56 protein-coding genes and 1 pseudogene are annotated in these 56,492 nt (G+C 74.6%); 10 read left to right on the plus strand and 47 right to left on the minus strand.

Going from position 1 to position 56,492, the window contains the following annotated elements; translation table 11 throughout:
* Positions 1-440: 440 nt before the first annotated feature.
* The 8 genes from dapB to ACI79C_RS14205 form a co-directional block, all read right to left on the minus strand.
* Positions 441-1,247 carry a 4-hydroxy-tetrahydrodipicolinate reductase gene (gene dapB, locus ACI79C_RS14170; RefSeq protein WP_456946306.1) on the minus strand — a complete coding sequence of 269 codons (807 nt, stop codon included), beginning with the start codon at positions 1,245-1,247 and terminating at the stop codon, positions 441-443.
* Between the two features lie 48 nt (positions 1,248-1,295).
* The gene (locus tag ACI79C_RS14175; protein ID WP_456946307.1) at positions 1,296-1,664 is read right to left on the minus strand and encodes a VanZ family protein; all 369 of its coding nucleotides are present in this window, start codon (positions 1,662-1,664) and stop codon (positions 1,296-1,298) included.
* A complete protein-coding gene (locus ACI79C_RS14180) occupies positions 1,664-3,043 on the minus strand; it encodes a M16 family metallopeptidase (protein WP_456946308.1) in 1,380 nt (459 codons plus the stop codon). Before ACI79C_RS14180 ends, ACI79C_RS14175 begins: the two co-directional genes overlap by 1 nt.
* The gene (locus tag ACI79C_RS14185) at positions 3,040-5,319 is read right to left on the minus strand and encodes a polyribonucleotide nucleotidyltransferase (protein WP_456946309.1); all 2,280 of its coding nucleotides are present in this window, start codon (positions 5,317-5,319) and stop codon (positions 3,040-3,042) included. Before ACI79C_RS14185 ends, ACI79C_RS14180 begins: the two co-directional genes overlap by 4 nt.
* Positions 5,320-5,569: 250 nt before the next feature.
* Positions 5,570-5,839: a 30S ribosomal protein S15 gene (gene rpsO, locus ACI79C_RS14190; protein ID WP_072920360.1), complete on the minus strand. Its 270-nt coding sequence runs from the start codon at positions 5,837-5,839 to the stop codon at positions 5,570-5,572.
* A 187-nt stretch (positions 5,840-6,026) separates the two neighbouring features.
* On the minus strand, positions 6,027-7,004 hold the full coding sequence (locus ACI79C_RS14195; RefSeq protein WP_456946310.1) for a bifunctional riboflavin kinase/FAD synthetase: 978 nt from the start codon (positions 7,002-7,004) through the stop codon (positions 6,027-6,029).
* Between the two features lie 4 nt (positions 7,005-7,008).
* Positions 7,009-8,148, minus strand: a complete 1,140-nt coding sequence (locus tag ACI79C_RS14200) for a branched-chain amino acid aminotransferase (RefSeq protein WP_456946311.1) — start codon at positions 8,146-8,148, stop codon at positions 7,009-7,011.
* 120 nt (positions 8,149-8,268) lie between these two features.
* Positions 8,269-8,607: an antibiotic biosynthesis monooxygenase family protein gene (locus ACI79C_RS14205; RefSeq protein WP_456946312.1), complete on the minus strand. Its 339-nt coding sequence runs from the start codon at positions 8,605-8,607 to the stop codon at positions 8,269-8,271.
* Between the two features lie 50 nt (positions 8,608-8,657).
* Here ACI79C_RS14205 and larB point away from each other — a divergent pair, with 50 nt between their 5' ends.
* Positions 8,658-9,344: a nickel pincer cofactor biosynthesis protein LarB gene (larB, locus tag ACI79C_RS14210; RefSeq protein WP_456946313.1), complete on the plus strand. Its 687-nt coding sequence runs from the start codon at positions 8,658-8,660 to the stop codon at positions 9,342-9,344.
* Here the strand turns inward: larB and larE are convergent.
* Positions 9,335-10,195 (minus strand): ATP-dependent sacrificial sulfur transferase LarE, encoded by an 861-nt coding sequence (gene larE / locus ACI79C_RS14215; RefSeq protein WP_456946314.1) that lies wholly within the window; start codon positions 10,193-10,195, stop codon positions 9,335-9,337. The genes larB and larE overlap by 10 nt on opposite strands.
* Positions 10,196-10,226: 31 nt before the next feature.
* On the opposite strand from larE, the gene ACI79C_RS14220 reads away from it, so the two are divergent.
* Entirely contained in the window at positions 10,227-11,039 is an 813-nt protein-coding gene (locus ACI79C_RS14220) for a hypothetical protein (protein ID WP_456946315.1), read from the plus strand.
* A gap of 5 nt (positions 11,040-11,044) precedes the next feature.
* Here ACI79C_RS14220 and truB read toward each other — a convergent pair whose 3' ends face one another.
* From truB to rimP, 11 genes and pseudogenes are all read right to left on the minus strand, one after another.
* Positions 11,045-11,959 carry a tRNA pseudouridine(55) synthase TruB gene (gene truB / locus ACI79C_RS14225; protein WP_456946316.1) on the minus strand — a complete coding sequence of 305 codons (915 nt, stop codon included), beginning with the start codon at positions 11,957-11,959 and terminating at the stop codon, positions 11,045-11,047.
* Positions 11,956-13,239, minus strand: a complete 1,284-nt coding sequence (locus tag ACI79C_RS14230; RefSeq protein WP_456946317.1) for an MATE family efflux transporter — start codon at positions 13,237-13,239, stop codon at positions 11,956-11,958. The genes truB and ACI79C_RS14230 overlap by 4 nt, the downstream gene beginning before the upstream one ends.
* Positions 13,240-13,343: 104 nt before the next feature.
* Positions 13,344-14,348: a DHH family phosphoesterase gene (locus tag ACI79C_RS14235; protein ID WP_456946318.1), complete on the minus strand. Its 1,005-nt coding sequence runs from the start codon at positions 14,346-14,348 to the stop codon at positions 13,344-13,346.
* A complete protein-coding gene (locus ACI79C_RS14240) occupies positions 14,345-14,587 on the minus strand; it encodes a hypothetical protein (protein WP_456946319.1) in 243 nt (80 codons plus the stop codon). The genes ACI79C_RS14235 and ACI79C_RS14240 overlap by 4 nt, the downstream gene beginning before the upstream one ends.
* Positions 14,584-15,090 carry a 30S ribosome-binding factor RbfA gene (gene rbfA, locus ACI79C_RS14245; RefSeq protein WP_456946320.1) on the minus strand — a complete coding sequence of 169 codons (507 nt, stop codon included), beginning with the start codon at positions 15,088-15,090 and terminating at the stop codon, positions 14,584-14,586. The genes ACI79C_RS14240 and rbfA overlap by 4 nt, the downstream gene beginning before the upstream one ends.
* A 118-nt stretch (positions 15,091-15,208) precedes the next feature.
* On the minus strand, positions 15,209-15,505 hold the full coding sequence (locus ACI79C_RS14250) for a DUF503 domain-containing protein (RefSeq protein WP_456946321.1): 297 nt from the start codon (positions 15,503-15,505) through the stop codon (positions 15,209-15,211).
* Positions 15,506-15,601: 96 nt separating this feature from the next.
* Positions 15,602-17,434, minus strand: a complete 1,833-nt coding sequence (gene infB / locus ACI79C_RS14255; RefSeq protein WP_456946426.1) for a translation initiation factor IF-2 — start codon at positions 17,432-17,434, stop codon at positions 15,602-15,604.
* A gap of 1,053 nt (positions 17,435-18,487) precedes the next feature.
* Positions 18,488-18,631: pseudogene (locus ACI79C_RS14260) on the minus strand (translation initiation factor IF-2 N-terminal domain-containing protein); the annotation flags it as partial.
* Positions 18,632-18,706: 75 nt separating this feature from the next.
* On the minus strand, positions 18,707-19,096 hold the full coding sequence (locus ACI79C_RS14265) for a YlxR family protein (protein WP_456946322.1): 390 nt from the start codon (positions 19,094-19,096) through the stop codon (positions 18,707-18,709).
* A gap of 8 nt (positions 19,097-19,104) precedes the next feature.
* On the minus strand, positions 19,105-20,244 hold the full coding sequence (gene nusA, locus ACI79C_RS14270) for a transcription termination factor NusA (protein ID WP_456946323.1): 1,140 nt from the start codon (positions 20,242-20,244) through the stop codon (positions 19,105-19,107).
* A complete protein-coding gene (rimP, locus tag ACI79C_RS14275) occupies positions 20,241-20,828 on the minus strand; it encodes a ribosome maturation factor RimP (protein WP_456946324.1) in 588 nt (195 codons plus the stop codon). Before rimP ends, nusA begins: the two co-directional genes overlap by 4 nt.
* A gap of 220 nt (positions 20,829-21,048) precedes the next feature.
* On the opposite strand from rimP, the gene ACI79C_RS14280 reads away from it, so the two are divergent.
* From ACI79C_RS14280 to ACI79C_RS14290, 3 genes are all read left to right on the plus strand, one after another.
* The gene (locus ACI79C_RS14280; RefSeq protein ID WP_456946325.1) at positions 21,049-21,543 is read left to right on the plus strand and encodes a hypothetical protein; all 495 of its coding nucleotides are present in this window, start codon (positions 21,049-21,051) and stop codon (positions 21,541-21,543) included.
* A gap of 27 nt (positions 21,544-21,570) precedes the next feature.
* Positions 21,571-22,032, plus strand: a complete 462-nt coding sequence (locus tag ACI79C_RS14285) for a ferritin-like domain-containing protein (RefSeq protein WP_456946326.1) — start codon at positions 21,571-21,573, stop codon at positions 22,030-22,032.
* A 98-nt stretch (positions 22,033-22,130) separates the two neighbouring features.
* The gene (locus tag ACI79C_RS14290) at positions 22,131-22,856 is read left to right on the plus strand and encodes a hemerythrin domain-containing protein (RefSeq protein ID WP_456946327.1); all 726 of its coding nucleotides are present in this window, start codon (positions 22,131-22,133) and stop codon (positions 22,854-22,856) included.
* A gap of 95 nt (positions 22,857-22,951) precedes the next feature.
* On the opposite strand, the gene ACI79C_RS14295 is transcribed toward ACI79C_RS14290, so the two are convergent.
* The 8 genes from ACI79C_RS14295 to dxr form a co-directional block, all read right to left on the minus strand.
* Entirely contained in the window at positions 22,952-24,454 is a 1,503-nt protein-coding gene (locus tag ACI79C_RS14295) for an MFS transporter (RefSeq protein WP_456946328.1), read from the minus strand.
* Between the two features lie 136 nt (positions 24,455-24,590).
* Positions 24,591-25,991, minus strand: coding sequence for an amidohydrolase family protein (locus tag ACI79C_RS14300; protein ID WP_456946329.1), 1,401 nt, complete (start codon positions 25,989-25,991; stop codon positions 24,591-24,593).
* 29 nt (positions 25,992-26,020) lie between these two features.
* Positions 26,021-26,749, minus strand: a complete 729-nt coding sequence (locus tag ACI79C_RS14305; protein WP_456946330.1) for a FadR/GntR family transcriptional regulator — start codon at positions 26,747-26,749, stop codon at positions 26,021-26,023.
* A 375-nt stretch (positions 26,750-27,124) separates the two neighbouring features.
* Positions 27,125-29,020 (minus strand): penicillin-binding transpeptidase domain-containing protein, encoded by a 1,896-nt coding sequence (locus tag ACI79C_RS14310; protein WP_456946331.1) that lies wholly within the window; start codon positions 29,018-29,020, stop codon positions 27,125-27,127.
* A gap of 80 nt (positions 29,021-29,100) precedes the next feature.
* Positions 29,101-29,952 (minus strand): GNAT family N-acetyltransferase, encoded by an 852-nt coding sequence (locus tag ACI79C_RS14315; protein ID WP_456946332.1) that lies wholly within the window; start codon positions 29,950-29,952, stop codon positions 29,101-29,103.
* A gap of 9 nt (positions 29,953-29,961) precedes the next feature.
* A complete protein-coding gene (ispG, locus tag ACI79C_RS14320; RefSeq protein ID WP_456946333.1) occupies positions 29,962-31,137 on the minus strand; it encodes a flavodoxin-dependent (E)-4-hydroxy-3-methylbut-2-enyl-diphosphate synthase in 1,176 nt (391 codons plus the stop codon).
* 65 nt (positions 31,138-31,202) lie between these two features.
* Complete coding sequence (locus ACI79C_RS14325; RefSeq protein WP_456946427.1) at positions 31,203-32,570, minus strand: M50 family metallopeptidase; 1,368 nt, start codon at positions 32,568-32,570, stop codon at positions 31,203-31,205.
* A gap of 1 nt (position 32,571) precedes the next feature.
* Entirely contained in the window at positions 32,572-33,768 is a 1,197-nt protein-coding gene (gene dxr, locus ACI79C_RS14330) for a 1-deoxy-D-xylulose-5-phosphate reductoisomerase (protein WP_456946334.1), read from the minus strand.
* 208 nt (positions 33,769-33,976) lie between these two features.
* On the opposite strand from dxr, the gene ACI79C_RS14335 reads away from it, so the two are divergent.
* Positions 33,977-34,303 carry a DUF2631 domain-containing protein gene (locus ACI79C_RS14335; protein ID WP_456946335.1) on the plus strand — a complete coding sequence of 109 codons (327 nt, stop codon included), beginning with the start codon at positions 33,977-33,979 and terminating at the stop codon, positions 34,301-34,303.
* 60 nt (positions 34,304-34,363) lie between these two features.
* On the opposite strand, the gene ACI79C_RS14340 is transcribed toward ACI79C_RS14335, so the two are convergent.
* Complete coding sequence (locus ACI79C_RS14340) at positions 34,364-35,092, minus strand: VIT1/CCC1 transporter family protein (RefSeq protein ID WP_456946336.1); 729 nt, start codon at positions 35,090-35,092, stop codon at positions 34,364-34,366.
* Positions 35,089-36,264, minus strand: a complete 1,176-nt coding sequence (rlmN, locus tag ACI79C_RS14345; RefSeq protein ID WP_456946337.1) for a 23S rRNA (adenine(2503)-C(2))-methyltransferase RlmN — start codon at positions 36,262-36,264, stop codon at positions 35,089-35,091. The genes ACI79C_RS14340 and rlmN overlap by 4 nt, the downstream gene beginning before the upstream one ends.
* A 33-nt stretch (positions 36,265-36,297) precedes the next feature.
* Between rlmN and ACI79C_RS14350 the strand changes: the two genes are divergently transcribed.
* Positions 36,298-36,927 (plus strand): TrmH family RNA methyltransferase, encoded by a 630-nt coding sequence (locus tag ACI79C_RS14350; protein WP_456946338.1) that lies wholly within the window; start codon positions 36,298-36,300, stop codon positions 36,925-36,927.
* 91 nt (positions 36,928-37,018) lie between these two features.
* A complete protein-coding gene (locus ACI79C_RS14355) occupies positions 37,019-37,795 on the plus strand; it encodes a polyphosphate kinase 2 family protein (protein ID WP_456946339.1) in 777 nt (258 codons plus the stop codon).
* 40 nt (positions 37,796-37,835) lie between these two features.
* Here ACI79C_RS14355 and ACI79C_RS14360 read toward each other — a convergent pair whose 3' ends face one another.
* The gene (locus ACI79C_RS14360; protein ID WP_456946340.1) at positions 37,836-39,974 is read right to left on the minus strand and encodes a glycosyltransferase family 2 protein; all 2,139 of its coding nucleotides are present in this window, start codon (positions 39,972-39,974) and stop codon (positions 37,836-37,838) included.
* Positions 39,975-40,387: 413 nt separating this feature from the next.
* Between ACI79C_RS14360 and ACI79C_RS14365 the strand changes: the two genes are divergently transcribed.
* Positions 40,388-41,479, plus strand: a complete 1,092-nt coding sequence (locus ACI79C_RS14365) for a GNAT family N-acetyltransferase (protein WP_456946341.1) — start codon at positions 40,388-40,390, stop codon at positions 41,477-41,479.
* Between the two features lie 8 nt (positions 41,480-41,487).
* Here ACI79C_RS14365 and ACI79C_RS14370 read toward each other — a convergent pair whose 3' ends face one another.
* The 5 genes from ACI79C_RS14370 to rpsB form a co-directional block, all read right to left on the minus strand.
* Positions 41,488-42,276: a phosphatidate cytidylyltransferase gene (locus tag ACI79C_RS14370; RefSeq protein WP_456946342.1), complete on the minus strand. Its 789-nt coding sequence runs from the start codon at positions 42,274-42,276 to the stop codon at positions 41,488-41,490.
* Positions 42,277-42,601: 325 nt separating this feature from the next.
* Entirely contained in the window at positions 42,602-43,159 is a 558-nt protein-coding gene (frr, locus tag ACI79C_RS14375) for a ribosome recycling factor (protein ID WP_456946343.1), read from the minus strand.
* A gap of 71 nt (positions 43,160-43,230) precedes the next feature.
* Positions 43,231-44,016 carry a UMP kinase gene (pyrH, locus tag ACI79C_RS14380; RefSeq protein ID WP_456946344.1) on the minus strand — a complete coding sequence of 262 codons (786 nt, stop codon included), beginning with the start codon at positions 44,014-44,016 and terminating at the stop codon, positions 43,231-43,233.
* A gap of 150 nt (positions 44,017-44,166) precedes the next feature.
* Positions 44,167-44,982, minus strand: coding sequence for a translation elongation factor Ts (gene tsf / locus ACI79C_RS14385; protein WP_456946345.1), 816 nt, complete (start codon positions 44,980-44,982; stop codon positions 44,167-44,169).
* Positions 44,983-45,098: 116 nt separating this feature from the next.
* Positions 45,099-46,070, minus strand: coding sequence for a 30S ribosomal protein S2 (rpsB, locus tag ACI79C_RS14390; protein WP_456946346.1), 972 nt, complete (start codon positions 46,068-46,070; stop codon positions 45,099-45,101).
* A 309-nt stretch (positions 46,071-46,379) separates the two neighbouring features.
* On the opposite strand from rpsB, the gene ACI79C_RS14395 reads away from it, so the two are divergent.
* Positions 46,380-46,874: a murein hydrolase activator EnvC family protein gene (locus tag ACI79C_RS14395; protein ID WP_456946347.1), complete on the plus strand. Its 495-nt coding sequence runs from the start codon at positions 46,380-46,382 to the stop codon at positions 46,872-46,874.
* A 10-nt stretch (positions 46,875-46,884) separates the two neighbouring features.
* Here the strand turns inward: ACI79C_RS14395 and ACI79C_RS14400 are convergent, their stop codons facing one another.
* From ACI79C_RS14400 to rplS, 11 genes are all read right to left on the minus strand, one after another.
* The gene (locus ACI79C_RS14400) at positions 46,885-47,313 is read right to left on the minus strand and encodes a thiol-disulfide oxidoreductase DCC family protein (protein ID WP_456946348.1); all 429 of its coding nucleotides are present in this window, start codon (positions 47,311-47,313) and stop codon (positions 46,885-46,887) included.
* 156 nt (positions 47,314-47,469) lie between these two features.
* A complete protein-coding gene (gene whiG, locus ACI79C_RS14405) occupies positions 47,470-48,270 on the minus strand; it encodes an RNA polymerase sigma factor WhiG (RefSeq protein ID WP_456946349.1) in 801 nt (266 codons plus the stop codon).
* Between the two features lie 110 nt (positions 48,271-48,380).
* On the minus strand, positions 48,381-49,316 hold the full coding sequence (locus tag ACI79C_RS14410) for a tyrosine recombinase XerC (protein ID WP_456946350.1): 936 nt from the start codon (positions 49,314-49,316) through the stop codon (positions 48,381-48,383).
* Positions 49,317-49,421: 105 nt separating this feature from the next.
* Positions 49,422-50,675, minus strand: a complete 1,254-nt coding sequence (dprA, locus tag ACI79C_RS14415; RefSeq protein ID WP_456946351.1) for a DNA-processing protein DprA — start codon at positions 50,673-50,675, stop codon at positions 49,422-49,424.
* On the minus strand, positions 50,672-52,192 hold the full coding sequence (locus tag ACI79C_RS14420) for a YifB family Mg chelatase-like AAA ATPase (protein ID WP_456946352.1): 1,521 nt from the start codon (positions 52,190-52,192) through the stop codon (positions 50,672-50,674). Before ACI79C_RS14420 ends, dprA begins: the two co-directional genes overlap by 4 nt.
* Positions 52,189-52,548, minus strand: a complete 360-nt coding sequence (locus ACI79C_RS14425; RefSeq protein ID WP_456946353.1) for a YraN family protein — start codon at positions 52,546-52,548, stop codon at positions 52,189-52,191. Before ACI79C_RS14425 ends, ACI79C_RS14420 begins: the two co-directional genes overlap by 4 nt.
* Before the next feature lie 132 nt (positions 52,549-52,680).
* Positions 52,681-53,001: a DUF2469 domain-containing protein gene (locus ACI79C_RS14430; protein ID WP_456917615.1), complete on the minus strand. Its 321-nt coding sequence runs from the start codon at positions 52,999-53,001 to the stop codon at positions 52,681-52,683.
* Complete coding sequence (locus ACI79C_RS14435; RefSeq protein ID WP_456946354.1) at positions 52,998-53,774, minus strand: ribonuclease HII; 777 nt, start codon at positions 53,772-53,774, stop codon at positions 52,998-53,000. The genes ACI79C_RS14430 and ACI79C_RS14435 overlap by 4 nt, the downstream gene beginning before the upstream one ends.
* Positions 53,775-54,104: 330 nt before the next feature.
* Complete coding sequence (locus ACI79C_RS14440) at positions 54,105-54,809, minus strand: LuxR C-terminal-related transcriptional regulator (RefSeq protein ID WP_456946355.1); 705 nt, start codon at positions 54,807-54,809, stop codon at positions 54,105-54,107.
* A gap of 261 nt (positions 54,810-55,070) precedes the next feature.
* Positions 55,071-56,012, minus strand: a complete 942-nt coding sequence (lepB, locus tag ACI79C_RS14445; protein WP_456946356.1) for a signal peptidase I — start codon at positions 56,010-56,012, stop codon at positions 55,071-55,073.
* Positions 56,013-56,078: 66 nt separating this feature from the next.
* Entirely contained in the window at positions 56,079-56,435 is a 357-nt protein-coding gene (gene rplS, locus ACI79C_RS14450) for a 50S ribosomal protein L19 (protein WP_456910488.1), read from the minus strand.
* Between the last annotated feature and the right edge of the window lie 57 nt (positions 56,436-56,492).

The raw sequence follows: 56,492 nt of genomic DNA on the forward strand, positions 1-56,492 counted from the left end.
GTAGATGAATTCGAATCCGGGCGAGAACCGAGAGCTGACACTCTCGACATCCATCAACCCAAAGAAACCCACAAAGGGGTTGTTACTTGGCACTGACTTTCGGCACGCTGTTGAGTTCTCAAGGAGCGGACGCGCAACGACTCAACCCTTCCGGGCCTCGTCCCTGGCGGCTTGTCCTACCGTACGCCGTGCACGGCTCGCTGTCACACCCGGGGGTCTGACCGGCGGCTCCCGGGTCTCGGACCCGGTCTCGCTCGGCGCAGGGAGAAAGTTACGCCGCGCGCAGGGCGCCGTCAAACCGGGGTGGCGCTCCGCGAGGCTCCGAGGCCCCTCTGAGCGACGTCCCGCAGAGAGAAGCGCAGGTCAGAGACGTGCGGCCTCATCGAGGATGCGAGGCAGGTCACTCTCCGTGATGCCACTTCCGTCCCATCGAGCGCCCGTCAGAGGCCCAGCAGACCCTCGATCCCGACGGTGAGACCGGGCCGGCGGCCGATCTCCCGGACGGCGAGCAGCACGCCGGGCATGAAGGACGCGCGGTCGTAGGAGTCGTGGCGGAGGGTCAGGGTCTCCCCCGCTGCGCCCATCAGCACCTCCTGGTGCGCCACCAGGCCGGTGAGGCGGACGGCGTGGACCGGGATGCCCTCGACGTCGGCGCCGCGGGCCCCGGGCAGGGAGTCGGTCGTGGCGTCGGGAGCCGGGGGCAGGCCTGCCGCGCGCCGGGCGGCGGCGACCAGTCGCGCGGTCCGGACGGCGGTGCCCGAGGGGGCGTCGACCTTGTGGGGGTGGTGCAGCTCGACCACCTCGACGGAGGGGAAGAAGCGGGCGGCCTCCTGGGCGAACCGCATGAGCAGGACCGCGCCGATGCCGAAGTTGGGCGCGATGACCACGCCGAGGTCGGGCTTGGGCTCCAGCCACTCCGCGACGGTGGCGAGCCGGGCCTCGTCGAAGCCGGTCGTACCGACGACGCAGTGGATGTTGTTGTCGATGCAGAACCGGATGTTGTCCATGACGACGTCCGGGCGGGTGAAGTCCACGGCGACCTGGGCACCGGTGTTGGCGAGGTCGAACAGCCAGTCCCCCGAGTCCACCATGGCGACCAGCTCGAGGTCGTCGGCGGCGGTGACCGCCTTGACCACCTCGGTGCCCATCCGGCCGCGGGCCCCCAGGACGCCGACGGCGAGGCGTGGCGGCTCCCCCTGCGGTGCGGGGGAGGGCTGCCGGTCGGACGTGGGGGTGCTCGTGGTCACCGGGCCAGGCTTCCCGGCGCCGTCCCGGGATGCAAGGCAGCGCCCAGGTCAGGACGCGGGGCGCGGCTCCAGGCGTGCCCAGGCCAGGACGCCCACGAGGACCCCCACGGCGTCGGCCAGCCAGTCGGCCACCGACGCCGAGCGCTCCAGCGGGGAGAGGCCCTGCACGACCTCGCTCCCGGCGGCGTAGAGCAGCAGCAGAGCCGTGAGCACCCCGACCCGCACGCCGGCCCAGCGCCCGCTGAGCGCCAGAGCGGCGAACAGCGCCGCGTGGACGAGCTTGTCGACGCCCGGCGGCGCCACCGGGACGTCGTCCCCAGGAGCGAAGAGCACCCCGAGCGACACCAGGACGGTGACGGCGAAGACGCCTCGGGACAGCGCGCCGTGGACGGCGAGCGCGGGGTGCGGCCGGCGCATCAGAGCCGGTCGAGGTCGGACTCGCGGTAGGGGCCGACCACCGCCAGGCAGGTCTCCCGCGCCAGCAGCTCCGCGGCCACCGCGCGCACCTGGCCCTCGTCGACCGCGTCCAGCCGGGAGAGCACCTCCCGGACCGGGAGGTACTCGCCGTAGGACAGCTCGCTCTTGCCCAGCCGGCTCATCCGGGAGCCGGTGTCCTCGAGGCCCAGGACCATCCCGCCCTTGAGCTGACCCCGGCCGCGGGCCACCTCCTCGGGCGTGAGCCCCTCCGCGGCGACCCGCGCGAGCTCCTCGCGCACCAGGCGGAGCACCTCCGGCACCCGCTTGGGCGAGCAGCCGGCGTAGACCGAGAACGACCCCGTGCCGGCGTAGTGGGTGAGGGCCGAGCCGACGCTGTAGACCAGCCCCCGCTTCTCCCGGATCTCCTGGAACAGCCGTGAGCTCATCCCGCCGCCCACCGCGGTCTCCATCACCGCCGCCGCGTACCGCCGCTCGTCGAGCCGGCCGAGGCCGACCGAGCCCAGCAGGAGGTGGGTCTGCTCGGTCTTCCGCCGGATCAGGCCGGTGGGCCGCGCCGGCCGGGTGCCGGCACCCTCGTCCCCGCGTCGCAGCGGCGCCGGCCGGTCGGTCCCGGTCAGCCGTGTCCCGAACGCCGCCGTCACCAGGTCCAGCACCTGCTGGTGGTCGACCCGGCCCGCCGCGGTGACCACGATCGACGGGACGGCGTAGCGCCGGCGGTACCAGCCGTCGACGTCGTCCCGGGTGAGGGCCTCGATGGACTCCACCGTGCCCAGCACCGAACGGCCGAGCGCCGTGCCGCCGAACAGCGTCTCGGCGAACAGGTCGTGCACGGCGTCGGAGGGCTCGTCGTCGCGCATGGCGATCTCCTCGAGCACCACCGTGCGCTCGGACTCCAGGTCGGCAGCCGTGTTCAGCGCGTCGGTGACCAGGTCACCGAGCAGCGTGACCGCCAGCGGGAGGTCGCTGGCGAGCACGTTCGCGTAGTAGCAGGTGTGCTCCTTGGCGGTGAAGGCGTTCATCTCACCGCCGACGGCGTCCATCGCCGTCGCGATCTCCAGGGCGCTGCGGCTGCCGGTGCCCTTGAACAGCAGGTGCTCGAGGAAGTGCGAGGAGCCGGCGACCTCGTCGGTCTCGTCGCGCGACCCGACGCCGACCCAGATGCCGACGGTCGCCGACAGCACGCCCGGCATCACCTCGGTGAGCACCCGCAGGCCGCCGGCCAGCTCGGTGCGCTTCACCCGCCCGCCGAACTCGTCCACGTCGAGGACGACGGTCTCCCCCACACCGGCCGGGGCCGGGCCGGGCGTCAGTGCGCCCGTCCCGGCCCCGGTCCCGGTCTGCTCGGTGTCCGTGATCACGCCTCCGCGGGAGCGACGGACTCGGCCACGTCCGCCGGGGCGGCGTCGCCGGAGCCCTCACCCTCGGCGGCGACCGGCACGAGGCTGATCTTGCCGCGGGCGTCGATGTCGGTGATCTCCACCTGCAGCTTGTCGCCGACGTTCACGACGTCCTCGACCTTGCCGATCCGCTTGCCACCACCGAGCTTGCTGATGTGGACCAGGCCGTCCTTGCCCGGGAGAAGGGAGACGAAGGCGCCGAAGGGCGTGGTCTTGACGACCGTGCCGAGGAAGCGCTCGCCGACCTTGGGCATCTGGGGGTTGGCGATGGCGTTGATCCGGTCCACCGCGGCCTGGGCCGACGGGCCGTCGGAGGCACCGACGTAGATCGTGCCGTCGTCCTCGATGGTGATGTCGGCGCCGGTCTCGTCCTGGATCGCGTTGATCATCTGGCCCTTGGGGCCGATCACCGCGCCGATCTTGTCGACCGGGATGCGCACCGTGGTCACCCGCGGGGCGTACGGGCTCATCTCGTCGGGGCCGTCGATGGCCTCGTTCATCACGTCGAGGATGTGCAGCCGGGCCGCGCGGGCCTGGGTCAGCGCCTGGGCCAGCACGTCGGACGGGATGCCGTCGAGCTTGGTGTCCAGCTGCAGGGCGGTGACGAAGTCACGCGTGCCGGCGACCTTGAAGTCCATGTCACCGAAGGCATCCTCGGCACCGAGGATGTCGGTCAGCGCGACGTACTCGGTCTTCCCGTCCACCTCGTCGGAGACCAGACCCATCGCGATGCCGGCGACCGGCGCCTTGATCGGCACGCCGGCGTTGAGCAGCGCCAGGGTCGAGGCGCAGACCGAGCCCATGGACGTCGAGCCGTTGGAGCCCAGCGCCTCGGAGACCTGCCGGATCGCGTAGGGGAACTCCTCGCGGTCGGGCAGCACCGGGACCAGCGCTCGCTCCGCCAGCGCGCCGTGGCCGATCTCCCGGCGCTTGGGCGAACCCACCCGGCCGGTCTCACCGGTGGAGTACGGCGGGAAGTTGTAGTTGTGCATGTAGCGCTTGCGGGTCACCGGCGAGAGGGTGTCCAGCTGCTGCTCCATGCGGAGCATGTTCAGCGTGGTGATGCCCAGGATCTGGGTCTCGCCGCGCTCGAACAGCGCGGAGCCGTGCACCCGCGGGACGACCTCGACCTCGGCCGACAGCGGCCGGATGTCGGTCACGCCGCGGCCGTCGATGCGGACCTTGTCGCGCAGGATGCGCTGCCGGACGACCTTCTTGGTCACCGCGCGGAACGCGGCGGACAGCTCCTTCTCCCGGCCCTCGAACTGGCCGGCGAGGGAGGAGAGCACCTCGTCCTTGAGCGCGTCGGTGGCGTCGTTGCGCTCCTGCTTGCCGGCGATGGCCTGGGCCTCGGTCAGCCGGTCGAGGGCGGCGGACTCCACGGCGGCGTAGACGTCGTCCTGGTAGTCGAGGAAGCGCGGGAAGTCGGCGACCGGCTTGGCGGCCTTCTCGGCGAGCGCGCTCTGCGCCTCGCACAGCGCCTTGATGAACGGCTTGGCCGCCTCGAGGCCCTGGGCGACGACCTCCTCGGTCGGGGCGGGGGCGCCGCCGGCGACCAGCTGGATCGTCTTCTCGGTCGCCTCGGCCTCGACCATCATGATCGCGACGTCGCCGTCCGGCAGGACCCGGCCGGCCACGACCATGTCGAAGACGGCGTCCTCGAGCTCGGCGCTGGTGGGGAAGCCCACCCACTGGCCGTTGACCAGGGCGACGCGCGTGCCGCCGACCGGGCCGGAGAACGGCAGACCGGACAGCTGGGTGGACGCCGACGCGCCGTTGATGGCCAGCACGTCGTAGAGGTGGTCGGGGTCCAGGGACAGGACCGTGATGACGACCTGGACCTCGTTGCGCAGGCCCTTGGCGAAGGTCGGGCGCAGCGGCCGGTCGATGAGCCGGCAGGTGAGGATGGCGTCCTCGGAGGGGCGGCCCTCGCGGCGGAAGAACGAGCCGGGGATGCGCCCGGCGGCGTACATGCGCTCCTCGACGTCGACCGTCAGCGGGAAGAAGTCGAACTGGTCCTTGGGCTGACGGCCGGCCGTGGTGGCCGACAGCAGCATGGTGTCGCCCATGCTGACGACGACCGACCCGGCTGCCTGCTTGGCGAGCCGGCCGGTCTCGAAGGTGATGCTGCGGCTGCCGAAGCTGCCGTTGTCGATCACGGCGGTGGCGGTGGTGACCCCGTCCTCGGGGTCGAACTCAGCAGCGGTGCTGCTGTTCTGGGTGGTGGGTGCGGACACGGTGTCCTCTTCCTACGTCGCATGCGGCGACGTCCTCTTCGTGGCGTCCGGCGCCGAGACTGCGCCCGGGGTGACCGGTCTTCGATCGAAGCCCGCGGGAGGGGGTTCCCCTCCGGGGAGGGGGCCATGCCCGGGGGCCACTACCGAGGACCGACCAGCGGCGGGGCCGGCGGCGCGGGGGGCCGGGGACCCGTGGGGCGGGTGCCCCACGAGAGAGGGGACCGTCCCGGTGGGACGGTCCCCTCTGGGGTCAGCGGCGCAGACCGAGCCGCTCGATGAGCGAGCGGTAGCGGTTGATGTCGGTCTTGGCCAGGTAGTTCAGCAGCCGGCGACGACGGCCGACCAGCAGGAGCAGGCCCCGCCGGCTGTGGTGGTCGTGCTTGTGCTGCTTGAGGTGCTCGGTCAGGTCGCTGATCCGGCGGGTCAGCATCGCGACCTGCACCTCGGGCGAGCCCGTGTCCTTCTCGACCGTCGCGTACTCGGTCATGATCTGCTGCTTCGTCGCGCTGTCGAGCGCCATGGACGGCCTCCTGGGCAGGTCGCGTGTGGCCCCCGGTCTGGGTCACGGGGGCAGGGTTCACACACGTCGGGTGTCCCGACGTGCCGTCAAGGTTACACACCGGCGCTGTGCCGCCCCCTGCGGAGCGGCTGCCCCCGGGCCGGGGGCGGTGACGACGGGTCGAGCTGCGGTCGTGAGGACCGCGGTGTCACAACCCCAGGATCGTCCGGGTCTCGGCGACGTCCCGGTCCATCGCCGCGACCAGCTCGCCGACGTCGGAGAACGCCTGCATCGGCCGCAGCCGCTGGACGAACTCGACGCCGACGTGCTCGCCGTACAGGTCCCCCTCGAAGTCGAGCAGGTACGCCTCGACGGTGCGGCGGGTGCCCTGGAAGGTCGGGTTGGTGCCCACCGACACGGCCGCCGGCGAGCTGCTCAGCGTCGCTCCGCTGCGGGGGTCGCGGATGACCAGGGAGCCCGCGTACACCCCGTCGGCGGGGACGGCGGTGTACGGCGGGGACTCCACGTTCGCCGTCGGGTAGCCCAGGTCCCGCCCACGCCGGTCACCCCGGACGACGACGCCCTCGACGCGGTGCGGGCGCCCCAGCGCGCGGGCGGCCGAGACCATGTCGCCGGCCGCGACGCAGGCGCGGATGTAGGTCGAGGAGATGGTGATCTCGCCGGCGTCCGCGCCGGAACCGGGCGTCATCGTGACGTTGGCCAGCGGCACGCCCTCCACCGTGAAGCCGAACCGCCGTCCCTCCCGCGCGAGGGTCGTGAGGCTGCCGGCCGCCCGGTGGCCGTAGGTGAAGTTCTCCCCCACGACCACCGAGGCGACGTGCAGGTGCTCGACGAGCACGGTGTGCGTGAACGACTCCGGGGACAGGCGCATGAACTCCGGGGTGAACGGCAGCACGCACATGGCGTCCACGCCGAGGCCGGCCACCAGCTCGGCCTTGCGGTCCATCGAGGTGAGGATCGCCGGGTGCGAGCCGGGGCGGATCACCTCCGACGGGTGCGGGTCGAAGGTGAGCAGCAGGCAGGGCCGCCCCGTGGCGCGGGCGCGCGCCACCGCGGTGCCGATCAGCAGCTGGTGTCCCCGGTGGACCCCGTCGTACATCCCGATGGTGACCACCGTGCGCCCGAGGTCACCCGGGGTGGCCTCCAGCCCCCGCCATCGGAGCACGGGCTCAGGCGACCCGGTGCAGCCAGCCGTGGGTGTCGGGCACCCGGCCGTGCTGGATGTCGAGGAGGTGCTCGCGCAGCGCCATCGTCACCGGGCCGGGCTTGCCGTCGCCGACGGTGAAGTCGCCGGTGCGCGCCTTCACCTCGCCGACCGGGGTGATGACGGCGGCGGTGCCGCAGGCGAAGGTCTCGGTGACCGTGCCGTCGGCGACGCCGGAGCGCCACTCGTCGACGCTGAACCGGCGCTCGGTGACGCGGTGGCCCCTCTCGCGGGCGACGGTGATCAGCGAGTCGCGGGTGATGCCGGGCAGGAGGGTGCCGGTGAGCTCGGGGGTGACCAGCTCGGCGTCGTCCCCCTCGCCGAGGACGAAGAACAGGTTCATCCCGCCCATCTCCTCGACGTAGCGCTTCTCCACCGCGTCGAGCCACACGACCTGGTCGCAGCCGGCGTCGATCGCCTGCTCCTGGGCCAGCAGGCTGGCGGCGTAGTTGCCGGCGCACTTCACGTCGCCGGTGCCGCCGGGCGCGGCCCGGATGTAGTCCTCGGAGAGGTAGACCGACACCGGGTGGACCCCGCGCGGGAAGTAGGCGCCGGCCGGGCTGGCGATCACCAGGAACAGGTACTCGTGCGCCGGGCGCACACCCAGGAACGGCTCGGTCGCCAGCTGGTACGGGCGCAGGTAGAGCGTCTGGTCGGGGCCGGTGGGCACCCAGTCGCGGTCGCTGTCGACGAGCGCGTCGACGGCGGCGAGGAAGGCCTCCTCCGGGACCGGCGGCATGGCCAGCCGCTTGGCGCCCCGGACGAACCGCGCGGCGTTGGCCTCGGGGCGGAACGTGGCGACGCTGCCGTCGGGCTGGGCGTAGGCCTTGAGCCCCTCGAAGATCGACTGCGCGTAGTGCAGCGCGGCCGTGGCCGGGTCGACCTGCAGCGGGGCGTAGGCGGTGAGCCGGGCGTCGTACCAGCCCTGCCCCGCGCGCCAGCGGGCGATGAACATCGAGTCGGTGAAGTACCGGCCGAAGCCGGGGTCGGCGAGGAGCTCGGCGCGCTCGGCCGCCGGACGCCGCCGCACGTCCTCCACGACCACCGGCACGCCGTCGGTGAACATCCGGGAGGAGGTGCGGCTGTCGGCGAGCGTGTCGGTCATGGCTCCCACCTTGCGGCGTGCAGGGACACAGACGGCGTCCGGCGGCCGCCGGACCCGTCCGCTCACCCTAGCCCCGCCGCCGACGGGGGCCGACGACGACCGTCCCCGGCCCCGCCCCGCTCAGACCTGGTGCTCCTGGCCGGCCTCGGGGCCGGCCGACTCGATGACCTCGTAGCTCCACAGGTGGGAGGAGTCGGCGGCGGCCGGCGCGAGCGTGTCGCCGCCGCCGCTGTGGGCGCGGTCGAAGTCCTGGCTGGACTGCCAGGACTCGTAGGCCTCCTGGCTGCTCCAGCGCGTGTAGACCAGGTACTGGTCGGTGCCCTCCTGCGGGCGCAGGAGCTCGAACCACTCGAAGCCCGGGGTGCTCTCCACGGCCCCGGCCCGGCCGCGGAACCGCTCCTCGAAGCGCTCCTGCTTGTCCTTGGGCACGGTGATCGCGTTGATCTTCACGACGCTCATGCGCTCCCCCTTCCCGGCGCGGTGGACGGTCAATCCCCCATGCTGACCGAGTGGAGCAGCGCACCGCCGACCTGGGTTTCGCCCGGCTCGACCTCGACCGGGCCGCCCGGACCGGCACCCCGGAGGTCGTCTACGCCGCGGGCAAGACGCCGGAGCAGACGGTCGCCTGCCTGGCCGCCCTCCTCGACGCGGGCGGCGGGGAGGGCGGGCGTGCCATGGCATGGGCGACGCGGGTGGACGACGCCACGGCGCGGGCCGTGCGCGAGCGCTGGCCCGACGCCGCCGTCGACACCGTGGCGCGCAGCGTCGTCGTGGGCGAGCTCCCGCCCCCGGTCGGGGAGGTCCTGGTGCTCACCGCCGGCACGTCGGACGGCCCGGTGGCCGCCGAGGTGGCGGCGACGCTGGCCGCCTGCGGGGTGGGCTGCCGCCGCGTCGACGACGTCGGCGTGGCCGGCGTGCACCGCGTGCTGGCCGTGGCGCCCGACCTCGCCGCGGCCGACGCGGTGGTCGTCGTCGCCGGCATGGACGGCGCGCTGCCCAGCGTCGTCGCCGGGCTCACCGACCGGCTGGTGGTCGCGGTGCCCACGTCGGTCGGCTACGGCGCGGCGTTCGAGGGGCTGGCCGCCCTGCTGACGATGCTCACCGCCTGCGCGCCGGGCGTGCTGGTGGTGAACATCGACAACGGCTTCGGCGCCGGGGTGGCCGCCGCCCGGATCGTCCGGTCGGCTCAGCGGTAGCGGACCGGGTCGGGCAGCAGCTCGTTCATCGACCCGGACCGGAACCCGCGGGGGTCGACCTCCACGCGGTCGAAGCCGGTGACCGCGGCGAGGACGTCCGGCCGGGCGGTCAGCGCGGGGACGGCGGCGGCGTCGACCTCGACCCGCGCGACGTCGTCCCCCATGTCGCGGACCCGCAGGTCCCGCACGCCCAGCCCGGCGGCGGCCAGCGCGGCCCGCAGCGCCGCCTCCGCCGACTCCACCCGGGCCAGCCGCCGCGCCGACACCGGCACGCCGTAGGCGATCCGGCTGGCCAGGCAGGCCGCCGCCGGCTTGTCGGCCAGGGACAGGCCCCAGCGCCGGGCCGCGGCGCGGACGTCGTCCTTGGTCAGCCCGGCGCGGGCCAGGGGCGCCCAGGCGCCGCGCTCGGCCGCCGCGCGGATGCCGGGACGGAAGCCGGCCCGCAGGTCGTCGGCGTTGGTGCCGGTGACCACGTCGGCGATCCCCAGGCGGGCGGCCAGCGGCACGAGGACGTCGACGAGCTCGGTCTTGCAGAACGCGCAGCGGTCCCCGCCGTTGGCCCGGTAGCCCGCACGCGCCAGCTCGTCGGTGCGGGGCAGCTCGTGGCGCACCCCTAGGGCGGCCGCGAAGGCCACCGCCCCCTGCCGCTCGGTGGCCGGCAGGCTGGGCGAGACGGCGGTGGCGGCCACCACCCGCCCGGCGCCGAGCGCCCGCACCGCGGCGGCGAGCAGCGTGCCGGAGTCCACCCCGCCGGAGAAGGCCACCACGACGCCCGGCAGCGGCCGGAGCAGGGCCTCGAGCGCCGTGAGGCGCGCGTCGAGGTCCGCATGCGGTGGGATGGCGCCGGCCATGGAGCCGAGGCTGCCACATCCGGGAGGGGCGATGACCGCACTGGCCCTGCTCGCCGCCGTCGCGGCGATGCTGGCCAACAGCGCGGCGTCCCTCCTCGAGGCCTCGGGCACCCGCCGGGCGGTCGGCGGCACCCCGGTGTGGCGGCAACCCCGGTACCTGGCCGGGCTCGCGATCGACGGCGTGGGCTGGCTGCTGTCGGTCATCGCCCTGCGGGTCCTGCCGGTGTACGCGGTGCAGTCGGTGCTCGCCGGGACGGTCGCGGTCACCGCCGTCGCCGCCCACGGCGGGGACCCGCGCCGGCTGGGCCGGCGGGAACGGGCCGCGGTGGCCGCGGTGGTCGCCGGCCTGGTGCTGGTCGCCGCCAGCGCGGCACCGGGGCGGCCCGACCGCCTCCCGGCCGCGGCGGTGCCGGTACTGCTCGCGACCACGGCGGTGCTGGTCGTGGCGCTGCCGGCGGTGCTGCGCAGTGGCCGGTCGCTGCTGATGACGATCCTCGCGGGGTGCGCGTACGGCGCCGTGGCCCTGTCGGTGCGGGCGCTGCACGTCGCCTCGTCGGCATGGGGCTCGGTCCGCGACCTGCTGGCCGAGCCGCTGGCCTACGCCGTCCTCGGGCTGGGCGCCGTCGGGACGGTGCTGCTCGCGCGGGCGATGCGGCACGGCCGGGTGGACACGGTCGTGGGGGTCCTCGCGGTCACCGAGGTGGTCGTGCCGGGGCTGGTGGGTCTGGTGCTGCTGGGCGACCGGGTCCGGCCGGGCTGGGCGCTCGTGCTGGCCGCGGGCTGGGCGCTCACCCTCGCCGGCGTGAGCCTGCTCGCCCGGTCACCGGCGGCCGTCCGGCACTGAGCGGGTCAGCCGGGCGGGAAGCCGACGGCCACGCGGGCGGAGCGGCCGGCGTCCTCGACCAGGGCGACCAGCCGGCCCTCGCCGTCCACCGCGGCGTGCAGGCCGGGGCTGCCGGTGGCGGCGATCCGCTGCCCGAACACCAGCGCCCGGGCCTCCTCGGGCGCGAGGGTGCGTTCAGGGAAGACCGCGCGGGCGGCCTCGGTCAGGCCGAGCACGCCGGGGCCGCCGCCGGCGACCAACGCGGCGGCGGCGTCCTCCACCGGAGCCGCCTGCGCGACGTCGAACGGACCGGACGCGGTGCGGCGCAGCGCCGTGAGGTGGCCGCCGACGCCGAGAGCGGCGCCGGCGTCGCGGGCGATCGCCCGGATGTAGGTGCCGGCGGTGCAGACGACGGTCACCTCGACGTCGACCAGGTCGGGGGTGGGCCGGCTGACCCGGTGCAGGTCGAGCCGGTGCACGGTCACCGACCGCGGCTCGAGCACCACCTCCTCGCCGGCGCGCACCCGGTCGTAGGAGCGGCGCCCGGCGACCTTGACCGCGCTCACCGAGGAGGGCACCTGCTGCAGCGGGCCGGTCTGCGCTGCGAGGGCGGCCCGGATCGCGGCGTCGTCGAGGTGCCCCGCCGACGTCGTCGTGAGCACCTCGCCCTCGCGGTCGTCGGTCACCGTCGCCTGCCCGAGGCGCATCGTCGCCTCGTAGGTCTTGTCGTGCCCGCCGACGTACCCGAGCAGCCGGGTGGCCGTGCCGACGCCCAGCACCAGCAGCCCGGTCGCCATCGGGTCGAGGGTGCCGGCGTGGCCCACCCGGCGGACCGACAGCGCCCGCCGCGCCCGCGCGACCACGTCGTGCGAGGTCATGCCGCCGGGCTTGTCGACCAGCAGCAGGCCGGGCGGGACGTCGGCGTCCTTGCGTCTGCTCACGCCGTCACCGTCTCAGGCGCCTCGAGCCAGCGGCTCCCCGCCACCCGGACCAGGACGGCGACCAGGCGCAGGGCGATGAACAGGACCAACCCGGTCCAGACACCGGCCAGGCCCCAGCCCAGCGGGACGGCGAGCAGCGACAGCGGGATGAAGCCGACCAGGGCCGACCCGATGGTGACCGTGCGCAGGTAGCCGACGTCGCCGGCGCCCATGAGCACGCCGTCGAGGGCGAAGACGACGCCGGCCAGCGGCTGCATGCCGGCGAGGAACCACCAGGCGACGGTCGCCTGCTCCACCACCGCGGGGTCGCCGGTGAACAGGGGCAGCACGACCGGGCGCAGCGCGACCAGCAGCGCGGCGACGAGCACCCCGGTGCCCAGGCCCCAGGCCGTGACGCGGCGGGCGGTGGCGCGTGCGTCGTCGGGGCTCCCGCGCCCCAGGGCCTGCCCGACCAGGGTCTGCGCGGCGATGGCGTAGGCGTCCAGCACGAGGGCGAGGAAGAGGAACATCTGCAGGGCGACCTGGTGCGCGGCCAGCTCGGCCGTGCCGGCACGGGCGACGACCCCGGTCGCGATGAGGAAGGCGACCTGCAGGACGGCGGCGCGCAGCAGCAGGTCGCGGCCGATCACCATCTGGGCGCGGATGGCCCGCGGGCGGGGGCGCCAGGGCACGCCCTCGCGCAGCAGCGCCCGCACGAACAGCGCGGCCGACAGGGCCTGCCCGGCCACGTTCGCGACCGCCGACCCGGCCAGCCCGAGACCGGCCGGGTGCACCAGCAGCGGACAGAGCACCAGGCTGGCGAGGCTCCCGGCGAGGACGTAGTACATCGGCCGGCGCAGCTCCTGCACCCCGCGCAGCCAGCCGTTGCCGGCCAGGGACACCAGCAGCAGCGGCGCGCCGAGGGAGGCGATGCGCAGCCAGGTCTCCCCCGCCGCGGCGACCGGGCCCGCACTGCCGGCGAGGGCACGGGTCAGCGGGCCGGCCAGCAGCTGGAACAGCGCGAGCACCGCCAGCCCGAGGGCCAGCGCCAGCCAGGTGGCCTGCACGCCCTCGCCGACGGCGCCGGCCCGGTCCCCCGCCCCGGCCCGGCGGGCCGCCCGGGCGGTGGTGCCGTAGGCGAGGAAGTTCAGCAGCGCCGCCGCCCACGCCAGCAGCCCGCCGCCGACGGCGAGCCCGCCGAGCGCCACCGTGCCGAGGTTGCCCACGACCCCGGTGTCGACCAGCAGGTAGAGCGGCTCGGCGGCCAGCACGACCAGCGCCGGGGCCGCCAGGGCCAGCACACCGGGAGCCCGGTGCCCCGGCGCGGCGGGATCGGGGGGCGAGCTCGCCTGCGCGGGCCCCGCCGTGCGCGATCGGCGAGCCCGCCGGGGAGGGGGTGGGCGGGTCATCCCTCGCTGAGCTGGACGCGGATCGCGCGGATCGTGCCCTCGCGGTCGGCGTGTGAGGTGAAGCCCGCCGCGGCGCGGTGGCCGCCACCGCCGAGCGCCATGGCCACGCGGGCGACGTCGGTGGCGCCCCGGGAGCGCAGGGAGACCGACCAGGAGCCGTCGTCCTGCCCCTTGAGCACGCAGGCCACGTCGGCCTCCGCGGTGGACCGGACGACGTCGACCAGTGCCTCCAGCTGCTCACCCGGCAGGCCGTGCTCGGCGGCCTCGGCGGTGCTCGACCAGGTCCAGACCAGGCCGGCGCCGACCTCCGGCTCCAGCGCGGCGCGGCCGGTCACCACCGAGAGCAGGCCCAGCCAGCCGAACGGCGCGGTGTCGAACAGCCGCTGGCTGATCAGGGCGTGGTCGATGCCGGTCGCCAGCAGCCGGGCGGCGAGGTCGTGGGTGTCGGGACGGGTGTTGCCGAACCGGAAGGACCCGGTGTCGGCGGCCAGCCCCGCGTACAGACAGGTGGCCAGGCGCGTGTCGAGCGCGATGCCCAGACCGTCGAGCAGGTCGGCGACCAGGGCCACCGTCGCGGGCGCGCCGGGGTCGACCACCCGGACGTCGCCGAAGCCGGGGTTGCTCGCGTGGTGGTCGACCACCACCGACGTCGCCGCGCGCTCGAGCAGCGGCGCCAGCTCGCCCAGCCGGGCCGGGGAGGCGGCGTCCAGGCTGACGAACACGTCGGGTGAGGCGGGGACGGCGTCCGAGGGCACCAGACCCTCGGCGCCGGGCAACCAGGACAGGGACGACGGCAGGACGAACGGGTCCGGGAAGGTGGCCAGCACGCGGGCCCCGCGGCGGCGCAGCGCCTCCGCGAGGGCCAGCGTGCTGCCGAGCGCGTCGGCGTCGGGCTGGACGTGGCCGGAGAGGACCACGGTGGCCCGGGCGTCGGCGGCCTCGGCGAGGACCGCGGCTGCGGGTCCGGTCAGGTCCGTGCCCCGCGGGAGGGAGACCGTCATGCGTCCGGGCCGGGGTCGGCGACCGGTGGGGCGTTGCGCTCCTCCCGGACGTCGCCGCCGCCGACGGGGTAGGTCGTCCCGTCGTCGGGCTCGTCGGAGGTGATGCTCGGCGCGTCGCCGATCTCGCCGTACTTCCCGCCCTGGGTCGGGTCGCCGGTGTCCGGCTCGGGGCGGCCGCCCAGCTCGGAACGGCCCTGTCCCTCGTCGGGCAGGTACGGGTCGGGGTCGTTCTCACTCACGATGCGCTCCTGGTCCGGTGGCTCACGTCGAGACCCTCATCGGCAGTCCCGGCCTCGGAGGTGTCCTCGTCGTCCTCGTCGTCCTCGGCGGGACGGCGGTAGGGGTCGGCCTCGCCGGCGTAGGCGGCGCCCTCTCTCATCCGGGCGAGCTCGGCGTCGGCGTGCCGGACCCGCTCCAGCGCCTCGTCCAGCTCCCGGGCGGTGTCCGGGACGTGGTCGGCGACGAAGGTCAGCGTGGGCACGAACTTGATGCCGGTCTGCTTGCCGACCGTGGAGCGCAGCACGCCGGTCGCCGACGCCAGCGCCTTCGCGGAGTCCTCGACCTGCGTGGGGTCGCCGTAGACGGTGTAGAAGACCGTCGCCTCGCGCAGGTCGCTGGTCACCCGGGCGTCGGTGACGGTCACCATGCCCAGCCGGGGGTCCTTGATCTGCGTCTCGATCGCGGCGGAGACGATCTGTCGGATGCGCACCGCCAGCTTGCGGGCGCGGGCCGGGTCGGCCATCGGACCTCCAGGGATCAGGGGCGCCCGTCGGGCGCCGGATGGGCAGGGCGGCCCCTCGCGGGGGACCGCCGCGAGCTCGCGCACGGTGGGGCGAGGGGGTCCTTCGAGGGGTCCTTCCTCAGTCGTCCGTGTCGGAGAACAGTTGCCGGTGCGTCGAGAGCAGCGTCACCTCCGGCCGCTCGGCCAGCAACCGCTCGCAGGCGTCGAGCACGTCGGTCACCTGGGCGGCGTCGGCCGCCACCGTGGCCACCCCGACCTGCGCGCGGCGGTGCAGGTCCTGGTCGCCCACCTCGGCCGCGGCCACGGCGAAGCGCCGCCGCAGCTCGGCCACGATCGGCCGGACGAGGGCGCGCTTGCCCTTGAGCGAGTGCACGTCGCCCAGCAGCAGGTCAGCGGTGAGCGCGCCCGTGAACACTCGGAGGACCCTCCTGCCCCGCAGCGCTCGCACGCTGGCGCCGGGCCCCTGCAGGAGGGCCGAGTGCCCTCCTGCAGGGGCCATCACTGGCCTGCGTCACGCGCGCGGCTTCTCGCGCATCTCGAAGGTCTCGACGACGTCCTCGACCTTGATGTCGTTGAACGCGCCGAGGCCGATACCGCACTCGTAGCCCTCGCGGACCTCGGTCACGTCGTCCTTGAAGCGGCGGAGCGACTCGACGGTGAGGTTGTCGGCGACGACCACGCCGTCGCGGATCAGCCGGGCCCTCGAGTTCCGATTGATCGTGCCGCTGCGGACGATGGAGCCCGCGACGTTGCCGATCCGCGGCACCCGGAAGACCTCGCGGACCTCCGCCGTGCCGAGCTGGACCTCCTCGTACTCCGGCTTGAGCATGCCCTTGAGGGCCGCCTCGATCTCCTCGATCGCCTGGTAGATGACCGAGTAGTACCGGACGTCGATGCCCTCGCGGTTGGCGAGCTCGGTGGCCTGGCCCTCGGCCCGGACGTTGAAGCCCAGGACGATGACGTCGTCGGCCAGCGCCAGGTCGATGTCGCTCTTGGTGATCGCGCCGACGCCGCGGTGGATGACCCGCAGCGAGACGTCGTCGCTCACCTCGATCTTCATCAGGGCCTCCTCGAGCGCCTCCACGGTGCCCGAGTTGTCGCCCTTGATGATCAGGTTGAGCTGACGGTTCTCCTTGAGCGCCGCGTCGAGGTCCTCCAGGCTGATCCGCTTGCGCATCTGCGCGTTCTGCGCATTGCGGATGCGGGCCTGGCGGCGGTCGGCGATCTGCCGAGCCACCCGGTCCTCCTCGACGACGAGGAAGGTGTCACCGGCACGCGGCACGGAGGTGAGGCCGACGACCTGCACGGGGCGGGCCGGCAGCGCCTCCTTGAGCTTGTTGCCGTACTCGTCGAGCAGCGACCGGACGCGCCCGTAGGCGTCGCCGGCCACGATCGAGTCGCCGGTCCTCAGCGTGCCGCGCTGGACCAGGACGGTCGCGACGGGGCCGCGGCCCTTGTCCAGCTTGCCCTCGATGACCACACCCTGCGGGTCCTGCTCGGTGTTGGCGCGCAGGTCCAGCGAGGCGTCGGCGGTCAGCAGGATCGCCGCGAGCAGGTCGTCGATGCCCTGACGGGTGGTCGCGGAGACGTCGACGAACATGGTCTCGCCGCCGTACTCCTCGGCCACCAGCCCGTACTCGGTGAGCTGCTGGCGGATCTTGGCGGGGTTGGCCCCCTCCTTGTCGATCTTGTTGACCGCGACCACGATCGGCACGTCGGCGGCCTGGGCGTGGTTGAGCGCCTCGACCGTCTGCGGCATGACGCCGTCGTCGGCGGCCACCACCAGGACGACGATGTCGGTCACCTTCGCGCCACGGGCACGCATCGCGGTGAACGACTCGTGACCCGGGGTGTCGATGAAGGTGATCGGCCGCTCCTCGCCCTCGAGCTCGGTGACGACCTGGTAGGCACCGATGTGCTGGGTGATGCCACCGGCCTCCCGCGCCACCACGTTGGTGTTGCGGATGGCGTCCAGGAGCTTGGTCTTCCCGTGGTCGACGTGACCCATGACGGTGACGACCGGCGGGCGGGCCTCCCAGTCCTCCTCGTCACCCTCGTCGCCGAAGGTGAGGTCGAAGGACTCGAGGAGCTCGCGGTCCTCGTCCTCGGGGCTGACCACCTGGATGTTCCAGCCGATCTCGGCACCGAGCAGCTGCAGCGTCTCGTCGTTGACCGACTGGGTCGCGGTGACCATCTCGCCCAGGTGGAACAGGGCGGTGACCAGGGCGGCCGGCTGGGCGCCGATCTTCTCGGCGAGGTCGGTCAGCGAGGCACCGCGCGGCAGGCGGACGACCTGCCCGTTGCCCCGCGGCAGGCTGACGCCACCCATGCTGGGCGCCGCCATCTGGTCGAACTCCTGGCGCCGCTGCTTCTTGCTCTTGCGCCCGCGGACGGGCCCACGCCCGCCGGGACGGCCGAAGGCACCCGCAGTGCCCGCACCGGAGCCACCACGCCCACGGCCACGGCCACCGCCGCCGCCACCACCACCGGGACGGAAGCCACCGCCGGCGGGCGCACCGCCGCCGCCACCACCGGGACGGAAGCCACCGCCACCGCCGCCACCGGGACCACCGCCGGGACGGCCACGGCCGGCACCGCCGGGGCCACCCGGACGGCCGGCGCCGGCCGGCCGCGGCGGCATCATGCCGGGGCTCGGACGCTGCGGCATCATGCCCGGGTTCGGGCGGGGACCACCGGGGCCGGCCGCCGGACGCGGGCCGCCCGCACCGGGAGCCGGACGCGGGCCACCGGCACCGGGACCGGGACGGGCACCGCCCGGACCCGGACGCGGACCGGCACCCGGACGGGGTCCGCCGGGACCGGCGGCCGCCGGGCGCGGACCCGCCGCACCGGGACCGGGGCGCGGAGCGCCGCCGGACGGCGCGGGGCGCGGGGCGCTGCTGAACGGGTTGTTGCCCGGGCGCGGAGCCGGACGGGGACCGGGCCGGGGGCCGGCGCCGGGCCGCGGAGCGCCGGGAGCGGCTCCACCGGGGGCCGCCGGACGGGGCGCGGCCGGACCGGGCCGCGGGCCGCTGGGGGCCGCGGGCGGCTGCTGGGGAGGAGCGCTGGCCGCCGGAGCGACCGGAGCCGCGGGAGCGACCGGAGCCGCCGGAGCTGCCGGAGCCGGTGCGGTCGGCCGCGGGCCGGGCACCGGGGCACCCGGACGGGCGGCCGTCGGACGCGGCCCGGGGGTCGGACCGCTCGGGGCACGCGCCCCCGGCGCCTGCGGCGCGGGAGCGGGAGCCGGAGGAGCCGGGGCGGCAGGGGTCTGCGCGGCCGGGGCGGCAGGAGCCGCGGGGGCCGGGGTGGCGGGAGCGCTGGGCCGGGCGGCCGGAGCGCTGGGACGGGCGGCCGGAGCCGCCGTGGTGCCGCCGTTGGCGGCGGCGCCGAGGGCCTCACGGAGCCGACGGGCCACGGGGGCCTCGACGGTGGAGGACGCGGACTTCACGAACTCGCCCTGCTCCTTGAGCTTCGCGAGCACGGTCTTGCTGTCGACACCGAACTCCTTGGCGAGTTCGTGTACGCGGGCTTTGCCTGGCACGGATCTCCTCTTGGTGAGGCCGGCGGCTGGCCCGCTCGACCTCGTCGTCAGTACTGCATGGTCATCGTGGGGACTTCACGGCTTGCTCATCCGACGACGTCCTGACTCGACTGCGGACCGGCCGGTTGCCGGTCCGTCTGTGTTGTTGCGGTTGTCGTTCGTGCTGTCGCCCGCCGGGGGTCCGGTCCCCGGAGGCGCCGCGGACGGCGCACCGAGGACGTGGACCCGGAGCGGACCGGCCTCCACCGGGGTGCTGCAGCGCAGCGCCCGGACGAAGGCCCGGCGTCGTTCCGCTGCGCGCAGGCACTCCGGTGTGGGGTGCAGCGAGGCGCCCCGGCCGGGGAGCCTCCGTCGCGGATCCGGGACGAGGGCCCCGTCCCGGACGACGACGCGCAGCAGATCGGTGACCGGAGCCCGTTCCCGGCAGCCCACGCAGGTGCGCAGCGGGATCGACGTTTCGGCCACCCTGCACTCTAGCGCGCGGCGGGCCCCGGGTGTTCCGCACTCCGGGAGTTGCCCACCCGACCGGGACGTGATCCGCCTGCCGCGCCGCCGGGCCGCCCTCCCGGCCGCCCCGCCGGAGCGCCCGAGCGCAGCGGGGCGCGCCCCTCGCCGGGCGAGGGGGCGGCGTCGTCGTCGGGCTGCGCGTCGCTGCGGATGTCGATGCGGCACCCGGTCAGCCGGGCTGCCAGCCGGGCGTTCTGGCCCTCCTTGCCGATGGCGAGCGACAGCTGGTAGTCGGGCACCACGACCCGCACGGCCTTGGCGTGCGGGTCGACGACCCGGGCACTGCTGACGCGGGCCGGGCTCAGCGCGGAGGCGACGAAGGTGGCGGGGTCGTCGGACCAGTCCACGATGTCGATCTTCTCGCCGTGCAACTCGCTCATCACGTTGCGGACCCGCTGCCCCATCGGGCCGATGCAGGCCCCCTTGGCGTTGAGCCCCGGCACCTTCGTGCGGACGGCGATCTTCGAGCGGTGCCCGGCCTCGCGGGCCACCGCCACGATCTCGACGCTGCCGTCGGCGATCTCGGGGACCTCGAGGGCGAACAGCTTGCGGACCAGGTTCGGGTGGGTGCGCGAGACGGTGACCTGGGGGCCGCGGAAGGTGCGGGCCACCGACACCACGTAGGCCTTGACCCGGCTGCCGTGCGGATAGCTCTCACCAGGCACCTGCTCGGCCGGGGGCAGCACGGCCTCCACCTTGCCGATGTCGATGAGGACGGTGCCCTGCACGTTGCGGCGGTCGTGCGCCTGCACGATGCCGCTGACGATGTCGCCCTCCTTGCCGGCGTACTCGCCGAAGGTCTGCTCGTGCTCGGCGTCGCGCAGTCGCTGGACGATGACCTGCTTGGCGGTGCTGGCCGCGATCCGGCCGAAGTCGCTCGGGGTGTCGTCCCACTCGCGGACGACCTCGCCGTCGGGGCCCAGCTCCTGCGCCAGCACGGCGACCTCGCCGCTCTTGCGGTCCACGTGCACCCGCACGTGCTTGGCCGCGCCGTCGGCGTGCCGGTAGGCCGTCACCAGCGCCGTCTCGATCGCCTCGATGACGGTGTCGGCCGGGATGCCCTTCTCCCGCTCGACCGCCTTGAGGGCGGTCACGTCGATGTTCACTGTCCTCCTCCGTCGTCGTCGTCCGCGGGATCCGGCTGCGCGTCCGTCCCGGCCGGCGGCTCAGCGTCGGGCCGGCCGAACTCCACCTGCACCCGGCCGGTCCCCAGTTCCGGCCAGGGCACGTGCCGCTGGGCCGGTGGACGCTTCTTGGCCCCGGGCTTGCCCTTCGCCTCGACCGCGAGCGAGACGCCGCTGTCGTCGACCGCGAGGACGCGGGCGGTGACCTGCTCGACCGCCCCCTGCGGGCCCACGCCCACGGTGACCAGCCGGCCGGTGTTGCGCCGCCAGTGCCGCTGCTCGGTGAGCGGCCGGTCGACGCCGGGGCTGGTCACCTCCAGCACGTAAGGCGCGCTGCCGAACTCGCCGTCGTGCTCGTCGAGGGCCTCGGACACCGCCCGGCTCACCTCGGCGATGTCGTCGAGGGTGATCCCGTCGTCCCGGTCGACCACCACGCGGACGACGCTGCGCCGTCCGGCGGGGGTGACGACCAGCTCCTCCAGGTCGTACCCGGCGGCGTCGACGACCGGCCCGATCAGCCCGGCCAGCCGGGTGGCGACGGGCTCGGTGCGGGAAGCGGCGGACACGGGCTCCCTCCCTCTCGTGGCTCGGTCGGCGCACCTGCGCGGCGGGCCCGCCTCACCGATCGTGCGCGTGTCGCGGGCGACGGTCGGCACGCCGTCGTCCGGTACCGGGCGAAGGGTCAGGCTACCGCCCGGCGCCGGGCCCCGAGACCCGGCGCCGGGGCAGGACCCGCCCACGGTGGGCTGCCGCGCCGCCCCGGCCCGCCCTGAGAGGATGGAGCCGATGTCCCCGTCGTCCCTCCCCGCGCCCCGGGCGTTCTCCCGGCGCACCCTCCTGGTGGCCTCCGCGGGGGTGGCGCTGGCCGCCGCCGGCTGCACCGGCGACGCCGGGGAGCCGGCGGTGAGCACCGAGCAGGCCGACCGGCTCGCGGCGCAGGTCACCGTCCAGGAGTCCCTCGTCGCCGCGTACGCCGCCGCGACGGCCGCCGACGCCGCACTCGGCGGCGAGGTGGCCGAGCTGTCCGCCCAGGCCGGCGCCCAGCTGGACCGGTTGCGTGCAGCGGCGCCGTCGCCGACCTCGTCGGCGGCTCCGTCCTCCTCCCCGGCCCCGGGCGCGACCCCTCCGCCGGGCGCCGACGTCCGGGGCTGGCTGCGCCAGCAGGTGGCGGCCGCGGCGGGCTCCCACGCCGACGCCGGTGTCGACCAGAGCGGCCCACGCGCGGCGCTGCTGGGCTCGATCGCCGCGGGGCTGCGCGGCCACGAGGTGGCGCTGGCGTGACCGGCGCCGGGCCGAGGGGAGCCGCACATGGCTGACGACGGCGTCCTCGACGAGGGCACCGAGACCACCGCGCTGCGCGAGGCGCTCTCCGCCGAGCACGCCGCCGTGTGGGGGTACGGCACGGTCGGTGCGGGCCTGCCGCCCGAGTCCCGGGGGCAGGCCGCGGCGTCGGAGAACGCCCACCGCGACGTCCGGGACCGGCTGGCGGCGCTGCTGGAGGAGCGCGGGGACGACCCCGTCCCCGCGGCGGCGGGCTACGTGCTGCCGTTCCCCGTCCTCTCCGCGGTCGACGCCGCGGCGCTCGCCGTCGTCCTCGAGGACGGCGTCGCCCGGGCCTGGGTGCGGGTGCTCGACCAGGCGGTGCAGTCGTCGGTGCGGCGGCTGGCCACCGACGAGCTCGGGGCGGCGGAGGTGCGTGCGGTCGGCTGGCGGGGCGCCGCGGGCCGTCCCCCGGTGACCTCCCCGTTCCCGGGGCTGCCGGAGGGCTGACCCCCTCCGCCAGTGGGCCGCAAGCCGGTTCCAAGCGGCGGGCCCGACGGTGAGGGCGCCGGAGCGAGTGCCCGGCCCCGCCTCCCAGGAGACCTCCGATGAGCACGCCCACCGACGCCCGCCCCCGCCCCCAGTTGGACCTGCCCGGGCAGGCCGCCGTGGCCGACGGACCCCACGACCTCAGCGGCATGTACGTCATGCACCACGCGTTCCGCCGCGACCTGGACCGCTTCGCCGCCGCGGTCCGTCGGACGCCGCTGGACGACCGCGCCGCCTGGCGGGCGCTGGCCGCCCGCTGGGAGCGGTTCGGCACCACGCTGCACCACCACCACACCATCGAGGACACCGCCATCTGGCCGCTGCTGCTGGCGCACGTGGACGCCGCGGGGGACGCCGCCGGGCGGGCGACGCTGGAGGCGATGGAGGCCGAGCACGGGCTGATCGACCCGCTGCTTGACGCCTGCGGCGCCGGCTTCGCGGCGCTGGCCTTCGTGCCGGACGCCGCCACCCGCGACCGGCTGGCCGACCGCGTGGCCGCCGCCCGCGACTGCCTCGGCCGGCACCTCGCCCACGAGGAGACCGAGGCCCTGCCGCTGGTCCAGCGGCACCTGTCGGCCGACGAGTGGGACGCGGCCGAGCGCGCGGCGCAGGCCGGGCACGGCCCGCGGGAGATGCCGTTCCTGCTGCCGTGGGCGGCGGCGGGGCTCAGCACCGAACAGGTCGACGCCGCCTTCGGGGAGGGCGGCCGGGCGTTCCGCGTGCTGCTCCGCCTCACCCGGGGCCGGTTCGAGCGCCGGGAGCGGGCCGCCTTCCGTCACGCCTGAGGCGCCGGGCCCGTCGAGTCGGGCAGACCCGCCGGGGCTCCGGTCCGGGCCCCGGGAGGTCCCGGCCGGCTCGGTCGGTCCGGTCGCTCCCTGGGTCAGGCGACGGGACCGCCGGCGCCCGACGGCGTGCCGGGCCGCACGTCCGGCGTGGCCGCCGGCTGCACGGTCTCGCTCACGTCCTCCAGGGAGAGCCCTTGCGTCTCCGGACCGAACCGCACGGCGACGGCCATGACGGCGTACATGACGCCGACCAGGACGAACATGCCGACCGCTCCGGCGGCGTCGAAGATGGCCCCGGCCAGGAGCGGGACGACCGATGCGGCCACCAGGGCGACGGTGACGGAGGCGCCGGTACCGAACGCCCGCACGCGCGTCGGGTACAGCTCCGGGGCCCAGACCCACGTCGTCGTGTTGAGCAGGATGAACATCAACTGCAACGTGCCACCCAGGGCGATGATCATCCCCAGGCTCGACGCCGTTCCGAAGGCGAAGGCGACGACGACCGCCACGAGAGCGCCGTAGCCGAGGATGACCCGGCGCTTGAAGCGGTAGCCGAAGACGCTGGCGAGGACGGCGCCGACGAGACCGCCGATGTTGATGATGGTCGTGTAGGCGAGCGAGGAGCCGACGTCGTAACCCCGGTCGACGAGCACCGTGGGCATGAAGACGGTGATCGTGACCTGGGCTCCGAAGGTCATCGCCGACACGACCCAGATGACCAGGGTGCGACGGGCCAGCTCGCCCTGGAAGATCTCGGCGAGGCGGACCCGCTGCCGCGGCAGGCGCGAGCCCTCCACCACGTCGACGTAGGGCGTGACCGCCATCCCCTTCACCGCCCGCAGCCGGTTGGCGGCGAGCCGGGTGAGGACGGCGTTGGCCTCGGTGACCTTGCCCTCGACCAACAGGTAGCGCGGCGACTCCGGCAGGAACCAGCGGTAGGCGAACAGGAGCAGCGCCGGGAGGGCCAGGAGCCCGAGCAGCCAGCGCCAGGCGACCGTCGGCCCGCCGAGCGCGGCCTCCAGTGGACCGAGGACCAGGGCGGCCAACGCGGATGAGGCGAAGATGCCCAGGCCGCCCGCGGCCACGTTCACCGTGGCGACCGCCGCGCCGCGGAACTTGGTCGGCATGATCTCCGAGACCAGCGTCAGTCCGGTGTTCAGCTCGCCGCCGAGCCCGATCCCGACGATGAACCGGGCGATGAGGAGGACGGTGATGTTGGGCGCGAACGCCGCGAGCAGCGCGCCGAGCGTGAACAGCGCCAGGTTGTACATGTAGGTCACGCGTCGGCCGTAGCGGTCGCCGGTCACACCGGCGATGAGGGAGCCGATCGCCATCCCCGCGAAGGTCAGGGTCGTCAGCAGACCGACCTGCGCTCCGGAGAGGTCCCACTGCTCGGCGATCAACGGAGCGGCCAGGCCGACGTTGTACTGCTCGATGGCGTCGAAGAGGGCACCGAAGGCGACCAGCACCAGGATCCACACGTGGGCTCGCCGGAACGGGATGCGGTCCAGGGCATCGGCGAGCTCACGCATCGCCCGGTTCCGCAGGCCCTCCGCGGCGGGGCTCATCGGCGATTCGGGGACTGGGGTGGCGGCCATCGCGGTGCTCCTACGAGGAGGCGGGTTCCCTGCGGGTCCGGCAGGGCGGGGCGGGAAGAGGCAAGGCGGTACCGACACCGGAGCCCTTCGCGGCTCCGGCGGACGTGGCGCGGTGTGGGTCCTGGTCGACCGGACCTCAGGTGAGCAGGTGCTCGGCCATGGGCTGGGAGTGCAGGGGCCGGCCCACGGGGCCGGGGTCGGAGAAGCCGTCCCCGTCGAGGACGACACGGCCGCCGGAGACCACCGCCGACGGCCAGCCGGCCAGGTCCAGCCCCTCGTAGGGCGTGTAGTCGGTGGGCATGTGCAGTTGGTCGTTCCGCACCGTGCGGCGGACCGCGGGGTCGACCACGACCAGGTCGGCATCGGCACCGGGCGCGACGATCCCCTTGCCGGTCAGCCCGTTCAGCCGCGCCGGGTTGGTGGAGAACATGGCCACGAAGCGTTCGACGGGCATGCCTCGCTCCGCCACCAACGTGGTGTAGGCGACCGGGAGCCGCGTCTCGACCCCCGGCAGGCCGTTGGGCATGAGCCGCACGTCCTCGCGGTGGTGGAGCTTCTGTTGCGTGGAGTAGCAGCAGTTGTCCGACCCGATCGTGTCGACGTCGCCCACGAGCGCCCTGGCGCGCAGCTGCGCCACGGTCGCTGGGTCACGCAGCGGTGGGCAGCAGACGAACCGCTCTGGGTGTGGACCGTCGTAGACCGCGGAGTCCAGCGTCAGGTAGTGCGGGCAGGTCTCGGTGTAGGCACGGACCCCGCGGCGACGGGCGTCCCGGACGAGGTCGACGGCCTCCGCCGTCGTCTGGTGCACGAAGTAGACGGGGGCATCGACGTGCTCGGCGGTCGCCAGGACCTGCGCGACAGCCGCGGCCTCGGCCAGCTCTGGTCGCGTTCCCCCGTGGTGCGCCGCGTCGGCGCGGGCCACGGCCGCAGCGAGGTCCTGCGCGTCTTCGATGACGTGGTTGGCCTCGGCGTGCACGTAGGCGATGCCGCCCTGCGCGTGCAGGGTGCGCAGCACCTCGAGGATCGTGTCAGGACCGGCCATGACGACGTCGCGGTACGTGGTGAAGAGCTTGATCGTGCGCACACCGAGCGTCGCCATGGCCGCGATCTGCTCGGGGGTGCTGTCGTCCCAGTCCACGACGCAGCCGTGGAGTGCGCTGTCACAGCGGGACCGCTCGGCGAGCTTCCGTCGCTCCTCCACCGCGGCGAGGGGTGTCTGCCCCGGGTCGGGGATCGCGAAGTCCACGACCGTCGTCGTCCCACCCCACAGGGCCGCGACGGACGCCGACTCGTAGTCGTCCAGGGCGGTGTACTCCCCCAGCCGCTGACCGATGTGGCAGTGCGGGTCCACGCCGCCGGGCAGGACCAGGGAGCCCGCGGCGTCGATCGCGCGCTCGTGCGGGGGCAGTGGCGCTTCGGGGGCGAGCACCGCGTCGATGCGACCGGCACGGACGACGACGGTCGCGGGGACGGACCCGCCGGCGTTGACGATCGTGCCGCCGTGGATGACGAGGTCTGCGGGGGGCTGTTCGCTCACGGACGGCGCCTCTCTCGGAACGGGGTCGGTCAGCTGGCCGTGACGGTGGCGGCCAGGGGACGGAAGATCGCGGTGTCGAGGGCGCGCAGGTGCGCGCTCATCGCTCGCTCCGCGCGAGACGTGTCGCCGGCGGCGATGGCGGCCACGACATCCCGGTGTTCCCGGAGCTGACCCAGCCGGGCCTCCCGGGTGCGCATCGCCTGCTGGTTGACCAACGTCCAGAGGGGATGGGTCTCGGCGTTGACCAGTTGGGCCACGATGTCGGCCAGCAGGCTGTTGCCGCACCCCGGCGCCAGGTCGGCGTGGAACTGCAGCCCGACCGCCATGAAGCGCGGCAGCGCCGCGTCGTCGTCGACCAGCTCGGCGGCCTCGTCCAGGTTGCGGCGCAGCCCGGCCAGGGTGTCGCTGTCGATCCGGGTGGCCGCCAGACCGGCGACGACCGGCTCGATGGAGCGCCGGCTCTCGATCAACTCGCGCGGAGGCGCGTCCAGCGGAGATCCGTCGACGCCGCCGACCTGAGCCGGTGGCCAACGCACGTAGACACCGTCGCCATGGCGGACCTCCACGGCACCGATGACCTCCAGCGCCAGCTGTGCCTCGCGGGCCGTTGCCCGCGAGACCCCGAAGGTCTCGGCGATCGACCGGTCTGCCGGCAGCCGGTCACCCGCGACGTACTCCCCACTGGTGATCTGGGTGAGCAACGTCTGCGCGACGACGAGATAGCGCCGCCCGCTCCGAGATTGGTCTGACGACTGCACGCGCAGAAGTTAGACCACTTCGCCCGGATGTGGAAGACGTCACACGATGGGCCGACGGGACACCTCGCGGACCGAGCGCCGATCCGGGACGCCTGCGCCGTGTTGTTGGTCAGGTCGGTCGCCGTGCGGGACACGACGAACCCCGGCCAGCCGGCGCACGCGGCGGTCAGGAGTCCGGTGCGATCTCCTGCGCGCCGGAGTTCGTGGCGATCCAGGCCAAGGGATCGGGGGGTGTCGGACTCCTACCCGCCGGGCTCGTCCCGGGGGGAGCACCGATCCGACCGCAGCGACGACATCGACATCGAGGGGTACGAGACCCGTCGCCACCAGGGCCGGTGAGAGGTCACCACTGCCGTCTGCTGCCGTCTGCTGCCGTCAGCCCAGGGCGCCGAGGAAGGCGTCGGTCACCCCGACGGCGGCGCTGCTGGACTGCCCGCCCTCCACCAGGACGGCGAAGGCGATGTCGCCCTGTGGCCCCTGCAGCTGGTAGCCCATGAACCACCCGTGGGCGTCCGGCGGGGTGTTGCTGCCGTACTCCGCGGTCCCGGTCTTGCCGTACACCTCGCCGCGGTCACCCAGCGCGGTGGCGGTCCCCGAGAGCACCACCTCGCGCATCATCGGGCGCAGCGCGTCGAGCACCGCGGGGTCGGGGCCGCCCGGGGCCGGGCCGGCCGGCTCGGCACCGACGACCTCCACGGGCGCCGCCGGGGTCCCGCTCGCCACGCCGGCGGCCACCAGCGCCAGCTGCGCGGGGCTCATCAGCACCTGCCCCTGGCCGATGGCGTCGGCCGCCTTCGTCGTCCCGGTGCTGTCGGCCGGGACGCTGCCGCTGAAGACGTCGACCGGCAGCTGCCAGTCGGTACCGACGCCGTAAGAGGCGGCCGCGACGGACAGGGCGTCGTCGGGCAGCTGCAGGGACTGTTCCATGAAGGTGGTGTTGCAGGACTGCGCGAACGCCTCGGTGAAGGGCACCGTGCCCAGGTCGAACTGGTCCTGGTTCTCGAACTCGCGGCCGTCGACGACGAAGGTGCCCGGGCAGGCCACCGGCGTCTGCGGGGTGAGCTGGCCGGTCGACAGCAGCGCGGTCGCGGTGATCGTCTTCATGCTCGAGCCCGGCGGGAACTGGCCGGCCAGCGCGTTGCCCGCGGCGGCGGCCTCGTTGGAGGAGACGGCCAGCACCTCCCCGGTGCCGGGCCGGACCACCACCAGGTGCGTGGGCAGGGACTGGCCCGCGACGGCGGCGTCCGCGGCGTTCTGGACCGCCGGCACCAACGGGGTCTGCACCGGCGCGCCGGGCACCGGTGCGACGGCGCCGATCTCCCGGCCGGGGTCCCCGGTGTCCTCGTCGGTGCTGGCCACGCTGACGGTGAAGCCCGGGGTGCCGGTCAGCTGCTCCTGGAGGGCGCGCTGCAGGCCCGACAGCCCCAGTTGGTCACCGGCGGCGTAGGCCGGGACGCCGTCGTGCTCGGTCTCCTCCAGCACCTCGGCGGTGGCCGGACCCACCCGCCCGAGGAGCGCGGAGGCGAACCGGGAGCTGGGCGCGAGCAGCCGCGTCTCGGTGGGGAACACGGCCCCGGGGAGGTCGAAGACCCGTCCGCGGATCGCCTCGAAGTCCGGCCGGCGCAGGGTGATCACCGGGACGAACTGACCCGGTGGCGCGGCCTGGACGTCGGCGACGATCTCCTCGGCGGCGATGCCCGTGGCCTCCGAGAGCGCCGCAGCGAGGGCGGGAAGGTCGGTCACCTGCGCCGGGTCGACGCCGACGTTGACCACCTCGGTCGGCGTGAACAGCGGCCGGCCGTCGGCGTCGGTGATCGCCGCCCGCTCGGGCAGCGACCGCTCCACGACCAGGTGCTGGCCCTCCCCCAGCTCCGGGTGGACCAGCGCCGGCTCGGCGACGACGTCCCAGCCCTCGTCGGCCTCGCGCAGGCCCAGGGTCGCGGGGTAGCTCCAGTCGGGTGCGGCGGCGAGGTCCCAGGTGGCGGTCCAGTCGACGGTGGCGGTGCCGTCCTCGACGGTGACCGCACCCAGCTCCGGGGTGAGGGTGGCGCCGGGCAGGTCGGTGGCGGCCTGCTCGAGCAGTGCGCTCGCCGCGTCCGGGTCGGTGGTGGCGCCGGCGGCGGCCGCGGTGTCGCCGGCCGCCCAGTCCTGGAGGAAGGCCTCGGCGGCGGCGCGGACGTCGTCCTCGGCGTTGCCCGAGCACGCCGCCAGCACGGGCGCGGCCAGCAGCGTCAGCGTGGTTCCCAGGACTGCTCCGCGACGTCTCCGCACAGGAGCACAGCGTTCCAGACGGGACCGCCGATCCCCGGGAGGCACGGCTCCCGCCGCGGGCCCGGGGCCGGGGGTCGCCGTCAGAAGAGGACGCTGGCGTACTGCCCGACCTCGCGGAACCCGACCCGTGCGTAGGCGGCGCGGGCCGGGGCGTTGTAGTCGTTGACGTAGAGGCTGACCACGGGGGCGATCGCGCTGCGGGCGTACTCCACGACCGCGGCGGTGCCGGCGGTGCCGATGCCGCGCCCCCGGTGGGCGGGGGCCACCCAGACGCCCTGGACCTGGCAGACCATCCGCGACACCGCGCCGATCTCGGCCTTGAACAGGACCTCGTCGTCCTCGATCCAGGCCACCGACTGGCCGGCGCGGACGAGGTCCGCGACCCGCGCGCGGTAGCCGGCCCCGCCGTCGACCCGCAGCGGGCTGACGCCGACCTCCTCGGTGAACATCGCCACCGCCGCCGGCAGCAGGACCTCCAGCTCGTCGGGGCGCACCGGCCGCACCCGGGGCTCCGGCGTCACCGCGGGCGGCCCCTCGATGGCCAGCAGCGGCTGCCGGGGCCGGTGGTCACGGGCGGGGCCCCAGGAGGGTTGCAGGAGGTCCCACAGCGGGGCGACGGCGGCGGCCGGCCCGACGATCGTCGAGCAGCGCCGGCCGGCCCGCCGGGCCCGCTCGGCGAAGGCCACGGCCGCGGCCCGCTCCGCACCGGGCAGCGCGAAGGGGATGAGGTTGGCCCCGGCGAGGCACACCGCCTCCAGGGAGCGCCCCGCGCCGAACCCCCACAGCGGGGCGCCGAGCGCCCGGGCGGCGGTACCGGCGGCCTCGACCCGTCCCGCGATGACGCAGGCGGCGACCGGGTCGGTCGCCAGCAGGCGGCGGACGGCCGGTTCGTCGGTCTCGTCGAGGACCCGGGCGGTCGGGGTGCGGAGCACCTGCGTCGGTCAGCCGACGGTGACGACGGGCGCACCGGAGGGCACCCCGGCGTCGGCCTGCTCGCCGGCAGGCATCTCGGCGGCGAGGCGCATGGCCTCCTCGATGAGCGTCTCGACGATCTGCGACTCGGGCACGGTCTTGACGACCTCGCCCTTGACGAAGATCTGCCCCTTGCCGTTGCCGGAGGCGACACCGAGGTCGGCCTCGCGGGCCTCGCCCGGGCCGTTGACGACGCAGCCCATGACGGCGACCCGCAGCGGCACCTCCAGGCCGTCGAGCCCGGCGGTGACCTCGTCGGCCAGCCGGTAGACGTCGACCTGGGCCCGTCCGCAGGACGGGCAGCTGACGATCTCCAGGCCGCGCTGGCGCAGGTTGAGCGACTCGAGGATCTGGGTGCCGACCTTGACCTCCTCCACCGGCGGCGCGGAGAGGGAGACGCGGATCGTGTCACCGATGCCCTGGCTGAGCAGCGCACCGAAGGCGACGGCGGACTTGATGGTGCCCTGGAACGCGGGCCCCGCCTCGGTGACCCCCAGGTGCAGCGGGTAGTCGCACTGCGCGGCGAGCAGCTCGTAGGCGCGGACCATGACCACCGGGTCGTTGTGCTTGACCGAGATCTTGATGTCGCGGAAGTCGTGCTCCTCGAACAGCGAGCACTCCCACAGCGCCGACTCGACCAGCGCCTCGGGGGTGGCCTTGCCGTACTTGGCCAGCAGCCGCTTGTCGAGGGAGCCGGCGTTGACCCCGATCCGGATGGGGATGCCGGCGTCCTTGGCCGCCTTGGCGATCTCGCCGACGCGGTCGTCGAACTTCTTGATGTTCCCGGGGTTCACGCGGACGGCGGCGCAGCCGGCGTCGATCGCGGCGAAGACGTAGCGCGGCTGGAAGTGGATGTCGGCGATCACCGGGATCTGCGACTTCTTGGCGATCGCCGGCAGCGCCTCGGCGTCGTCGGTGTCGGGGACGGCGACCCGCACGATCTGGCAGCCGGCGGCGGTGAGCTCGGCGATCTGCTGCAGGGTCGCGTTGATGTCGGCGGTCTTGGTCGTCGTCATCGACTGCACGCTGACCGGGGAGTCGCTGCCGACCCCGACGCCACCGACGTCGAGTTGCCGGGTCTTCCGTCGGGGGGCGAGGACGGGCGGGGGCGCAGCGGGCATGCCGAGACTGACGGGGGTCGCCATGACACCCAGTATCGCCCGCTGAGCAGCGCGGTGCCGCCGCCTGCGGCTGTGACCCCCGCCGGCGACTACTGCAGCGTGATCGGGTTGACGATGTCGGCCACCAGCAGCAGGCCCGACAGCACGATGAACAACCCCGCCACGACGTAGGCCACGGGCATGAGCCGGGCGATGTCGAACGGCCCCGGGTCGGGGCGGCCGCGCAGCCGGGCGACGGTGGCCCGGGCCTTCTCGTACAGCGCCCCCGCGACGTGCCCGCCGTCGAGCGGGTAGATCGGCAGCAGGTTGAACAGGAACAGCACCAGGTTGACGCTGGCCAGCAGGCTGAGGAAGAAGCTCAGCTTCTCCGCGCCGGAGAACTCCTGGATGGCGAAGACCTCACCGGAGATCCGGCCGACGCCGACGACGCCGATCGGCCCGTTCTCGTCCCGCTCCTCGCCGAGGAAGGCCGCGCGGAACAGCTGCGGGATCTTCTCGGGGATCTCGACCAGCCGCTCCACCGAGTTGACGACGATCATGCCGAAGTACCCCGGCACGTCGCTCCACGACTGGCGCGCCAGCTCCGCGGTCGGCGACACGCCCAGGTAGCCGGCGGTCGTGGTCTCGTCGCTGCCGGCCTCGACGTACACCGTGTTGGCGATCGGTGTGACGGTGAGGTCGCGCTGCTCGCCGTCCCGCTCGATGGTCAGCGACAGCTCCTGACCGGGGTGGCTGCGGATCGCGTCCTGGACCGCCGTCCAGCTGTCGTAGGCGGTGCGGTCGAGCCGCTGGCCGCCGATGGCCACGATCGTGTCCCCGGGGCGCAGCCCGGCGGCCGCGGCGGGGCTCTGCTGCGGCTGCGCGCACCCGGCCGCGCCGGCCTCGCACAGCTGCCCGTCCGCGGTGAGGGGGACCGAGCAGGGGTCCTCGGCGGTGGCGCTGGCGGCCCCTGCGGGCAGCACGCACGCCGGCACGTCCCGCACCGTCGTCGTCAGCACGCTGGTGCCCACGGCGGTCAACGTGACGGCGAAGAACAGCACGGCCAGCACCAGGTTGTGGAACGGGCCGGCGAACATGACGATGACCCGCTGCCACCAGGGCTTGGCGTAGAAGACCCGGCCGGCATCGCTGGGCAGGACGTCGTTGAGCGCCTGCCCGCGCACCTCGGCGATGAAGCTGCGCATGCGGGTGGCGCGCCTGCTCTCGCCCTCCTCGGCCGGCGGGATCATCCCGACGATGCGGATGTAGCCGCCGAGCGGGACGGCCTTGATGCCGTACTCGGTCTCGCCCTTCCGGCGCGACCAGATCGTGGGGCCGAAGCCGACCATGAACTGCGGCACCCGCATGCCGAACTTCCGGGCCCAGAAGAAGTGGCCGAACTCGTGGAAGCCGATGGAGAACAGCAGGCCGACGGCGAACGCGACGATCCCGAGGACGGTCAGGAGGAACCCGCTCAGCTCAGCCTCCGGCGATCACACCCCCGGCGTGCTGCCGGGCCCACTTCTCCGCCGCCAGGACGTCCTCGACGCAGGTGGGGGCGCCGAGGTCCGGCGCGTCGTCGAGGGTACGCGCGACGAGGTCGACGATGCCCCGGAACGACAGCCGACCCGCCAGGAAGGCCGCGACCGCCTCCTCGTTGGCCGCGTTGTACAGCGCCGGGACCACGCCCCCCGCCTCCCCCGCCGAGCGGGCCAGCGCGACGGCGGGGAACGCCTCGGCGTCCAGCGGGGCGAACTCCCAGGTGCTCGCCGTCGACCAGTCCAGCGCCGGCTGGACGTGCGGCAGCCGGTCGGGCCAGGCCAGCGCCAGTGCGATGGGCAGGCGCATGTCCGGCGGGCTGGCCTGGGCGATGGTGGCGCCGTCGGCGAAGGTCACCATCGAGTGGACAATCGACTGCGGGTGCACCACGACGTCGATGTCGGCGTACGGGACGCCGAAGAGCAGGTGCGCCTCGATGAGCTCCAGGCCCTTGTTGACCAGGGTCGCCGAGTTGATCGTCACGACCGGCCCCATGGCCCAGGTCGGGTGGGCCAGCGCCTGCTCCACCGTGACGCCGTCCAGGTCGGCAGCGCTGCGGCCCCGGAACGGCCCACCGCTGGCGGTCAGCACCAGCCGCGCGACCTCGCTGCGAGCACCGCCGCGCAGGCACTGCGCCAGTGCCGAGTGCTCGGAGTCCACGGGCACCAACTGGCCCGGCGCCGCCGCCGCGGTGACCAGCGCTCCCCCGGCGACGAGTGACTCCTTGTTGGCCAGGGCGACGGTCCGCCCGGCGCCGAGCGCGGCGAGGGTGGGCCCGAGGCCGATGGAGCCGGTGATGCCGTTGAGCACCACGTCGGCGGGGCGGGCGGCGAGCTCCTCGGCCGCGCGCGGCCCGGCGAGGATCTCGGGGAGGGCGAACTGGCCGGCCGACCAGCCCCGCTTCGAGGCGGCGGCGTAGAAGGCCAGCTGCAGGTCCTGGGCGGCGGTGGCCCGGGCGACCGCGACCGTCCGGACGCCGAGGGCGAGGGCCTGCTCGGCGAGCAGGCCGACGTCGCCGCCACCGGCCGCCAGCCCGGTGATCCGCAGTCGGTCGGGGTTCTGCTCGGCCACGGCGATCGCCTGCCGGCCGATCGAGCCTGTGGACCCGAGGACGGTCACCTCGCGCAGGTCGCTCATCGTGCTCCCCGTTCGATCCCGCCCGGCGGAGCCGGCAGGACGGCACAGTCACTCACGGGTGCATCCTCCCCGAGGACGGCGCGCCGCCCTCCCTCGGGCGGTGGGTCCCAGGGGCTCCTGACAGAATGCACAGCGAGCGAGCTTGCGAGCGAGCCGTGGACACGGCAGCGCCGCGAGCGCGATCGACGAGCGCCGGCGAGGAGAGAGCGTGAGCGAGCAGACCCACCGCGAGCGGATCGCGACGGACCACCCCGCGACCGAGCGGGTCAACCAGCCCGGGCGCGAGGAGGCGGTCGTCCGCCACGACGCTGCCCCGGTCGAGCACGAGCGGCCCGAGGAGTGGGGCTGGCACGGGGAGACCGGCCGGGCCGGCCGGATCGCCTCGTGGGTCGCGATCATCTTCCTGGCGGCCTACCTCATCGGGAACCACGAGGGCCGGATGGAGGACTACTGGCTGATCGCCCTCGTCGCCCTCATGATCCTCATCAAGGTGATGGACTACTTCCGGCGGAAGAACGCCTGGCGCAGCCAGTGACGCACCGCCGTCGGCCCTGACGCGAGGCCCGTCCCCCTCCGGGACGGGCCTCGCGCCGTCTCAGGCGACGCTGACGCCGATCACCACGCCAATCGCGTAGGTGACCCCGGCGGCCAGCGCCCCGAAGAGGAGCTGACGGGCAGCGGCGAACCACCACGGGCGCGGGGTGAAGCGCGAGGACAGCGCGCCGGCGACGGCCAGGCCGGCCCCGCCGCACAGCAGCGCCACCCACAGCAGCGAGTACCCGAGCAGGAACGGCAGCAGCGGGACCAGCGCGCCGGTCCCGAAGGTGAGGAACGACGACACCGCCGCGGTCGTCGGGGAGGGCTTCTCCTCGGGGTTGAGACCGAGCTCGGCGACGACGTGCAGCCGCAGCGCGACGTCGGGGTCCCGGTGCAGCTGGACGGCCACGCGCTGGGCGAGGTCGGCGTCGACCCCGCGGACCCGCAGCATCTGCACCAGCTCGGCCAGCTCCCCGCGGGGGTTGCGCTCCATCTCGAGGCGCTCCTTGGCCACCTCGAGGTCGAGCTGCTCGTTCTGGGTCTTCACCGAGGTGTACTCGCCCAGCGCCATGGAGATGGCGCCGGCCACCAGGCTGGCCATGCCGGCGAGCACGATCGCCCGCGGCGCCGCGCCGCCGCCACCCACGCCGGCGACCAGCGCGGTGTTGGTGACCAGGCCGTCCATGGCACCGAAGACGGCTGCGCGCAGCCACCCGCCGGAGACGTCGGCGTGGCTGTGCTCGTGGGCCTCGGCCGCCGGCGGGGTCGACTCCCCCCGCTCGCTCACTCGTCGGCCTCGGCGCCCAGCTCCACCGGGGGCTCCAGCGACGGCTGCGGCAGCGCGACGGCGGGGACGCCCTCCACCCGGTCGGCCGCGGCCAGCTGACCGCAGGCGCCGTCGATGTCCTGGCCGCGGGTGTCGCGGACCGTCGTCGGCACGCCGGCCGCGCGCAGCCGCCGGACGAACTCGCGCTGGGCCGGCAGCGGGCTGGCGTCCCACGGGCTGCCCGGCGTCGGGTTGAGCGGGATGAGGTTCACGTGCGCGCGGCGCCCGGCGAGCAGCCGGCCGAGCAGGTCGGCGCGCTCGGGCTGGTCGTTGACGTCGCGGATGAGCGCGTACTCGATCGAGTAGCGGCGGCCGGTGCGCTCGGCGTAGGCGTCGGCCGCGGCGACGACCTCGCCGACCTTCCAGCGCGTGTTGATCGGCACCAGGGTGTCGCGCAGCTCGTCGTCGGGAGCGTGCAGGCTCACGGCGAGGGTGACGTGCAGCCCCTCCTCGGTCAGCCGCCGGATCGCCGGGACGACGCCGACGGTCGAGACGGTGACCGAGCGCTGGGACAGCCCCAGCCCGTGCGGCGCCGGCGTCACCAGGGCGTCGATCGTCTTCCGGACCCGCGCGTAGTTGGCCAGCGGCTCGCCCATGCCCATGAAGACGACGTTGGACAGCCGGCCGGGGCCGCCGGGGATCTCCCCGTCGGCCATCGCCGCGGCGGCCGCGACGGCCTGGCCGATGATCTCCGCGGCGGACAGGTTGCGGGTCAGCCCGCCCTGCCCGGTGGCGCAGAACGGGCAGGCCATGCCGCACCCGGCCTGGCTGGAGATGCAGACGGTGGCACGGTCCGGGTAGCGCATCAGCACGCTCTCCACCAGCGCGCCGTCGTGCAGCCGCCACAGCGTCTTGCGGGTGCGCCCGCCGTCGGCCGACTGGTGGCGCACCGGCGTCAGCAGGCCGGGCAGCAGCGCGCCGGTGAGCGTCTCGCGCACCGCGGCGGGCAGGTCGGTCATCTGCGCCGGGTCGGTGACGCCGCGGAAGAAGTGCCGCGACAGCTGGTCGGCGCGGAAGGCGGGCTGGCCGAGCTCGGCCACCGCCGCACGCGCCTCCTCGCGGGTCAGGTCGGCGAGGTGGCGGGGCGGCTTGCCTCGGCGGGGGGCGTCGAAGACCAGGGGCAGGGCAGTCATGGCGCCTCCCATGGTCCCACTAGCGTCGGCCCGGTGACCGAGGCCGAGAGGGAACTCACCCCCGTCGACGGCGTGGGCGTGGGCCCCTGGGAGGGACCGTGGCCCGACGACCCCCGCTACGACCCCGAGCTGCTGGCCGCCGGGGACCGCCGCAACGTCGTCGACCGCTACCGGTACTGGACCGTCGAGGCGATCGTCGCCGACCTCGACCCGCGCCGGCACCCCTTCCACGTGGCCATCGAGAACTGGAAGCACGACCTCAACATCGGGACCGTCGTCCGGACGGCGAACGCCTTCCTCGCCGAGGCCGTGCACGTGGTGGGACGGCGGCGCTGGAACCGGCGCGGGGCGATGGTCACCGACCGGTACCAGCACGTCCGGCACCACCCCGACGTCGCGTCGCTGGCCGCGTGGGCGCGCGCGGAGGCCCTGCCGCTCCTGGCCGTCGACAACCTGCCCAGGGCCCGGCCACTGGAGACCGAGCCGCTCCCCCGCGCCTGCGTCCTGCTCTTCGGTCAGGAGGGCAGCGGACTGACGGCGGAGGCACGGGCGGCTGCCGACGGGGTGCTGTCGATCGCCCAGTTCGGCTCCACCCGGTCGATCAACGCCGGCGTCGCGGCCGGGATCGCCATGCACGCCTGGGTGCGCCAGCACGCGAGGTGAACTCACCCGACCGCTGTGCGCCGATGCGCGATCCGAGCGGTGAGAACTGCTCCTCCGCGCACACCGTTCGGCGTCGTGCCAGGCTCCGGCCATGAGCCGTCTCTCGGAGGTCGACCTCGGCGCCCGCCTGTCCAAGCGCGACGCCAAGGAACAGCTCGCCCGGGCCCAGCAGCGACTGGTGCACCTGCGCCTGCTGCTCGGCGGGCAGATCGGCTCCGGCGAGCTCGGCCCGCCGCTGTGCGTGCTCTTCGAGGGCTGGGACGCCTCCGGCAAGGGCGGCGCGATCAAGCGCCTGGTGGAGGAGCTCGACCCTCGGCACGTGCGGGTGGCGCAGTTCGCCGCGCCGACCCACGACGAGAAACGGCACCACTTCCTGTGGCGGTTCTGGCCGGTGCTGCCCGGCTGGGGCGGCATGGCCGTCCTCGACCGCACCTGGTACGGGCGCGTCCTGGTCGAGCGGGTGGAGGGGTTCGCGACCGAGGACCAGTGGCGCCGGGCCTACGCCGAGATCGTCGACCTGGAGACCACGCTGGCCGCCGAGGGGATGGTCCTGGTCAAGTTCTGGCTGCACGTCTCCCCCGAGGAGCAGCTGCGCCGCTTCGAGTCCCGCCGGGACGACCCCTACCGCGCCTGGAAGCTCACCGACGAGGACTGGCGCAACCGCGAGAAGCGACCCGCCTACGAGGCCGCCGTCGAGGAGATGCTGGAGCGGACCGACCACCCCCGGGGCCCGTGGCACGTCGTCGCCGCCGACGACAAGCGCTCCGCTCGCGTCACGGTGGTCCGCACCGTGTGCGACGCGGTCGAGGCGGCGCTGTCCGAGCACGGCGTCGACCCCGACGCGCCGCTCGACGGTCCCGGCTGGTGAGGCGTCCGAGCCGTCGCGGGCCCGAGCCGACACAGTTCTGTCAGGCGGCGTCCCGCACGGCGTGGATCGGCACCACGGCCTGGGGACCCGCTCCAGGGTCGGCAGCCAGCTCGCCGGGCCACTCCCCGTCGTCCCGGATGGAGGGCCCCCGTCGCAGCCGGCCCTTCAGCGGTGCGGTCAGGTCGTCCAGTGCGTGACGCCAACCGATGTACCGCGTGACCGCCACGGCGAGGAACACGGCGTTGGCTCCCCCCAACACTGCGTGCAGGTCCCGGCCGGCGACCGCGTCCACCGTCGCGCCGACTGCCCACAACGCGAGCAGGACGAGGGTCGAGGCGACGTAGAGGGCCGGAGCGGCCGTCCGATCGCTCACCTTCGGCGTCCGGCCGAAGGGGATCCGCCGACCGGTCAGCGCCTGACGCACTGACATGACGACGCCACCGAGGTTGACGGGGAGCATCAGCAGGTTGAGCGCGTAGACCTCGAGCAGCTCGCGGCGCCGCCGGCCCATGAGGCGGAGGTCGCGTGCGTAGAGGGTGAAGTACGGGACGGACGTCCCGACCAGCAGGGCGACGGGGACGTCCAACTCGAGCGGGACGAACATCAGGAACAGGAGCGCCAGGTTCGCCGTCGCGATGCTGATGAGGTAGTGCACGCGCATGACCGCCTCGGCGGTCCTGCCGCGCAGCCCGCTACGTCGGTAGGACCGCAGCAGTTTGGGCAGGATGATGAGGCCGCCGTTGGCCCACCGTCGGCGCTGGATGAGCAACGCCCCGTAGTCGGCGGGGGTGGCGCTGTAGGCCAGCCGCGCGGGGTAGTTGTGCAGCCTCCAGCCGGCATCCACCAGGTCGACGGTCGACTCCGTGTCCTCGATCACCGTGCGGTCCTGGATGAACCGCGTCACCTCCTTGGACCCCTCCTGCTCGGTGGTGGCGATGTCGGCGAGCGCGTCCGTCCGCAGCAGTGCGTTGGCGCCGACCCAGTAGGTGGCGTCGAAGTGCGTGGTGCCCTGGTGGACGACGTGCATGACGTCCGTGGTGGCGCCCGCGGTTCGCTCGACCGGGCCCGGGGCGCCGGGAACGGCCGAGTACGGCGTCTGCATCACCGCGGTCCGGACCTGCTCCGGCCGGCTCATGGCCTGCACCAGCCGGGCCGAGTAGTCGTGCGCGAGGAGGCTGTCCGCGTCCAAGGTGAGCAGCCAGCGGCTGGCCGGGACCTCGATCACCGTCTGCGGGTCCGCGTGGGCCGGTCGTGGCGACCGCGTCGGCGCGGGCACGGGCTCGAGGTGCACCCCGTCCGGACGGTGCACCTCCTGCCAGCGTCGGCCGAGCAGCCCGATGTAGGAGTTGAGGTTCATCGCCTTGTTCGCCTCATGGGACAGGTTGGCGTACCTCTTGCGCTCGAAGACGGTCACCTCGACGGCGAACAGGCAGGCCAGGCGCTGGTGGTCACGGCGCAGCCGGCCCAGGGTCAGCGTCCCGGCCGCCCGGGACGCGGCGACCTCGGCCGCCCGCTCGCGACAGGCGATCGCACGGGCACCGAAGGTCAGCCGGCTGAACAGGCGTGCGGTGTGGTCTTCGGCGTGTTCGGCCGCGAACTGCCGGTCGAACCAGTGAGCAGTGCGTTCGTAGAGGTCCTCCACCCACCGGGCCTCCTCGACCAGGAGCTCCCGGGGGACGTCGGTGGAGTGACCGGTGCGGCGGGCAAAGGCGTGTGCCTCCTCTGCGAGCTCGCGCGCCGGATCGGCCACGAGGGCGTACACCTGCGCGGGGAGCCCGCGAACGGCGTCCAGCGCCGCGACGTGCCCCGGGGCGTCCGGTGCCGGCGGGTCGTCCACCAGGATCACCACCCGTCGGTCCGGGTAGTCCTGCAGCGCGGCCGACAGCACCGTCTGGCGCACCACGGCCACGTCCTCGCGGTAGGAGGGGATCAGGACCGTCAGCTTCCCCGGTTCGGCGTCGGGCTCGAACAGCTCGTCCTGATCCGCGGGATCCGCGACCTCCGCGGAGAGCAGCCTCCGGAAGTGGCCCCACCGGGCCAGCTGGTAGACCAGTCCCCCATAGACGAGGACGGCGATGGCCAGGCTGCCCAGAGCCCCGAGCACTGCCCGCAGGACATGCGCCTGGGAGACCTCGTGGGTCAGCTGCACGATCAGCAACACCCCGACGACGGCCGCCACAGCGCACGTCACGACCAGCGACGCCCCGGTCAACCACAGCTCCCGTCGATGGGCGGGGGCAGACCCCTGCGCCTCCGGGCGTGGCACAGGGAGGTCAGGGCGGGACGTCGGACTGGAGCCGGTCGAGGTCAGGACGCGAGCGGCAGTCACAGAGCAGGTCCTCCAGGGAGCAGGCGAGGGGGCACCCATGCGGTCATGGGAATTCAGCCAGCGGCGACGCTGCTCGACCGGCGGAGGGCCGTGTGTAGGACGACCCGGGCCTCTCAGGGCCGGGCGCCACGCTAATGACCCCTGCGGGACACCTGCCATGACGCAGGTCACCTGAGCAGGAGCCGGCCGGGTCGGTCCCGGAGTCGCCGTGCGCAGGCCGCCCGACGGTGACCGGCCCCCACCCCCGTCGGCAGGATGGCGGGATGACCGCGAGCGTCCTCGTCCACCTCACGGAGGCGTGGGCGTGGCGTGCCGCCCTGGACAGCGGCGCCGTGCGCCCGCCGTCGCTGGCGGACGTCGGCTTCGTCCACCTCTCCACGCCCGGGCAGGTGCACCTGCCCGCGGGGCGGCTGTTCCCGGGCCGCCGCGACCTGGTGCTGCTCGTCGTCGACGCCGCGCGCCTGACCGCCCCCCTGCGCTGGGAACCGGGGCACCCGCAGGACCCGCCCGGCACCCGCTTCCCCCACATCTACGGACCGCTGCCGACGTCGGCCGTGGTGGCGGTCGTCCCGTGGCGGCCGCCGGTCGAGCCGGTGCTGCCGGCACCGGACGACGCGTTCGGCCGGGCCGTGGCGCTGCACACCTCACTGGCGGTCCGGCGGGCACCCGAGGTGCGCGACGTCCCCGGCGGCGTGCTGGTGGCCGATCCGCGCTACCCCCACTCGCGTGACGACAACGCGGTGTTCCTGACCGCCCCGGTCGACGCCGCGACCGTCGAGCGGACGGCGCTCGGGTCCGGGCTGCCCTCCCCCGCCGCCGTGCTGCGCTGGCCCGGCGCGGGGACGGTCGCCGCCGAGCTGGCCGGTCGAGGCTGGGAGGTCTCGGAGCTGCTGGTCATGGCTCGTCCGGCCACCCCGGTGGACGGCGGCGCTCGTGCCGAGGTGGTGGACCAGCGCGAGCTGCACGGGTTGTGGGACCGCTCCTGGCGACGCGACCTGCCCGCTCTGCCCGAGCTCGACGAGGTCGTCGCCCAGCTCGTCGGCCGCGAGCACCGCACCGACGCGGTGGTGGCGGTCACCGACGTCGCGGTCCGCGAGGAGGGCAGCCCGGTGGCCGCCGGTCAGGTGCGGGTCGACGGCGGGACGGCCGCGATCGAGTCGGTGATGACCGAGCCGCACGTCCGCGGCCGCGGGTACGGCGACGCGGTCCTCGCCCGGCTGGTCACGCTCGCCGCCGAGGCCGGCTGCGACCTCGTCGTCCTGGAGGCACACGCCGGGGACTGGCCGCGGCACTGGTACGCCCGCCGCGGGTTCGCCGTCGTCGGTTCGGTGTGGGAGGTCGGCCGCCGCGGCTGACCGCTGCCTCAGGCCGGAGCGACCCAGGACAGCAGCAGGTAGGCGACCGCGGCCGACGGCAGCAGGGAGTCCAGCCGGTCCATGATGCCGCCGTGGCCGGGCAGCAGCGTGCCCATGTCCTTGATGCCGAGGTCCCGCTTGATCAGGGACTCGCCCAGGTCACCGGCCGTCGCGCTCACCGCCAGGGCGGCGCCGAAGAGCACACCACCCCACCACGGTCCGTCCAGCGCCAGGGTGACGATCGGCGTGGCGACCAGCACGCACGCGACGATCGACCCGGCCATCCCCTCCCAGGACTTCTTGGGGCTGACCGACGGGGCCATGGGGTGCCGGCCGGCCAGCACGCCCGCGGCGAACCCGCCGACGTCGTTGCCCACGACGGTCGCGATGAACGCCAGCACCCGCGCCGCGCCGTCGTCGGGTACGAGCAGGAGGACGGCGAAGCCGGCCAGCAGCGGCACGTAGGCGGCGACCAGGACGCCGGCGGAGGCGTCGCGGAGGTAGTCCTCGGGGCCGTCACCGAGCCGCCACAGCAGGACCGCGAGGACGGTGAGCAGGAAGCCGACGACCAGGCCCGAGGCCCCGCGGGTCCACGCGAGGCCGAGCATCGCGACAGCGCCGACCAGCACCGGGACCAGCGGCGGCCGGGCCCCACCGGCCTCGACGGCGCGGGTGAGCTCGACGATCCCGACCAGGATCGCCGCCACGAGGACCAGCAGGAAGGCCGGCCGGTAGATGAGCAGCGAGGCGATGATGACCGCGCCGAGGCCCAGGCCGACGCCGATGGCGGCGACCATGTCCCGCCCCGCCCGGCCCTGCTTCCGCGCGGGGCCGTCCGGGGAGGAGGGGTCCGGAGCCGGGCCGGGGGCGCCCGTCGCCGGGGCCTCGACGGTCGCCGGGGCCGTGTCCGTCGCCGGGGCCGTGTCCGTCGCCGGGGCGGTGTCCGTCGCCGGGCCGCCGACGGGCGCCGGGGCCTCGACGGTCGCCGGCTCGGCGACCGGCAGCTGCGCCGTCCGGGCCTCGCGGGGCGGTCGGGGCGCCGGGCGCGGTGTGGGCCGTCGGCCCACGACGGGGATCGGCCCGGTGTCGGGATCGGGTGTCATGGGAGGAGGACCGAACGGCTCAGACCTCGAGCAGCTCGCCCTCCTTGTTCTTGACCGCCTCGTCGACCGAGTGCACGTGCTTGGCGGTGAGGTCGTCGAGCTCCTTCTCCGCCCGGCGCACCTCGTCCTCGCCCGCCTCGCCGTCCTTGGCGATGCGGTCGAGCTCCTCCTTGCTGCGGCGCCGGATGTTCCGGATGGCGACCTTCGCGTCCTCACCCTTGGACCGCGCCTGCTTGACCAGGTCGCGGCGGCGCTCCTCGGTCAGCTGCGGGAAGACCACGCGGATGATCTGGCCGTCGTTGGTCGGGTTGACGCCCAGGTCGCTGTCGCGGATGGCCTTCTCGATGGCCGAGAGCTGCCCGTTGTCGTAGGGCTTGATGACCGCCATGCGCGCCTCGGGCACGGTGATCGACGACATCTGCGGCACCGGCGTGGGCGCGCCGTAGTAGTCGACCAGGACCTTGTTGAACATCGAGGGCGCGGCCCGCCCGGTGCGCACCGAGCCGAGGTCCTCCCGCGCGACCGACAGGGCCTTGTCCATCCGCTCCTCGGCGTCGAGCAGGGTGTCGTCGATCACGGGTCTCTCCTCCTGAGGCGGCGGGTGCTCCACCGCCGGCGTCGCGGATCTGCGTGCTGGGACGGCGCCGGTCAGGCCGGGTCGCTGATCAGCGTCCCGATCTTCTCACCTGCGACGGCATGGGCGATGTTGCCGTCGCGCAGCAGGTTGAAGACGACGATCGGCATGCGGTTGTCCATGCACAGGCTGATCGCCGTCGCGTCGGCCACCTTCAGCTGCTTGGCCAGCACGGTGGCGTAGTCGAGGTGGTGGTACATGACCGCGTCGGGGTTGGTCCGGGGGTCGTCGTCGTAGACGCCGTCCACCCCGTTCTTCGCCATGAGCAGGACCTGGCAGCCGATCTCCAGCGCCCGCTGCGCGGCCACCGTGTCGGTCGAGAAGTAGGGCATGCCGGCGCCGGCGCCGAAGATGACCAGCCGGCCCTTCTCCAGGTGCCGCACCGCCTTGCGCGGGATGTAGGGCTCGGCCACCTGGCCCATGGTGATCGCGGTCTGCACGCGCGTCTCCAGGCCGACCTGCTCACAGAAGGCCTGCAGCGCCAGGCAGTTCATGACGGTGCCGAGCATGCCCATGTAGTCGGCGTGCCGGCGGTCCATGCCGGCCTGCGAGAGCTCGGCGCCGCGGAAGAAGTTGCCGCCCCCGACGACGACGGCCACCTGGGTGCCGCCGTGGACGACCTCGGCCAGCTGTTCGGCGATGTTCTGGACGATGCCGGAGTCCACCCCGACCTTGCCGCCGCCGAACGCCTCGCCGGACAGCTTGAGCAGGACGCGCTTGTAGCCCCCGTCGTCAGCGGGCTGGAAGGCGGTCGGCGCGGACAGGGGCGTGGTGGCGCTCGGCGCGGCGGTGTCGGTCAACAGTTCATCCCTCGCTCGGCGGCGTTCCCCTGATCCTGCCGCATGGGCCCGGCGCGTTCGCGCGGGCAGGGTCCCCGCCGTCCTCCCCCGGACACGCCACCGGCCCCGTCCCAGGTGGGACGGGGCCGGTGGCGGCGTACCGAGTGTCGCTCAGGCCTGGCCGACCTCGAAGCGGGCGAACCGCTCCACGGTCAGGCCCGCCTCGTCGACGATCTGCTTGACCGTGCGCTTGGGCTCGGTGATCGACGGCTGCTCGAGCAGGACGAAGTCCTTGTAGTAGGCGTTGACCCGGCCCTCGACGATCTTCACGATCGCCTGCTCGGGCTTGCCCTCCTCCTTGGCCGTCTGCTCGGCGACGCGGCGCTCGGTCTCGACCGTCTCGGCCGGGACCTCGTCGCGGGTGAGGTACCGCGGGCGCGCGGCGGCGATGTGCATCGCCAGGCTGCGGGCGGCGTCCTCGCTGCCACCGGTGTACTGCACGGCGACGCCGATGGCCGGCGGCAGGTCGGTGGCCCGCTTGTGCAGGTAGGTGGCGGTGGTGCCCTCGAAGACGGCGAAGCGGCTCAGGACGAGCTTCTCGCCGATGCGGGCGGACTCGCCCTCGACCAGCGCGGCGACGGTCTGGCCGTCGACCTCGGTGGCCAGCAGCGCCTCGACGTCGGCGGGCTTGCGCTCCAGGACGATGTCCAGCAGCCGCTCGGCGAGCTTGACGAAGTCGGCGTTCTTGGCGACGAAGTCGGTCTCGCAGTCGAGCTCGAGCAGCGCGCCGTCCTTGCTGACGACGACGCCGTTGGTCGTGGAGCGCTCGAGGCGCTTGCCGACGTCCTTGGCGCCCTTGATGCGCAGCAGCTCGACGGCCTTGTCGTAGTCGCCCTCGGCCTCGGTCAGGGCCTTCTTGCAGTCCATCATCCCGGCGCCGGTCGCGTCGCGGAGCCGCTTGACGTCGGCAGCGGTGAAGCCAGCCATGTCACTTCCCTCTGTGTCTGGGGTGGGTGTGGTGCTGAGTCGAGAGTCCCGGACGGGGCCGCCCGGACGTGCCGGGGCGCCGTCCCCGCGGCGGGCGGGGACGGCGCCGGCGCGGTTCAGCCGTTCTGGGCGCCCTGCGTGCCGGTGGCCGTGTCGCCGGTGGCGGGGACGCCCTCGACCGGGGCGACCTCGTCCGCGGTGACCACGGGCGGGGCGGCCGGGGTCTCGGGCAGCTCGGTGGCGCCGGCAGCGTCACCCTGCTGACCGGTGAGCAGCTCGGCAGCGCCGGCAGCGTCACCCTGCTGACCGGTGAGCAGCTCGCGCTCCCAGTCGGCCAGCGGCTCGTCGCCACCGATCGGCTGCTCGCCGCCGTCCTCACGACCGGCGTTGGCCTGCGCGGCCGAGCGGGCCATGAGGCCCTCGGCGACGGCGTCGGCGATGACTCGGGTCAGGAGGGCGGCGCTGCGGATGGCGTCGTCGTTGCCCGGGATCTTGTAGTCGACCTCGTCGGGGTCGCAGTTGGTGTCGAGGATCGCGACGACCGGGATGCCCAGCTTGCGGGCCTCGCCGACGGCGATGTGCTCCTTCTTGGTGTCCACGATCCAGACGGCGCTGGGCACCTTCTGCATGTCGCGGATACCGCCGAGGCTGCGCTCCAGCTTCGCCTTCTCGCGGGTCAGGCCCAGCTGCTCCTTCTTGGACAGGCCGGCCATGACGCCGGTCTGCTCCATGTCCTCGAGCTCCTTGAGCCGCTGCAGCCGCTTGTGGACCGTCGAGAAGTTGGTGAGCATGCCGCCCAGCCAGCGCTGGTTGACGTAGGGCATGCCGACCCGCTGCGCCTGCTCGGCGATGACCTCCTGAGCCTGCCGCTTGGTGCCGATGAACAGGATCGAGCCACCGTGCGCCACGGTCTGCTTGACGAACTCGTAGGCGTTGTCGATGTACCCGAGCGTCTGCTGCAGGTCGATGATGTAGATGCCGTTGCGCTCGGTGAAGATGAAGCGCTTCATCTTCGGGTTCCAGCGACGGGTCTGGTGCCCGAAGTGGACGCCGCTGTCGAGCAGCTGCTTCATGCTGACGACTGCCATGGCCGCAGCCCTTCTCTCGCGCGCGGCCGCCCGGCGGCCGCGCTCCTCGGTTGTCGCGGGCACCGGGTGGTGCACCGCCCTGGCGTCCGCGGTGCCACACCACCCCGCGGGGCGTACCCACGGGGACCGAGGTGGCGACCGGCCCGCTGGCTCCAGCGGGCACGAGGACGCGCGAAGTCGACCCGGTCGAGACGGGTCGCGCCGACGAGCATACGCCCCCGCTCGGCGAGGGCCTCCCCAGAGGCCGGGGGCGTCCACAGACCCCGCTCCCCCGGCACCGGCCGCCGGTGCCGGGTGGAGGCTGCCGCCGTGCGCCTCCTCGTCCCCCTGCTCCTCGCCACGGCGCTGGTCCTCGGCCCCGCTCCCGCCGTCGCCGAGCCCGCGCCCCCGTCGTCCCCCGCACTGTGGGTGCCGCCCGTCGACGGCGCGGTGACCCGGCCGTTCGACCCGCCGGCCGACCGGTACGCCGCCGGTCACCGGGGCGTGGACCTCGCAGGAGCACCCGGCGCGGCCGTGCTGGCCGCCGGGGACGGCGTCGTGGCGTTCGCCGGGATGGTCGCCGGCCGGCCCGTGGTCAGCGTCGACCACCCCGGGGGGCTGCGGACCACGTACGAGCCGGTCGAGCCGACGGTCGGCGCGGGTCAGGCGGTGGCGCGGGGCTCCCCGCTGGGCACGCTCGCCACCGGGCACGACGGCTGCCCGGCTGCGGCCTGCCTCCACTGGGGGCTGCGCCGCGGGGACACCTACCTGGACCCCCTGGCCCTCCTGCGCCCGCCGGAGGTGCGACTGCTGCCGCTCGGCTGAGCGGCTGGGCTCACGCCGCCGTGCCGGACCCGCCGCGGCGCTGCTGGTCGGGCGGGGGGACGGCGCAGGCCGCGGTACCGCCCGGCAGGCGCATGCGGTTGGCCGCGACCAGCCGGTAGACGCCGTCGGCGACCCACGAGAGCGGGGGCACGCGCAGCGCGACCCCCAGGAGGGTCCAGGGGCCTCCCGCCGCCCGGAGCGCGTCGGCCACGGCACGGGCGCCCCCGCTCACCCGGCCGGATCGGGACACCCACAGCACCTCGCGCTGCGCCCGTTCCGACGTCACGCCGATCGACGCGAGGTCGGTGAGCTGCCACGGGGTCACCGCGCAGTCCCGGGGCAGGATCCGCCGGGCGACCTGCGCGGCACGGGTGCAGAACCCGCAGTCGCCGTCGTAGACGAGAGCGGGCCCGCCGGGGACGCTCCGGGGCGCGGTCACGCGACCACCATGGCGCGACTGCGCGCCCGGGTCCGCTCCTCGCTCGTCCCTCGCTGCGATGCTCCCCGGGCTGTCGTCACGCGACCACCATGGCGCGACTGCGCGCCCGGGTCCGCTCCTCGCTCGTCCCTCGCTGCGATGCTCCCCGGGCTGTCGTCACGCGATGTCGGCGAGCTTGGTCCGCAGGTGCAGGACGGCCTTGGTGTGCAGCTGGCAGATGCGGCTCTCGGTGACGCCGAGGACACGGCCGATGTCGGCCAGGGTCAGCCCCTCGAAGTAGTAGAGGCTGACCACGACCTTCTCCCGCTCCGGCAGCTGCTCCACCGCCCGCGCGAGGAGCTGGCGGGCCTCGCCGTGCTCGGCCATGGCCTGCGGGTCCAGGGCGCTGGGGTCCTGCAGGGTGTCGACCAGGCGGGGCGCGCCGCCCTCGTCGTCGGAGAGCAGCTCGTCGAGGGCCACGACGTTGACCAGGGACAGCTGGCCGAGGAACTTGCGCACCTCCTCGACGTCCATGTCCATCTCGGCGGCCACCTCCTCGTCGGTGGGGCTGCGCCGCAGGCGGCTCTCCAGCGCCGCGACGGTCCGCTCGAACTGGCGGGCCTTCATCCGCACCGACCGCGGGATCCAGTCGGTGCTGCGCAGCTCGTCGATGATCGCGCCGCGGATGCGCGCCATCGCGTAGCTCTCGAACTTCACCTCGCGCGAGGGCTGGTAGCGGGTGATCGCGTCGATCAGACCGAAGGTGCCGTAGGAGACTAGGTCGGCCTGCTCCACGTGCGCCGGCAGGCCGCTGCCGACCCGGCCCGCGACGTACTTCACCAGTGGCGCGTAGTGGAGGATCAGCCGGTCCCGCAGCGCGGGGTCGCGGTCAGTGACGTAGGCGGCCCACAGCTCGGCCAGCGCCGCGTCGGCATCGTCGTGGGCCCCGTCGAGCCGGTTGATGGTGGCCTCGGGCACGGTCTGCGCTCCCGGTCGTTCGGAGGCCGGCCGGGGCCGCCTCGGGGTGGGCACGGCGGGCGATTCGGTCGCGCGCACGACAACTGTGTCAGACACGTTCAGGACTCCTGTCAGGCGCGCGGGTGGGCCTGGGCGTGGACCGCCCGGAGCCGTTCGACGGTCACGTGGGTGTAGATCTGGGTGGTCGCGAGGCTGGCGTGGCCGAGCAGCTCCTGGACCGAGCGCAGGTCCGCCCCGCCCTCCAGGACGTGGGTGGCGGCCGAGTGCCGCAGGCCGTGGGGGCCCATGTCGGGGGCTCCGGGAGCGGCGGCGACCGCCGCGTGCACCGTGCGGCGCACCTCGCGGGGGTCCAGCCGCCGTCCGCGCAGGCCGAGGAGCAGCGCCGGGCCGGACTCCGCCGTCGCGAGTGCGGGCCGGCCACGGGTCAGCCAGGCGTCCAGTGCCCGTTCCGCGGGAACGCCGTAGGGCACGCTGCGCTCCTTGCGTCCCTTGCCGAGCACCCGCAGGAGACGGCGGCCACGGTCGACGTCGTCCACGTCGAGCCCGACCAGCTCGCTGACCCGGATGCCGCTGGCGTAGAGCAGCTCGAGGACGACGGCGTCACGCAGCCCGACCGGCTCCTCGGCGCCGGCGGCCGACTCGACCACGGCCCGCGCCTGGTCCGGGGCCAGCACGCCGGGCAGGACGCGGTGCGCCTTGGGGCTCACCAGCCGCTGGCCGACGTCCTCGGAGGTGAGCCCGGCCCGCCGCGACCAGCCGGTGAACGACCGCGCCGCGGCGGCCCGCCGCGCGGTGGTGGCCCGCCCCGCGCCGCGGGTGCGCCCCTGGGCCAGCCAGCTGCGGAGCGTGGCCAGGTCGAGGTCGTCGACCCGGGTACCGCCACGCCGGGCCAGGTGGTCGAGCAGCCAGACGGCGTCGCCGACGTAGGCACGGACGGTGTGCTCGGACAGGTCCCGCTGGCTGCGCAGGTGGTCCTCGTACCCGGCCAGCGCCTCGGCGAGCTGCGGCGGGAGGGCAGCACGCGCGTCGGCGGTCCGGGCGGTCACCGGGGAACCGTCCGACGGCGTCCGCCGCCGGTCAAGGAGCCGCGCCGACTCCGGGACCCGCCCGTCCCGTTGCTCCCCTCTGGGACCGGTGACCCCGTCCGCCCCTCACCATGGTCCCCGGTCGGACCGGTCGGGGCGCCCCAGCCGCCAGCCGGTGCCCGTCCACTCCACCAGGTCCGCGAGCTCCAGCGCGGGGAGCACGCGCAGCACGTCGAGCACGTCGCAGCCGGCGATCGCGGACAGCCGTTCCGGGCTGACCCCGACCCGGACCGGGCAGGCGTCCAGGACGCGCACGGCGACGTCGGAGAGCCCGTCCCGCGCATCGGTGGGCCGTTCGGGCGGGTCGGCGAGGTCCTCCCCCAGGCGGCCGACCTCCTCCAGCACGTGCGCGGCGTTGGCCACGAGCGCCGCCTGCAGCTCCTCCTCCCTGAGCAGCTCGTGGCAGCCCACCGACATGGCCGAGGTGACCGGTCCGGGCACCACGAGGACGCGCCGGCCCAGCCGTCGGGCCCGGCGCGCCGTCGCCAGCGCCCCGGACCGGGCGGCGGCCTCCACGACGACGGTGCCGCGGGTCAGCGCGGCGATGAGCCGGTTGCGCACCAGGAAGCGGTGCCGGTGCGGTGCGGCTCCCGGCGGCCACTCGCTGACGAGCAGGCCCTGCTCGACGATCCGGTGGAACAGCGCCCCGTGGGCGGCGGGATAGGGCCGGTCGACCCCGCAGGCCAGGACGGCGACGGTCGGCGCATCCGCGGCGAGGGCGCCCCGGTGCGCGGCGGCGTCGATGCCGAAGGCCCCGCCGGACACCACCGTCCAGCCTCGCTCCCCCAGCTGGTGGCCGAGCTCCCCCGCCACGTGCTCGCCGTACGCGGTCGAGGCCCGGGCACCGACGATCGCGACCGAGCGGTCGGCCAGCTCGTCGAGCCGCGCCGACCCCCGCACCCACAACGCGAGCGGGGGGACGGGGGCGGTCGTCCGGGGCGACTGGTCCCGGGGCGCCTCCGGCTCCTCGGCCGTCGCGAGGGTCAGCGAGTGCAGCAGCAGACCGGGCCACTCGTCGTCCTCGGGGACCAGGAGACGGGCGCCGCAGCGCTCGGCGCGCGCCAAGTCGGCCAGGGAGGCGTCCTGGTCAGCGCGTGCGCCGACGAGGGCTCGGACGGCGTCGGGAGCGCGACCGCCCCGCAGCCGCCGCACCGCCTCCACCGGGCCGACCTCGTCGACGAAACGCCAGAACGCGATGCTCCCCGGCTCGGCCGCCCGGCTCAGCCACGCGCGGGCCCGCCGCACCGCCGGCGTGGGCCGCCCGTCGACGCTCCCGACCGCCGCGTCCATGTCCTCGTCGAGGCTCGGCACGGCGGTCATGCCGCCACCCGCTGCAGCCGCAGGCCGAGTGCCTCGGCGAGGTCGTCGGCCACGGGGACCGTGCGGCCGGCGAGGTCGGCGAGGGTCCAGGCCACCCGGAGCACACGGTCGTAGCCCCGCACGGAGAGCGCTCCGCGTTCCAGCGCGCGCTCGACGAGCCGCAGCGCCGCCCGAGGTGGCGCCCACCGCTCCCGCAGCAGCCGGCCGGGCACCTGGCTGTTGAGGGCCAGTCCCGTGCCGGAGAGCCGCTCGGTGGCGGCGGCGCGCGCCGCGAGCACCCGCGCGGCCACGACCGGGGTCGACTCCGGCGTGGTGCCGGCCTCCAGCCAGGCCGCCCGGGTGACGGCGGGCAGGTCGACGCGCAGGTCGATGCGGTCGAGCAGCGGCCCGGACAGCCGCGACTGGTAGCGCCGCCGCTCCAGCGCGCTGCAGGTGCAGGCAGCCTCCCCCGCGGCACTGGCGCAGGGACAGGGGTTGGCGGCGAGCACCAGCTGCGCCCGGCACGGGAAGGTCGCCGCACCACTGGCCCGCGAGATCGTCACCTGCCCTCGTTCGAGCGGCTGGCGCAGCGTGTCGAGCACCGCCCGGGGGAACTCGGGAGCCTCGTCGAGGAAGAGCACGCCGCGGTGGGCCCGGCAGAGCGCTCCGGGGCGGATCTGCCCGGAGCCGCCCCCCACCAGCGCGGCCATCGTCGCGGAGTGGTGCGGCGCCTCGAACGTCGGACGCGTGACCAGGGGCGCGCCGGGCGGCAGGGTGCCGGCGACCGAGTGGATCGCGGTCACCTCGAGGGCCGCCTGCTCGTCCAGCGGCGGCAGCAGCCCCGGCAGGCGCTCGGCGAGCATCGTCTTGCCGGCACCTGGCGGCCCGGTGAGGAACAGGTGGTGACCACCGGCGGCGGCCACCTCGACCGCACGGCGGCCGATGGGCTGGCCGACGACGTCCCCAAGGTCCGGGCCGGGGGGCGGTGGCGCCAGCGGGCCGCGGGTGTGGCGCGGCAACGCCGTCCGGCCCCGCAGGTGGGCGACGAGCTCGGCGAGTGTGCCGGCGGCGCGCACCTCGACGCCCTCCACCAGGGCGGCCTCCCCCGCGTTCCCGGTGGGGACCACGACCGTGCCGTGTCCCGCCCGGGCGGCGGCGAGCACCGCGGGCAGCACCCCGCGGACGGCGCGGACGGTGCCGTCCAGGGCCAGCTCACCGATCAGCACCAGCCGCCCCACCGACTCCGCCGGGACGGCGCCGTCGGCGGCGAGGACCGCGGCGGCCAGGGCCAGGTCGAAGCCGCTCCCCTGCTTCGGCATCGACGCCGGGGACAGGCCGATCGTGATCCGCCGCAGCGGCCACTTGCCGCCGGCGTTGACCACTGCCGCCCGCACACGGTCCACGGACTGCCGGACGACGGCGTCGGGCAGTCCGACCAGGACCACCTGCGGGACACCGGAGGACATGTCGACCTCGACGTCGACCATGGCGCCGTGCACCCCGGCGAGACCGACCGACCACGTGCGCGCGAGCGTCACGAGAAGGCCGCCCTCAGGTGGGTGACCAGCGCCGGCTGCGCGGGCCGCACCAGGACCCCGACGACGTCGAAGCGCAGTTCGGGCGCGTGCTCGTCGTGAGCGGCCAGCCACCGCTGTGCCAGCGTGCGCAGCCGGCGCTGCTTGAGCGGGCCGACAGCCTCCACGGGGTGGCCGAAGCCGACCGCGCGGCGGGTCTTGACCTCGCAGAAGACCAGCGCGTCGCCCTCCCGGGCGACGATGTCGAGTTCACCGTCGCGGCAGCGCCAGTTCCGGTCGAGGACACGCAGGCCCCGGTCGGTGAGGTAGGCGGCGGCTATGCGCTCGCCCTGCAGGCCGAGGTCCGATCTCGTTCGCACCCGGCGACCGTCGCCCCACCGGGCGATCCGGCACCAGGCCAGCGGGGCTCCTGTGGACGGACGGCCGGCCTGTGGACGGGCGGGCGGCCCGCGACGGGCGCGCCGGGCAGTCTGGGCGGCGTGAGGCGGGAGTCAGGTCAGCCGGGGGCCGTCGGGCAGCTCGAGGTCGGGCTTGTCGAGCTCCTCGACGTTGACGTCCTTGAAGGTCAGGACGCGCACGTTGCGCACGAAGCGCGCCGGCCGGTACATGTCCCACACCCAGGCGTCGGAGAGCTTGAGCTCGAAGTAGACCTCGCCCCCGGCCTCGCGGACCTGCAGGTCGACGGCGTTGGCGAGGTAGAAGCGCCGCTCGGTCTCCACCACGTACGTGAACTGCCGGACGATGTCCCGGTACTCGCGATAGAGCTGCAGCTCCATCTCGGTCTCGTACTTCTCCAGGTCCTCGGTGCTCATCGCGACTCTCCGGACACAGGGCGCATGGACCCATCATCGACCATGGCAGCGGAGCCGGTCAGGTGGAGTACCCGCTCGGCGTGTGCATCGCGGGCGCGGGCGACGTTGACGAAACGCATCCGGTGCTCGGGGCAGGGACCGTGACGGTCCAGCGCGGCGCTGTGCGCGTCGGTGATGTAGCCCTTGTGGACGGCGAAGTCGTACTCCGGCCACTGCTCGTGCAGGTCGAGCATGATCCGGTCGCGGGTCACCTTGGCCAGCACGGAGGCCGCCGCGACGCAGGCCGCCACCCGGTCGCCCTTCCAGACCGCCAGCGTGGGGCGGGCGAGGCCGGACACCGGGAACCCGTCGGTGAGGACGTAGTCCGGCTGCGGGTCGAGGGTCCACACCGCCCGGCGCAGGGCCTCGATGTTGGTCACGTGCATACCGCGTGCGTCCAGGTCGGACACCGGCATGACGACCACCGACCAGGCGACCGCGCGGTCGAGGATCTCCGCGTAGACCCGGTCCCGTGCCGCCGCGGTGAGCAGCTTGGAGTCCGCCAGCTCGGGGACCCGGCCCCGGCGGCCGGCAGGCAGCACGCACGCGGCAGCGACGAGGGGCCCGGCGCAGGCCCCGCGGCCGGCCTCGTCGGCACCGGCGATCGAGTCGAAGCCGCGGCGGCGCAGGGAGCGCTCCATCTCCCACAGGGCGTCGGGGCGGTCCTCGGCGGCCCGTACCCGCCGGACACGGACGTCCGGCTCGACGGGGACGGGGGTGGTACGGAGAGCCATCGCGCTCCGACAGTACGACGCGACGATGACCGGATCGCGCACTCCGGTCCGGTGGCCCCTGCACCGGGCAGCACCCCTGTTCCGGAGACGCCAGGGGCCGGTCCCCGGGGTCAGAGGGGACCGGCCCGTGGACCGGCGGGCCGGCGGCGGCCCGTTCGGTGGACCGGCGAGCGGTCCGGACCCGGGCCGGCGGCGGCCCGGTCGTGGACCGACCAGCGGCCCGGTCGGGCGCTCGGGTGGACCGCCGAGGAGGCGGACGGTCCGGACGGGCGCCCCCGGTACGCGGTGCCAACGGCGGGACCGCCGGCACCGGGACCGGAGTTCGGAGGGTCAGGCCTCGGCGGGAGCGAGGCTGTGGGTGCCGCAGGTGCACCCACCGTTGCGCGAGGAGAGCACCAGGGAGACCGCGTGCGCCCGGTCGCGGGCGCCCAGCTTGCGCAGGATGGCCTTCACGTGGGACTTGACGGTGTCCTCGCTGATGAACAGGTTCCGGCCGATCTGCCGGTTGGACTGGCCCTGGATCAGCTCGTCGAGCACGTCGGACTCGCGCCGGGTGAGCGGCACCTCCGGGGCGAACGGCTTCGGCGCCGGGGTGGCCGAGGGCTCGACGCGGCGGATCTGCGGGTCGACCACGGTGCGGCCGGCACGGGCGGCGAGGATCGCCCACCCGAGGAGGGTCGGCGAGGTGTTGATCATGAGGTAGCCGCGGACACCGGCGGCCAGCGCCTCGTTCACCACGGCCGGGTCCTCGGAGGTGCCCAGGGCCACGATCGTCACCCGGGGGTACCGGCGGCGCAGGTCCCGGCAGGCGTTCAGCGTGGCGGCGCGACCGGTGCCCAACTCCACCACGACGGCGTCCGGGCGGGCGGTCTCGACCAGGGTCAGCGCCCGGCGCAGCTCGCCCGGGGTCCCGACCGACTGCATGCCGGCGGTCTCGTTGATCATGCTCACCAGACCCCGCCGGAGGACGAGGGCATCGGCGAGGATGAGCACGCGGGTGACGCCGCGGGCGGCGCTCGCCAGGGGTGCGGACACAGCTGACTCCGTTTCACGCAATCGGTGGCTTACACCATCTCCATCGGACGGGTGAGACCGTTGCTTGAACGTTTTCCGAGAAATCCTGAGAAGAATTCCGACGAAGCCTCCGAACCATTGCCCAGTCACACGGACAACACCGGAATGGCGACCCGACTTTCCGTGTCGACATGGCGATGTCATTTCCACGACGGCGCGCGAAAACGACGAGACCCGCACACGCGGTGGGCGTGTGCGGGTCTCGGCAGGTGGGCCGGGCGGTCAGGTCCGGCGGCGCACGGAGCGCCTCCGCCGTCGTCGCCAAGCGGTGAGCGGCACCGCACCCACCAGGCCCAGCGCGTAGGGGGCGGCCACGGCCGCAGCACCCGACGCCGGCTCCCCGGCCGCCTCCACGCCCTGGATGTCGGGCGAGCCCAGCAGGCCGAAACGGTCCAGCGGCCAGACAATCAGCGCGGCCTTCCCGATGACGTCGCTGACCGCGATCGTCCCCGAGTTCTCGTCGCCCACGTGCGAGCGGGAGTCCGCCGAGGCCGACCGGTGGTCGCCCATGACCCAGAGACGGCCCTCGGGGACGGTGACCGGGTCGAACGCCCGCGTCTCGATCGGGGTGTTCTCGAAGATGTAGGGCTCGTCGAGCGGCTCGCCGTCCACCGTGACCCGACCCTCGGCGTCACAGCAGGCCACGGTCTGGCCCTCGGTGGCGATCACCCGCTTGACGAAGTCGTCCTCGCTGGGTGGGGCCACGCCGACCGCGCGGCCGAGCCACAGCAGGGCGCCGGTGAACCAGTTGGTGGGCTCGGCGACGTCGACCTCCGGAGACCACGTCTCCGGCCCCTGGAAGACGACGATGTCGCCGGGTTCGGGTTCACCGAACCAGTAGGGCACCTTGTTCACCACGACCCGGTCACCGGTGCACCCGGGGCAGCCGTGCAGCGTCTGCTCCATCGATCCGGAGGGGATGAAGAACGCCTGCACGAGGAAGGTCTTCACGAGCAGCGCGAGCACGAAGGCGACGACGAGGAGCACGGGGAGCTCGCGCAGCAGCGAGCCCTTCTTCTGGTCCTGCGGCCGCTCGCGGCGGCGCCAGCGGCGGGAGGCCGGCGCCGGCTCGTCGGGCGCGATGTCACCGGCGGAGGTGGCCGGGGAGGGCTCCTCGCCCTCCGGAACGACGTCGGCGGGCCTCCCGGGCCGGTCACTGCTCATCGGAGCCAGCGTACGGCCGCGGGAGACCCGCCGCGGTCAGGCCGGTCACCCGGCCGAGGGAGCGTGTCAGCGAGAGACGGTCTCGCGCTTCTCCTTGATCTTGGCGGCCTTGCCGCGGAGCTCGCGCAGGTAGTACAGCTTGGCGCGACGCACGTCACCGCGGGTCACGACCTCGATCTTCTCCACGACCGGGGTGTGCACCGGGAAGGTGCGCTCCACGCCGACGCCGAAGCTGACCTTGCGGACGGTGAAGGTCTCGCGGATGCCCCCGCCCTGGCGGCGGATGACCACACCCTGGAAGACCTGGATGCGCGAGCGGTTGCCCTCGATGACGCGCACGTGCACCTTGACGGTGTCGCCCGGGCGGAACTCGGGGATGTCGTCGCGCAGCGAGTCGGCGTCGAGTACGTCCAGGGTGTTCATCGCGGCAGTCCTGTCCTAGCGGTTACGTCGTTCACGGTGCGGACAGCGAGCGGCCCC

Source organism: Geodermatophilus sp. SYSU D00697, from assembly GCF_054050175.1.

What these genes read in the sequence shown, in the direction of transcription:
- ACI79C_RS14175 (WP_456946307.1), bottom strand. Translation starts at nt 1,664, where the DNA reads ATGCGCCGGCCGCACCCCGCGCTCGCCGTCCACGGCGCGCTGTCCCGA.
- rpsO (WP_072920360.1), bottom strand. Translation starts at nt 5,839, where the DNA reads ATGGCGCTCGACAGCGCGACGAAGCAGCAGATCATGACCGAGTACGCG.
- ACI79C_RS14200 (WP_456946311.1), bottom strand. Translation starts at nt 8,148, where the DNA reads ATGACCGACACGCTCGCCGACAGCCGCACCTCCTCCCGGATGTTCACC.
- ACI79C_RS14205 (WP_456946312.1), bottom strand. Translation starts at nt 8,607, where the DNA reads ATGAGCGTCGTGAAGATCAACGCGATCACCGTGCCCAAGGACAAGCAG.
- larE (WP_456946314.1), bottom strand. Translation starts at nt 10,195, where the DNA reads ATGGCCGGCGCCATCCCACCGCATGCGGACCTCGACGCGCGCCTCACG.
- ACI79C_RS14220 (WP_456946315.1), top strand. Translation starts at nt 10,227, where the DNA reads ATGACCGCACTGGCCCTGCTCGCCGCCGTCGCGGCGATGCTGGCCAAC.
- ACI79C_RS14235 (WP_456946318.1), bottom strand. Translation starts at nt 14,348, where the DNA reads ATGACGGTCTCCCTCCCGCGGGGCACGGACCTGACCGGACCCGCAGCC.
- rbfA (WP_456946320.1), bottom strand. Translation starts at nt 15,090, where the DNA reads ATGGCCGACCCGGCCCGCGCCCGCAAGCTGGCGGTGCGCATCCGACAG.
- infB (WP_456946426.1), bottom strand. Translation starts at nt 17,434, where the DNA reads ATGGCGGCGCCCAGCATGGGTGGCGTCAGCCTGCCGCGGGGCAACGGG.
- ACI79C_RS14280 (WP_456946325.1), top strand. Translation starts at nt 21,049, where the DNA reads ATGTCCCCGTCGTCCCTCCCCGCGCCCCGGGCGTTCTCCCGGCGCACC.
- ACI79C_RS14285 (WP_456946326.1), top strand. Translation starts at nt 21,571, where the DNA reads ATGGCTGACGACGGCGTCCTCGACGAGGGCACCGAGACCACCGCGCTG.
- ACI79C_RS14290 (WP_456946327.1), top strand. Translation starts at nt 22,131, where the DNA reads ATGAGCACGCCCACCGACGCCCGCCCCCGCCCCCAGTTGGACCTGCCC.
- ACI79C_RS14295 (WP_456946328.1), bottom strand. Translation starts at nt 24,454, where the DNA reads ATGGCCGCCACCCCAGTCCCCGAATCGCCGATGAGCCCCGCCGCGGAG.
- ispG (WP_456946333.1), bottom strand. Translation starts at nt 31,137, where the DNA reads ATGGCGACCCCCGTCAGTCTCGGCATGCCCGCTGCGCCCCCGCCCGTC.
- dxr (WP_456946334.1), bottom strand. Translation starts at nt 33,768, where the DNA reads ATGAGCGACCTGCGCGAGGTGACCGTCCTCGGGTCCACAGGCTCGATC.
- rlmN (WP_456946337.1), bottom strand. Translation starts at nt 36,264, where the DNA reads ATGACTGCCCTGCCCCTGGTCTTCGACGCCCCCCGCCGAGGCAAGCCG.
- ACI79C_RS14355 (WP_456946339.1), top strand. Translation starts at nt 37,019, where the DNA reads ATGAGCCGTCTCTCGGAGGTCGACCTCGGCGCCCGCCTGTCCAAGCGC.
- ACI79C_RS14365 (WP_456946341.1), top strand. Translation starts at nt 40,388, where the DNA reads ATGACCGCGAGCGTCCTCGTCCACCTCACGGAGGCGTGGGCGTGGCGT.
- ACI79C_RS14370 (WP_456946342.1), bottom strand. Translation starts at nt 42,276, where the DNA reads ATGGTCGCCGCCATCGGCGTCGGCCTGGGCCTCGGCGCGGTCATCATC.
- tsf (WP_456946345.1), bottom strand. Translation starts at nt 44,982, where the DNA reads ATGGCTGGCTTCACCGCTGCCGACGTCAAGCGGCTCCGCGACGCGACC.
- rpsB (WP_456946346.1), bottom strand. Translation starts at nt 46,070, where the DNA reads ATGGCAGTCGTCAGCATGAAGCAGCTGCTCGACAGCGGCGTCCACTTC.
- dprA (WP_456946351.1), bottom strand. Translation starts at nt 50,675, where the DNA reads ATGACCGCCGTGCCGAGCCTCGACGAGGACATGGACGCGGCGGTCGGG.
- ACI79C_RS14430 (WP_456917615.1), bottom strand. Translation starts at nt 53,001, where the DNA reads ATGAGCACCGAGGACCTGGAGAAGTACGAGACCGAGATGGAGCTGCAG.
- ACI79C_RS14435 (WP_456946354.1), bottom strand. Translation starts at nt 53,774, where the DNA reads ATGGCTCTCCGTACCACCCCCGTCCCCGTCGAGCCGGACGTCCGTGTC.
- lepB (WP_456946356.1), bottom strand. Translation starts at nt 56,012, where the DNA reads ATGAGCAGTGACCGGCCCGGGAGGCCCGCCGACGTCGTTCCGGAGGGC.
- rplS (WP_456910488.1), bottom strand. Translation starts at nt 56,435, where the DNA reads ATGAACACCCTGGACGTACTCGACGCCGACTCGCTGCGCGACGACATC.